This is a genomic window from Actinokineospora sp. PR83, from assembly GCF_021056305.1.
GTDB classification, from domain to species: Bacteria; Actinomycetota; Actinomycetes; order Mycobacteriales; family Pseudonocardiaceae; genus Actinokineospora; species Actinokineospora spheciospongiae.
Window position 1 is genome coordinate 1 of sequence record NZ_JAJCXD010000050.1, and the last position, 56,983, is coordinate 56,983.

At 71.7% G+C, this 56,983-nt stretch carries 51 protein-coding genes, 3 pseudogenes and 2 riboswitches (1 of these 56 cut by a window edge); of the genes and pseudogenes, 29 read left to right on the forward strand and 25 right to left on the reverse strand.

Annotated elements, in window-relative coordinates:
• From L6E12_RS17970 to L6E12_RS17995, 6 genes are all read left to right on the forward strand, one after another.
• Positions 1 to 1,004, forward strand: a 1,004-nt coding sequence (locus tag L6E12_RS17970; protein WP_236229081.1) for a beta-ketoacyl reductase, incomplete at its 5' end; no start/stop codon positions are given.
• Positions 1,001 to 2,380 carry a hypothetical protein gene (locus L6E12_RS17975; RefSeq protein ID WP_236229082.1) on the forward strand — a complete coding sequence of 460 codons (1,380 nt, stop codon included), beginning with the start codon at positions 1,001 to 1,003 and terminating at the stop codon, positions 2,378 to 2,380. The genes L6E12_RS17970 and L6E12_RS17975, both read left to right, overlap by 4 nt.
• On the forward strand, positions 2,380 to 3,816 hold the full coding sequence (locus L6E12_RS17980) for an acyl-CoA reductase (protein ID WP_236229083.1): 1,437 nt from the start codon (positions 2,380 to 2,382) through the stop codon (positions 3,814 to 3,816). Before L6E12_RS17975 ends, L6E12_RS17980 begins: the two co-directional genes overlap by 1 nt.
• A complete protein-coding gene (locus L6E12_RS17985) occupies positions 3,813 to 4,817 on the forward strand; it encodes a 3-oxoacyl-[acyl-carrier-protein] synthase III C-terminal domain-containing protein (RefSeq protein WP_236229084.1) in 1,005 nt (334 codons plus the stop codon). The genes L6E12_RS17980 and L6E12_RS17985 overlap by 4 nt, the downstream gene beginning before the upstream one ends.
• Entirely contained in the window at positions 4,814 to 5,986 is a 1,173-nt protein-coding gene (locus L6E12_RS35455; protein WP_236229085.1) for a cytochrome P450, read from the forward strand. Before L6E12_RS17985 ends, L6E12_RS35455 begins: the two co-directional genes overlap by 4 nt.
• Positions 5,983 to 7,200: an MFS transporter gene (locus L6E12_RS17995; protein ID WP_236229086.1), complete on the forward strand. Its 1,218-nt coding sequence runs from the start codon at positions 5,983 to 5,985 to the stop codon at positions 7,198 to 7,200. The genes L6E12_RS35455 and L6E12_RS17995 overlap by 4 nt, the downstream gene beginning before the upstream one ends.
• Here L6E12_RS17995 and L6E12_RS18000 read toward each other — a convergent pair.
• Positions 7,142 to 8,422 (reverse strand): MFS transporter, encoded by a 1,281-nt coding sequence (locus L6E12_RS18000; RefSeq protein WP_236229087.1) that lies wholly within the window; start codon positions 8,420 to 8,422, stop codon positions 7,142 to 7,144. The genes L6E12_RS17995 and L6E12_RS18000 overlap by 59 nt on opposite strands.
• 464 nt (positions 8,423 to 8,886) lie before the next feature.
• On the opposite strand from L6E12_RS18000, the gene L6E12_RS18005 reads away from it, so the two are divergent.
• Positions 8,887 to 9,204, forward strand: a complete 318-nt coding sequence (locus tag L6E12_RS18005) for a hypothetical protein (protein WP_236229088.1) — start codon at positions 8,887 to 8,889, stop codon at positions 9,202 to 9,204.
• A gap of 322 nt (positions 9,205 to 9,526) precedes the next feature.
• On the opposite strand, the gene L6E12_RS35460 is transcribed toward L6E12_RS18005, so the two are convergent.
• The 5 genes and pseudogenes from L6E12_RS35460 to L6E12_RS18030 form a co-directional block, all read right to left on the reverse strand.
• On the reverse strand, positions 9,527 to 10,705 hold the full coding sequence (locus L6E12_RS35460; RefSeq protein ID WP_236229089.1) for a methyltransferase domain-containing protein: 1,179 nt from the start codon (positions 10,703 to 10,705) through the stop codon (positions 9,527 to 9,529).
• A 7-nt stretch (positions 10,706 to 10,712) separates the two neighbouring features.
• A pseudogene (locus tag L6E12_RS18015) lies at positions 10,713 to 11,186 on the reverse strand (transposase); the annotation flags it as partial.
• A 158-nt stretch (positions 11,187 to 11,344) separates the two neighbouring features.
• Entirely contained in the window at positions 11,345 to 11,659 is a 315-nt protein-coding gene (locus tag L6E12_RS18020; protein WP_255683259.1) for a transposase, read from the reverse strand.
• A 525-nt stretch (positions 11,660 to 12,184) separates the two neighbouring features.
• Positions 12,185 to 13,624 (reverse strand): carboxylesterase/lipase family protein, encoded by a 1,440-nt coding sequence (locus tag L6E12_RS18025; RefSeq protein ID WP_236229090.1) that lies wholly within the window; start codon positions 13,622 to 13,624, stop codon positions 12,185 to 12,187.
• A 54-nt stretch (positions 13,625 to 13,678) separates the two neighbouring features.
• Positions 13,679 to 14,584 (reverse strand): MBL fold metallo-hydrolase, encoded by a 906-nt coding sequence (locus L6E12_RS18030; RefSeq protein ID WP_236229091.1) that lies wholly within the window; start codon positions 14,582 to 14,584, stop codon positions 13,679 to 13,681.
• 138 nt (positions 14,585 to 14,722) lie between these two features.
• Between L6E12_RS18030 and L6E12_RS18035 the strand changes: the two genes are divergently transcribed.
• A complete protein-coding gene (locus L6E12_RS18035; RefSeq protein ID WP_236229092.1) occupies positions 14,723 to 15,709 on the forward strand; it encodes a helix-turn-helix domain-containing protein in 987 nt (328 codons plus the stop codon).
• 24 nt (positions 15,710 to 15,733) lie between these two features.
• Here the strand turns inward: L6E12_RS18035 and L6E12_RS34795 are convergent, their stop codons facing one another.
• Complete coding sequence (locus L6E12_RS34795) at positions 15,734 to 16,003, reverse strand: DUF2000 family protein (protein WP_255683263.1); 270 nt, start codon at positions 16,001 to 16,003, stop codon at positions 15,734 to 15,736.
• Positions 16,000 to 17,067: a Glu/Leu/Phe/Val dehydrogenase dimerization domain-containing protein gene (locus tag L6E12_RS18045; protein WP_236229094.1), complete on the reverse strand. Its 1,068-nt coding sequence runs from the start codon at positions 17,065 to 17,067 to the stop codon at positions 16,000 to 16,002. Before L6E12_RS18045 ends, L6E12_RS34795 begins: the two co-directional genes overlap by 4 nt.
• Positions 17,068 to 17,126: 59 nt before the next feature.
• Between L6E12_RS18045 and L6E12_RS18050 the strand changes: the two genes are divergently transcribed.
• The gene (locus tag L6E12_RS18050; RefSeq protein WP_255683260.1) at positions 17,127 to 17,612 is read left to right on the forward strand and encodes an Lrp/AsnC family transcriptional regulator; all 486 of its coding nucleotides are present in this window, start codon (positions 17,127 to 17,129) and stop codon (positions 17,610 to 17,612) included.
• Between the two features lie 279 nt (positions 17,613 to 17,891).
• Here the strand turns inward: L6E12_RS18050 and L6E12_RS18055 are convergent.
• From L6E12_RS18055 to L6E12_RS18065, 3 genes and pseudogenes are all read right to left on the reverse strand, one after another.
• Positions 17,892 to 18,845: pseudogene (locus tag L6E12_RS18055) on the reverse strand (FAD-dependent monooxygenase); the annotation flags it as partial.
• A gap of 5 nt (positions 18,846 to 18,850) precedes the next feature.
• Entirely contained in the window at positions 18,851 to 20,068 is a 1,218-nt protein-coding gene (locus tag L6E12_RS18060; RefSeq protein ID WP_236229095.1) for an FAD-dependent monooxygenase, read from the reverse strand.
• A 40-nt stretch (positions 20,069 to 20,108) separates the two neighbouring features.
• Positions 20,109 to 21,068, reverse strand: coding sequence for a zinc-binding alcohol dehydrogenase family protein (locus L6E12_RS18065; protein WP_236229096.1), 960 nt, complete (start codon positions 21,066 to 21,068; stop codon positions 20,109 to 20,111).
• Between the two features lie 65 nt (positions 21,069 to 21,133).
• On the opposite strand from L6E12_RS18065, the gene L6E12_RS18070 reads away from it, so the two are divergent.
• The 3 genes from L6E12_RS18070 to L6E12_RS18080 all read left to right on the forward strand — a co-directional run bounded on the left by L6E12_RS18070 (position 21,134) and on the right by L6E12_RS18080 (position 26,228).
• Positions 21,134 to 21,772: a TetR/AcrR family transcriptional regulator C-terminal domain-containing protein gene (locus L6E12_RS18070; protein ID WP_236229097.1), complete on the forward strand. Its 639-nt coding sequence runs from the start codon at positions 21,134 to 21,136 to the stop codon at positions 21,770 to 21,772.
• Positions 21,773 to 22,000: 228 nt separating this feature from the next.
• A riboswitch (cobalamin riboswitch) is annotated at positions 22,001 to 22,218 on the forward strand.
• 117 nt (positions 22,219 to 22,335) lie between these two features.
• Positions 22,336 to 25,161 carry a ribonucleoside-diphosphate reductase subunit alpha gene (locus L6E12_RS18075; protein WP_236229098.1) on the forward strand — a complete coding sequence of 942 codons (2,826 nt, stop codon included), beginning with the start codon at positions 22,336 to 22,338 and terminating at the stop codon, positions 25,159 to 25,161.
• The gene (locus L6E12_RS18080) at positions 25,158 to 26,228 is read left to right on the forward strand and encodes a ribonucleotide-diphosphate reductase subunit beta (RefSeq protein ID WP_236229099.1); all 1,071 of its coding nucleotides are present in this window, start codon (positions 25,158 to 25,160) and stop codon (positions 26,226 to 26,228) included. Before L6E12_RS18075 ends, L6E12_RS18080 begins: the two co-directional genes overlap by 4 nt.
• 57 nt (positions 26,229 to 26,285) lie before the next feature.
• Here the strand turns inward: L6E12_RS18080 and rraA are convergent, their stop codons facing one another.
• Genes rraA through aceA form a run of 3 tightly spaced genes read right to left on the reverse strand, consistent with a single transcriptional unit; the run spans position 26,286 to position 29,592 of the window.
• Positions 26,286 to 26,759 (reverse strand): ribonuclease E activity regulator RraA, encoded by a 474-nt coding sequence (rraA, locus tag L6E12_RS18085; protein WP_374201901.1) that lies wholly within the window; start codon positions 26,757 to 26,759, stop codon positions 26,286 to 26,288.
• A 5-nt stretch (positions 26,760 to 26,764) separates the two neighbouring features.
• Positions 26,765 to 28,306 carry a malate synthase A gene (gene aceB / locus L6E12_RS18090; protein ID WP_236229101.1) on the reverse strand — a complete coding sequence of 514 codons (1,542 nt, stop codon included), beginning with the start codon at positions 28,304 to 28,306 and terminating at the stop codon, positions 26,765 to 26,767.
• A gap of 17 nt (positions 28,307 to 28,323) precedes the next feature.
• Positions 28,324 to 29,592: an isocitrate lyase gene (aceA, locus tag L6E12_RS18095; protein ID WP_236229102.1), complete on the reverse strand. Its 1,269-nt coding sequence runs from the start codon at positions 29,590 to 29,592 to the stop codon at positions 28,324 to 28,326.
• A 172-nt stretch (positions 29,593 to 29,764) separates the two neighbouring features.
• Between aceA and L6E12_RS18100 the strand changes: the two genes are divergently transcribed.
• Entirely contained in the window at positions 29,765 to 31,162 is a 1,398-nt protein-coding gene (locus L6E12_RS18100) for a short-chain fatty acyl-CoA regulator family protein (RefSeq protein ID WP_236229103.1), read from the forward strand.
• A 9-nt stretch (positions 31,163 to 31,171) separates the two neighbouring features.
• Here the strand turns inward: L6E12_RS18100 and L6E12_RS18105 are convergent, their stop codons facing one another.
• Positions 31,172 to 31,492 carry a hypothetical protein gene (locus L6E12_RS18105; protein ID WP_236229104.1) on the reverse strand — a complete coding sequence of 107 codons (321 nt, stop codon included), beginning with the start codon at positions 31,490 to 31,492 and terminating at the stop codon, positions 31,172 to 31,174.
• A 181-nt stretch (positions 31,493 to 31,673) separates the two neighbouring features.
• On the opposite strand from L6E12_RS18105, the gene L6E12_RS18110 reads away from it, so the two are divergent.
• From L6E12_RS18110 to L6E12_RS34470, 3 genes are all read left to right on the forward strand, one after another.
• Entirely contained in the window at positions 31,674 to 32,387 is a 714-nt protein-coding gene (locus tag L6E12_RS18110; protein WP_236229105.1) for a GntR family transcriptional regulator, read from the forward strand.
• Between the two features lie 68 nt (positions 32,388 to 32,455).
• Positions 32,456 to 33,235: a DddA-like double-stranded DNA deaminase toxin gene (locus L6E12_RS18115; protein ID WP_236229106.1), complete on the forward strand. Its 780-nt coding sequence runs from the start codon at positions 32,456 to 32,458 to the stop codon at positions 33,233 to 33,235.
• Positions 33,232 to 33,654 (forward strand): Imm1 family immunity protein, encoded by a 423-nt coding sequence (locus L6E12_RS34470; RefSeq protein ID WP_236229107.1) that lies wholly within the window; start codon positions 33,232 to 33,234, stop codon positions 33,652 to 33,654. The genes L6E12_RS18115 and L6E12_RS34470 overlap by 4 nt, the downstream gene beginning before the upstream one ends.
• A 169-nt stretch (positions 33,655 to 33,823) precedes the next feature.
• On the opposite strand, the gene metE is transcribed toward L6E12_RS34470, so the two are convergent.
• The gene (gene metE / locus L6E12_RS18125) at positions 33,824 to 36,103 is read right to left on the reverse strand and encodes a 5-methyltetrahydropteroyltriglutamate--homocysteine S-methyltransferase (protein WP_236229143.1); all 2,280 of its coding nucleotides are present in this window, start codon (positions 36,101 to 36,103) and stop codon (positions 33,824 to 33,826) included.
• A 120-nt stretch (positions 36,104 to 36,223) separates the two neighbouring features.
• Positions 36,224 to 36,446, reverse strand: a riboswitch (cobalamin riboswitch).
• Between the two features lie 620 nt (positions 36,447 to 37,066).
• Here metE and L6E12_RS18130 point away from each other — a divergent pair.
• Complete coding sequence (locus tag L6E12_RS18130; protein WP_236229108.1) at positions 37,067 to 39,202, forward strand: DUF6801 domain-containing protein; 2,136 nt, start codon at positions 37,067 to 37,069, stop codon at positions 39,200 to 39,202.
• 212 nt (positions 39,203 to 39,414) lie between these two features.
• Here L6E12_RS18130 and L6E12_RS18135 read toward each other — a convergent pair whose 3' ends face one another.
• The 3 genes from L6E12_RS18135 to L6E12_RS18145 form a co-directional block, all read right to left on the reverse strand.
• Entirely contained in the window at positions 39,415 to 39,657 is a 243-nt protein-coding gene (locus L6E12_RS18135) for an integrase core domain-containing protein (RefSeq protein ID WP_374201902.1), read from the reverse strand.
• A gap of 138 nt (positions 39,658 to 39,795) precedes the next feature.
• Positions 39,796 to 41,154 (reverse strand): alpha/beta hydrolase, encoded by a 1,359-nt coding sequence (locus L6E12_RS18140; RefSeq protein WP_236229109.1) that lies wholly within the window; start codon positions 41,152 to 41,154, stop codon positions 39,796 to 39,798.
• A complete protein-coding gene (locus L6E12_RS18145; RefSeq protein ID WP_236229110.1) occupies positions 41,151 to 41,906 on the reverse strand; it encodes an MBL fold metallo-hydrolase in 756 nt (251 codons plus the stop codon). Before L6E12_RS18145 ends, L6E12_RS18140 begins: the two co-directional genes overlap by 4 nt.
• Before the next feature lie 92 nt (positions 41,907 to 41,998).
• On the opposite strand from L6E12_RS18145, the gene L6E12_RS18150 reads away from it, so the two are divergent.
• The 3 genes from L6E12_RS18150 (at position 41,999) to L6E12_RS18160 (ending at position 44,308) form a co-directional block, all read left to right on the forward strand.
• Positions 41,999 to 42,907 carry a fumarylacetoacetate hydrolase family protein gene (locus tag L6E12_RS18150; RefSeq protein ID WP_236229111.1) on the forward strand — a complete coding sequence of 303 codons (909 nt, stop codon included), beginning with the start codon at positions 41,999 to 42,001 and terminating at the stop codon, positions 42,905 to 42,907.
• Positions 42,907 to 43,605: a TetR/AcrR family transcriptional regulator gene (locus tag L6E12_RS18155; RefSeq protein ID WP_236229112.1), complete on the forward strand. Its 699-nt coding sequence runs from the start codon at positions 42,907 to 42,909 to the stop codon at positions 43,603 to 43,605. Before L6E12_RS18150 ends, L6E12_RS18155 begins: the two co-directional genes overlap by 1 nt.
• Positions 43,606 to 43,930: 325 nt before the next feature.
• Positions 43,931 to 44,308 carry a hypothetical protein gene (locus tag L6E12_RS18160; protein ID WP_236229113.1) on the forward strand — a complete coding sequence of 126 codons (378 nt, stop codon included), beginning with the start codon at positions 43,931 to 43,933 and terminating at the stop codon, positions 44,306 to 44,308.
• A 318-nt stretch (positions 44,309 to 44,626) separates the two neighbouring features.
• Here L6E12_RS18160 and L6E12_RS18165 read toward each other — a convergent pair whose 3' ends face one another.
• Positions 44,627 to 45,127: a MerR family transcriptional regulator gene (locus tag L6E12_RS18165; protein WP_236229114.1), complete on the reverse strand. Its 501-nt coding sequence runs from the start codon at positions 45,125 to 45,127 to the stop codon at positions 44,627 to 44,629.
• 335 nt (positions 45,128 to 45,462) lie between these two features.
• Here L6E12_RS18165 and L6E12_RS18170 point away from each other — a divergent pair, with 335 nt between their 5' ends.
• On the forward strand, positions 45,463 to 46,971 hold the full coding sequence (locus tag L6E12_RS18170) for a SulP family inorganic anion transporter (RefSeq protein WP_236229115.1): 1,509 nt from the start codon (positions 45,463 to 45,465) through the stop codon (positions 46,969 to 46,971).
• Between the two features lie 118 nt (positions 46,972 to 47,089).
• Here the strand turns inward: L6E12_RS18170 and L6E12_RS18175 are convergent, their stop codons facing one another.
• Entirely contained in the window at positions 47,090 to 47,497 is a 408-nt protein-coding gene (locus tag L6E12_RS18175) for a helix-turn-helix transcriptional regulator (RefSeq protein WP_236229116.1), read from the reverse strand.
• Between the two features lie 136 nt (positions 47,498 to 47,633).
• Here L6E12_RS18175 and L6E12_RS18180 point away from each other — a divergent pair.
• From L6E12_RS18180 to L6E12_RS18195, 4 genes and pseudogenes are all read left to right on the forward strand, one after another.
• Positions 47,634 to 47,810: pseudogene (locus tag L6E12_RS18180) on the forward strand (phosphotyrosine protein phosphatase); the annotation flags it as partial.
• 70 nt (positions 47,811 to 47,880) lie between these two features.
• Positions 47,881 to 48,285 carry an arsenate reductase ArsC gene (locus tag L6E12_RS18185; RefSeq protein WP_236229117.1) on the forward strand — a complete coding sequence of 135 codons (405 nt, stop codon included), beginning with the start codon at positions 47,881 to 47,883 and terminating at the stop codon, positions 48,283 to 48,285.
• Positions 48,286 to 48,340: 55 nt separating this feature from the next.
• Positions 48,341 to 49,438, forward strand: a complete 1,098-nt coding sequence (gene arsB, locus L6E12_RS18190; protein ID WP_308074953.1) for an ACR3 family arsenite efflux transporter — start codon at positions 48,341 to 48,343, stop codon at positions 49,436 to 49,438.
• Complete coding sequence (locus L6E12_RS18195) at positions 49,435 to 50,529, forward strand: ArsO family NAD(P)H-dependent flavin-containing monooxygenase (protein ID WP_236229118.1); 1,095 nt, start codon at positions 49,435 to 49,437, stop codon at positions 50,527 to 50,529. Before arsB ends, L6E12_RS18195 begins: the two co-directional genes overlap by 4 nt.
• On the opposite strand, the gene L6E12_RS18200 is transcribed toward L6E12_RS18195, so the two are convergent.
• Both L6E12_RS18200 and L6E12_RS18205 read right to left on the reverse strand, forming a co-directional pair.
• On the reverse strand, positions 50,465 to 50,896 hold the full coding sequence (locus L6E12_RS18200; RefSeq protein WP_308074956.1) for an MFS transporter: 432 nt from the start codon (positions 50,894 to 50,896) through the stop codon (positions 50,465 to 50,467). The two genes, L6E12_RS18195 and L6E12_RS18200, sit on opposite strands and share 65 nt — an antisense overlap.
• Positions 50,897 to 51,019: 123 nt before the next feature.
• A complete protein-coding gene (locus tag L6E12_RS18205; RefSeq protein ID WP_236229119.1) occupies positions 51,020 to 52,351 on the reverse strand; it encodes an FAD-dependent oxidoreductase in 1,332 nt (443 codons plus the stop codon).
• A gap of 102 nt (positions 52,352 to 52,453) precedes the next feature.
• Between L6E12_RS18205 and L6E12_RS18210 the strand changes: the two genes are divergently transcribed.
• Positions 52,454 to 53,293 (forward strand): GNAT family N-acetyltransferase, encoded by an 840-nt coding sequence (locus tag L6E12_RS18210; RefSeq protein ID WP_236229120.1) that lies wholly within the window; start codon positions 52,454 to 52,456, stop codon positions 53,291 to 53,293.
• 261 nt (positions 53,294 to 53,554) lie between these two features.
• On the opposite strand, the gene L6E12_RS18215 is transcribed toward L6E12_RS18210, so the two are convergent.
• A complete protein-coding gene (locus L6E12_RS18215) occupies positions 53,555 to 55,186 on the reverse strand; it encodes a BCCT family transporter (RefSeq protein ID WP_236229121.1) in 1,632 nt (543 codons plus the stop codon).
• Positions 55,187 to 55,693: 507 nt separating this feature from the next.
• On the opposite strand from L6E12_RS18215, the gene L6E12_RS34800 reads away from it, so the two are divergent.
• Positions 55,694 to 55,828: a hypothetical protein gene (locus L6E12_RS34800; protein WP_255683261.1), complete on the forward strand. Its 135-nt coding sequence runs from the start codon at positions 55,694 to 55,696 to the stop codon at positions 55,826 to 55,828.
• 126 nt (positions 55,829 to 55,954) lie between these two features.
• Positions 55,955 to 56,194 carry a hypothetical protein gene (locus L6E12_RS18220; RefSeq protein WP_236229122.1) on the forward strand — a complete coding sequence of 80 codons (240 nt, stop codon included), beginning with the start codon at positions 55,955 to 55,957 and terminating at the stop codon, positions 56,192 to 56,194.
• Positions 56,195 to 56,342: 148 nt separating this feature from the next.
• Here L6E12_RS18220 and L6E12_RS18225 read toward each other — a convergent pair whose 3' ends face one another.
• The gene (locus tag L6E12_RS18225; protein ID WP_236229123.1) at positions 56,343 to 56,738 is read right to left on the reverse strand and encodes a hypothetical protein; all 396 of its coding nucleotides are present in this window, start codon (positions 56,736 to 56,738) and stop codon (positions 56,343 to 56,345) included.
• 105 nt (positions 56,739 to 56,843) lie between these two features.
• Here L6E12_RS18225 and L6E12_RS18230 point away from each other — a divergent pair, with 105 nt between their 5' ends.
• A protein-coding gene (locus L6E12_RS18230) for a response regulator transcription factor (protein WP_236229145.1) crosses the window boundary here: on the forward strand, positions 56,844 to 56,983 show its 5' end (the start). Its footprint extends 577 nt past the window's final position; only the first 140 of its 717 coding nucleotides appear in the window; the start codon lies at positions 56,844 to 56,846; its stop codon lies beyond the right edge, outside the window.

Genomic DNA, 56,983 nt, shown 5'->3' on the forward strand with positions numbered 1-56,983 from the left:
AGCGCGGCGCGCGCAGGCTCGTGCTGCTCGGCCGCACCCCGCTGCCGGCGCGCGGGGCCGCCGAGGACGACCCGGTGGTGCGCGCCGTGCGGGCCATCGAGGGGGCCGGGGCCACGGTGTTCGCGGTCGCCGCCGACGTCACCGACCCCGCGGCCGTGCGCGCCGCGCTGGCCGAGCTGCCCGTGCCGCCGGTCCGGGGCGTCGTGCACGCCGCGGGCCAGGTGCGCAGTGCCCCGGCGGTCGAGCTGTCCGAGGACGACCTGCGGGTGGTGCTGCACGCCAAGGTCGAGGGCGCGAAGGTCGTCGACGAGCTGTTCCCGGAGCTGGACTTCCTGGTCCTGTTCTCCTCGGTCGGACCGCTGCTCGGCCTGCCAGGCCAGGCCGCCTACGCCGCCGCGAACGGCTTCCTGGACGCGCTGGCCGCGCAGCGCCGCGCGCGGGGCGACACCGGGTGCGTGTCCATCGCCTGGACCTCCTGGCGGGGGCTGGGCATGGCGACCTCGGCCGCCGCCACCGACGTCGAGCTGGACGCGCGCGGCAGCGCCGACCTCACCCCGGAGCGGTCGCTGGCCGCGCTCGACCGGGTCCTGGCCGCCCGGCACGACCTCGGCGGCGGGCCGGTCGCGGTGCTGCCCGTCCGCACCGACCACCCCGGCCCGCGCCCGCCGCTGCTGGCCGCGCTGGAGATCGACCCCCCGGCGGAGGACGGCGACGCGCCGAGCTGGGCCGGGCTCACGGGCGCCGACCTGACCGCCGAGCTGACCGCGCGCGCGACCGCGTGCGCCGCGGCGGTCCTCGGCGTCGACCCGGACTCCCTCGACGCCGACGCCGCGCTCGGCGAGCAGGGGGTCGACTCGCTGCTCGGCGCGGTGCTGCGGGTCCGGCTCGAGCGGCTGACCGGGGTCGCGCTCGCGCCCACCCTGCTGTGGAACCACCCGACCGCCGCCGCCATCGGCGCCCACCTGGCGAGCAGGGTCGCACCACCGGAAGGACACGACACGTGAGCAGTCAGACCGCGACCACCGAGGAGCTCTTCGCCGACGACCCGCTGGCCTGGGCGGGCGGGGACTACCGCGCGCTGCACCGGCTCGGGCAGACCGAGCTGGCCGACCTGCAGCTGGCGGCCCTGCGGCGGCGGTTCGCCGACCTGCGCGGCCGGCTGGCGGTGCTCGACGCCATGGTCGCCGACACCGGCGTCGAGGCGATCGAGACCCTCGGCGACGCGATCCCGCTGCTGTTCTCCCCGGAGGTCTACAAGTCCTACCCGGCCTCGCTGCTGCGCCGCAAGCGGTTCGACGTGCTCACCGGCTGGCTCGGCCGACTGACCACAGTGGACCTCTCCGGCGCGCGGGCGGCGGCGGCGACCTCCATCGACGACTGGCTCGCCGACCTGGACGCCAGCACCGACCTGCGGGTCCAGCACTCGTCGGTCACCTCGGGCACCATGTCGTTCGTCCCGCACACCCACAGCGAGGTCGACGCCATGTTCTCCGTCGTCGGCGCCAGGGTGCGCGGCGGCGGCGACCCGGTGCCGGTGGTGTGGCCGATGATCCGCGGGGGCCGCAGCGGCATCATGCGCTGCGCCGACGCCCTCGCCGAGCACGTGGCCGGCGGTGAGGACAACGTGCACGCCATGCACCCGGGCCGGATGAGCGCCGACGTCATGCTGCTCGCCGGGCAGATCGCCGCCGCCCGCGCCCGCGGCGAGGACGTCGACGCGGACCCGGACCTGCTGGCCCGCCGCGAGGAGTTCGAGGTGCTGCGCCGCGAGTCCGAGGCGGCCATGCCCGGGTTCGTCGAGCGCCTTGCCGACACCCTGCGCGGGCGGCGCGTGTACCTGATGAACACCTGGAACACGCTGCACCAGGTGGCGACGGCCGGGCTCGACCGCGGCCTCGACGGCCTGTTCGCCGCCGACTCGCTCATCGAGCCGGGCGGGGGCACCAAGGGCGCGCACATGCCCGACGACTGGCAGGACCGGGTGCTGCGGTTCACCGGGGCCGACCGCTTGCAGCACATCTACGCGATGACCGAGACCACCGCGCTGCACCCGATGTGCGGCGAGGGCCGCTACCACCTGGAGCCGTGGACGGTCGCGTTTGTCCTCGACCCGGCCACCGACGAGCCGCTGCCGCGCACCGGCACCCAGACCGGGCGGGGTGCGTTCTTCGACCTGCTCGCCCGCACCCACTGGGGCGGCTTCCGGTCCGAGGACCGGATCACGGTCGCCTACGAGCCCTGCGCGTGCGGGCGGTCCACCCCGCAGGTGCACGACGGCATCCGGCGGCTCAAGGACGTCGGCGACGTCGACAAGATCAACTGCGCGGCGACCGACTCCGCCCACCGCGCCGCCCTGGACCACCTGAGCGGGGGGTCGTGATGGCCGTGGCGGTCCCCGCCGTCGTCCGCGGCGAGCTGGTCGAGGGCCCGCTGGTCGAGTTCGGCGGTCGCGGCGAGACCGGCTTCGCCGTCGCCGACCCGGCCGCGGTCGTGCCACGCCTGGGGAGGCGGAACCTGGCGCTGAGCCGGGAACTCGCCGCGCTCGACCTCGACGAGGTCCTCGACTACCTGGCCGAGCTGGGGGCCAGGCTCGTCGACAACAAGTACCTGGACGAGGCGGTCGAGCGGTCGGCCGGGCTCGCCGACACCCCGCCGGGGCTGGTCCGCTCGAACTACCGGCTGCTGCCCGGCCTGTTCGCCCGCCAGGCCACCGAGGAGGTCGTCGCCGCGATCGGTCGTGACGTGCTGACCGGCTGGCCCGAGCGGCGGATGGCGGACGGCCGCGTCGGCGCGGTGCACGCGTTCGGCGTGCGGTCCGTGCACGTCATCGCGGGCAACAGCCCGCTGATCGCGGCCATGACCCTGGTCCGCACGGCCGTCACGCGCGGCGAGGCGGTCGTCAAGACCCCGTCCAACGACCCGCTGACGATGGTCGCGCTGGCCCGCACGATGATCGACATGGCCCCGGGCCACCCACTGACCCGCGCGGTGTCGGTGGCCTACTGGAAGGGCGGCGACGAGGCGCTGGAACGGCGGCTCTACCACCCGGCCGCGTTCGACAAGATCGTGGCCTGGGGCGGGATGGCCTCGGTCAAGCACGTCGTGCGCTACCTGGAGCCGGGCCTGGAGCTGGTCACCTTCGACCCCAAGCGCAGCGCCACCATCCTCGGCCCGGAGGCGTTCGAGCCTGCCGCGCTCGACGACGTCGCCCGCAGGCTGGCACTGGACGTGGGCGCGTTCAACCAGGTCGGCTGCGTGAACGCCCGGGTCGTCTACGCCGTGTGCGACACCGGGGCCGCAGAAGACCTCGCCCGCCGCGTCTACGCGGAACTGCAAGAGCTGCCGCCCACCGTGTCCACCGCGGCGGGGCGGGTCGACACCGAACTGCGGGCCGGCCTGCGCGCGCTGCGCGCGGGCGGCTTCCACACCGTCGTCGGCGGCGAGGCCGACGAGGGCGCGGTGATCGTCTCGCACCTCGACGAGCCGGTCGGCTTCGCCGGGTCGCTGGCCGGGCGGGTGGCCAACATCGTCCCCGTCGAGACCGCCGAGGACGCCGCCCGGCACCTCGACGCCGCCACCCAGACGGTCGGGGTGTACCCGGCAGCCCTGCGCCACCGGCTGCGCGAGGTGCTCCCACTGGTCGGGGTGCAGCGCACGGTCGAGCTGGGCTGCGCGGTCAGCGTGCACCCGGCGCTGCCGCAGGACGGGTTCGAGCCCGCCCGCCGCCTGGTCCGGTGGGTCACCGACGAGCACCTGCCCGCCGGGTCCGACCCGCTCGACATCGTGTTCCCGCCGCACCGCGAGGAGGACCCGTGATCTGCGTCCGCGCCGTCTCGACCTGGCTGCCCGACACCCGCGAGACCCTGGCCGAGGCCCTGGCCGACGGCCGGATGACCGAGCAGGACGTCGAGCGGTCCGGCTACTCGTCCATCCCCGTCGCCGGACCCGACCTGCCCGGCCCCGTCCTCGCCGCCAACGCGGCCCGCGCCGCGCTGGCCGAGTCCGGTGTGGACCCCGCGCGGGTCGGGCTGCTGCTGCACGCCTGGACCGAGTACCAGGGCCACGACCTGTGGTCGCCCCCGCACTACATCGCCGACCAGGTCGGCGCGGGCGACGCGCTCCCCATCGGCGTCCGGCAGTTGTCCAACGGCGGGGCCGCGGCGACCGAGCTCGCCGAGAGCTGGCTGCACGCCCACCCGGACGGCCTGGCCGTGGTGACCACCGGCGACCGCTTCTGCCTGCCCGGCTTCGACCGCTGGCGCTCCGACCGCGGCCTGGTGCACGCCGACGCGGGCACCGCGATGGTCCTGGCCGCCGCGCCCGGGCCCGCGGACGCGCTGCGCCTGCTCGGGATCGCCAGCGCCTCGGCCCCGCGGCTGGAGGGCATGCACCGCGGCGACGACCCGTTCAGCACCGGCCGCTACGACCAGGGCGCCCCGATCGACCTGGCCCGCACCAAGAAGGCGTTCTTCGCCGCCCACACCCGCGAGGCGTTCACCGAGACCGCCACCGGCAAGGCCAAGCAGGTCGTCACCGAGGCCGCCGAGCGCGCGGGCGTCGCCCTCGACGACCTGCGCCACCTGCTGCTGCCCCGGATCGGGCGGTTGACCTACGAGCTGTACCGGCCGGTGTTCGGCGAGATCACCACCGCCGAGGTCCTCGACCGCGGCGAGCACACCGGGCACCTGGGCGCGGGCGACCTGCTCGCCAACCTCGCCGACCTGACCACCCTGCTCGGCCCGGGGGAGAAGGCCGCGGTCTTCAACGGCGGCGGCGGGTACACCTGGACGGCCGTGGTCGTGGAGCGACCCGCGTGAGCGGCGCCGTCGACCGGCTCGTCGCGCGCTTCGACCACCACGACCCCGAGTTCACCCCCGAGGTGGCCGTGGCCGTGCACCGGCGGCTGCGCGAGGTCGGCGAGCCCGTGCACTCCGCGGCGCACGGCGGCTTGTGGGTCCTGGCCCGCTACCGGCACGTGTTCGACGCGCTCAAGGACCACGGGACGTTCTCGTCGGCGCAGGGCGTGTTCTTCCCGCGCGGCGCCGACCAGCCCAGGTTCGCACCGCTGGAGTACGACCCGCCCGAGCACACCGCGTTCCGCTCGCTGATGCGCCCGGCGCTGGCCGCGGCGGCGGTGCGCGCGGTGGAGCCGCGCATCGACCGGCTCGCGGCCGAGGTGGTGCGGCCGTTGGTGGCGCGCGGGTCGGCGGACCTGGTGGCGGAGCTGACGACCACGCTGCCGCTGGCGGTGCTGGCCACCACCATCGGGTTCTCCGACGCCGCCCGCGGCGAGATCCTGGAGCTGACCCGCACCACGTGGTCGAGGATGGCCACCGGCGGGCAGTTCTGGCCGCAGTTCGCCGCCCTGCTCGACGCCGAGATCGCCCGCGCCCGCCGCGACCACGACGGCACCTACCTGGCCGAGCTGGTCCGCACCGAGGTCGACGGCGCGCCGGTCACCGACGAGCAACTGCGGGTCATGCTCGTCGCGTTCGCCATCGCCGGGCACGAGACCACGATGAACACCACCGGGCACCTGCTCTGGCGCCTGGCCCAGGACCCGGACCTGGCCGCCCGGCTCGCGCGGGACCCGGGCGCCCGCCCGGCCGCCGTCGACGAGTCGCTGCGGCTGGACGCGCCCGTCGACCACGGCAGCCGGGTCACCACGCGCGAGGTCGAGGTGGGGCGCACGACCATCCCGACCGGGTCGCGGGTGCTCTTGGCCGTGGGCGCGGCCAACCGCGACCCCGAGCGGTTCGACGACCCGGAGGCGTTCCGGCTCGACCGGGGCCCGGCCCGGCACCTGTCGCTGGGCCAGGGCATCCACTTCTGCCTGGGCGCCCAGCTCGGCCGCAGGCAGATCGTGGCCGTGCTCGACGAGCTGGCCGCCGCGCCGCCGATGACCCTCGACGGGCCCGTGCGCAGGCACTACGCCAACGGCCGCCACCTCAACCTGGCCGCGCTGCCGGTGCGGTGGGGCGCGTGAGGAACGACCTGGCCTGGCCGGTCGCGCTGGGCGCGGCCGGGCTGGTGTTCGACGGGTACGACCTGGTCGTCTACGGCGCGCTGGTGCCGCTGTTCCTGCGCTCGCCGGGCGAGATCGGGGCGCTGACCCCCGCGGCGGCCGGTGCGCTGGGCAGCTACGCGCTCATCGGGGTGCTGGTCGGCGCGCTCGCCGCGGGCGCGGTGTCGGACCGGTGGGGGCGGCGGCCGGTGCTGCTGGGCGGGTACGCGTGGTTCTCCGTGGGCATGGGCGCGACCGCGCTGACCTCGTCGACGCAGGCGTTCGGGGCGTGGCGGCTGGTGACCGGCATCGGGATCGGGGTCGTCGTGGCGACGACCGGGGTGCTGGTGTCCGAGCTGGCGCCGCCGGGGCGCGGGCAGCTCTGCACGACGGTCGCCTACTGCGGCATCCCGCTCGGCAGCGTCCTCGGCACGGTCGCCGCACTGTCCCTGTTGGACACGGTCGGGTGGCGGGGGCTGTTCTGGATCGGGGCGCTGCCGCTGGTGGCGTTGCTGCCGCTGGCGTGGTGGCGGCTGCCGGAGTCGCCCGCGTGGCGCGGGCGGGAGCGGGGGCGGTCCGGGTTCGCCGGGTTGTTCACCGGTCCGACGCTGCTGCCCGCGGTGCTGCTCGGCGTGGTGAGCGGGATCGGGCTGCTGCTGGTGTTCGCGCTGAGCACGTGGCTGCCGGAGCTGATGGGGCGGTCCGGGTTCGGCTCGCGCGGGTCGCTGGTGCTGCTGCTGGTGCTCAACGGCGGCGCGGTCGTCGGGGCGCTGCTGGCCTCGCCGCTGGCGGAGCGGTTCGGGCCCCGGCGGGTGGTGGCGGGCTGCTTCGGGCTCGGCGGCGCGGGCATGCTCCTCATCGGCTCGCAGCCCCCCGCCGCCGTGGTGCCGGTGCTGGTCGCGGTCGTGGGGCTGGGCACGACCGGGACGCAGATCCTGGTGATCGGGCTGGCCACCGCCACGTTCCCCACCGCCGTGCGCGGGACGGGCGTGGCCTGGTGCACCGGCTTCGGGCGGCTCGGCGGGATCGCCGGGCCGCTGGTCGTCGGGCTGCTCGTGGCGGCCGGGTCGGGCGTCGAGTCGCTGTTCACCGCGCTGGGGGTGGTCGCCGCGGTCGGCGCGGGGCTGGCCCTGCTGGTCAGGTCCGGTCGAGCCGCTCCTCGAACGCCGTCTCCCGGGCCAGCGCGGCACACGTGATCGTCACCGCCGCCAGGCCCGCGTAGTACAGCAGCACCCACCACGGCCGCCCGTCGCCCGCCAGCACCAGCGCCGCGGCGATCAGCGGCGTGAACCCGCCCGCGAGCACCGACCCGATCTGGTAGCCCAGCGACACCCCGCTGTAGCGCAGGTGCAGCGGGAACAGCTCGGAGAACCAGGCGGGCTGCCCGGCGGCCATCGCGTCGAAGAACACGCTCGTGGCCAGCACCACCGCCAGCACGATGAGCACGGTGGACCCGGTGTCGACGGCGAGGAAGAACAACGCCAGCGCGGCGACGGCGCCCACGGCCCCGAACAGGTAGGGCCGCTTGCGCCCGAACCTGTCGGTGAGCCCGCCCCACACCAGGGTCGTGCCGATCGACACGGCTGAGGACACCACCACCGCGATCAGGCCTGCATCGCTGTCCTCGCCGAGGTTGGCCGAGATGTAGCTGAGGCCGTAGGTGGTGAGCAGGACGTAAAGGCCGATCTGCGACAGCCGCAGGCCCGTCGTCAGCAGGACCGGGACCGGCGCCGCGCGCAGCACCTCCAGGACCGGCAGGCGGGCGACTCCGCCCTGGTCGCGCAACCGCTGGAACTCCGGGGCGTCCTGCAGCCGCAACCGCACCGCCAGGCCGACGCCGACCAGGACGACGCTGAGCAGGAAGGGGAGCCGCCACGCCCACGCCAGGAACGCCTCGGGCCCGGCGGCCGTCCGGGTGATCCAGAACACGCCCGTCGCCAGCAGCATGCCCGCCGGGGAGCCGATCTGGGTGAAGCCGCCGAACCAGCCGCGCCTGCCCGGCGGCGCGTGCTCGACGGTCAGGATCGCCGCCCCGCCCCACTCCGCGCCGACCGCGAGCCCCTGCAGCGTCCGCAGGACGACCAGCAGCGCAGGCGCGAGCACGCCGATCGTGGCGTAGGTGGGCAGCAGGCCGATCAGCGTGCTCGCGGCGCCCATCAGCAGCAGCGCACCGACCAGGACGGCCTTGCGCCCGATCCGGTCGCCGAGGTGCCCGGCGACCACCGCGCCGATCGGCCGCGCGCCGAACCCGGCCGCGAACGTCGCGAACGCCGCCAGCGTCCCGGTCGCCGGGTCGACCGACGAGAAGAACACCTTGTTGAACACCAGCGCCGACGCCGTGGCGTAGAGGTAGAAGTCGTACCACTCGATCGTCGTCCCGATCGCGCTCGCGAACGCCACCCGCCTGGGCGTTCGCACCACGGTGCTCCCCGACACGCCGAGACCCTCCCCGAAATGGGCAAAAGTAATAAAACGGATCTATTGAACCACGGTGGGCGAGTCACCCCACCGGGCCGGACCACCCGCTGCCGACCGCCACTCCGACCGCCACTCCGGTAGTCGCGGTGGCGATTGTCCTTTCCACCGTTCGCGTCCACTTCTGACCCGCCGACTCGGTCGACCCCTGTCAGACTGGGCGCATGGGCATTCGCGGCAAGCACCGAGACGCGGCCACGACCGGCGCCGGGGTCGCCGTCGTCGTGGGCCTGCCGGCCGCGCTCACCGGCTTCGGCTGAGGCCGGTTCCTGCCCGAGCCCAGCCGGTCGGCCGCCCGCGGCGCCGGAACGTGTGTGCCGGTGGCGGCCACGGCCACGGGGCCGTTGCCTGCGGGTGCAGGAGCAGTTCAACGGGCTTGGGCCAAGGCCGGGGTGTTCCAGGCACTGATGGACGTGTTGACCGCCGAGGCCGGGTCCCGCGGGCAGGTCGGGTTGGAACTGCTCAGCGTGGACTCCACGATTGTGCGGGCGCACCACGAATCGGCCGGGCCTGCGATCGCCGGAGAGACCCTCGATGCGCTGGAACAGGGCGCTGACGAAGGAAGAAGGGGCTCCGTTGCCCACCCGGCAGCGGGTGCTGCGGGTGATCAGCCACGGGCCGCGGCGGATCAGGAAAGCGCGGGCACCTCTGCCGATCAGGATCGTGCCGCCCTCCGGCGGCGCCGCACGGCGCGGGCGAAGGCGGCCGGTCCCGGGGCAGGCTGAGCAGCAAGGTCCACGCCGCGGTCGACGCGCGGGTTGCCACTGGCGTTCGTGCTCACACCCGGCCCCAGGTGCGGACTGCCCGCAGTTGCAGGCCGTGCTCAACCAGATCCGGGTCCCCGGCGGATCCGGTCGGCCCCGCACCCGTCCGGGCGCGGTGGCCGCGGACAAGGCGTACTCCTGCAAGGCCAACCGGGCTTACCTGCGTGGCCGCCGGATCACAGCGGTGATCCCGGAGAAGATCGACCGGCAGGCCAACCGGAAGCAGCGGTCATGTGGCCGAGGACCCTCACCTCAACCACATGATCCGAACCTCGAACAGCCCCTAGGCGGGCTTGCCTGCCGACACCACGAACAGCGCGGGCACCGCGAGGAACGTGCCGTCCGCGCCCCGCCGCCGCGCCTCGGCGGTCAGCGCCTCGGCCTCGGCCGCGGTGATCGCCCCGGTCTGCTGCGCGATGGCCAGCCCCGGCCCCGGGTACAGCGGCCACACCACCTCCGGGTCGGTGTGCACCGGCGAGTACGGCTGGACCTCGACATCGACGAAGCCCGCCGCGCGCAGCGTGTCGGCCGCGCGCACGCCGGAGCGGCCGTTGGCCAGGTTGTCCGACGACGCGGCCAGCACGGCGCGGGCGGCGCGCGGGTGGTCGGTGGCCACCGACATCGCGTCGGAGTCCAGGTCGACGAGCACGACCCGGCCGCCGGGGCGCAGCACCCGGTACGCCTCGGCGGCGGCGCGGTCGGGGTCGTCGAGGTGGATGTAGACGCGCTCGGAGTGGTACCAGTCCAGCTCCCCGTCGCCCGCGGGCAGCGCGTAGGCGTCGCCGACGCGGAAGTCGTGCCCCGGGTTGAGGCGCTCGGCCTCGGCCACCATCGCCGCGCTCAGGTCGACCCCGAAGGCCGTCAGCCCGCGCGCGGTCAACTGCGCCACGACGGTGCCCCGCCCCGACCCCACATCCACCCCGCGGCCCGTCCCCAGCCGGGCGTAGCTCAGCTCGCGCAGCCGCACCGTCTGCGGCATCGCGTCCAGCCGCTGCAAGAGGTCGACGAACACCGCAGGGTCCGCCGCTTGGTCGACATCGGTGAACTCGGCCAGGTTCTCGTAGGTGTTCTCCATGCCGCCAGTCAACACCAAACCAGACTTATCGGGCGCTCCCCACCCTGGGGCGCACCCGGGCAGCCGACTCCTCCACCGCGCAGCGCACCATCCCGGCCTGCTCGCACCGGCGCACCACCGCGCTGCTGCTGCGCCATAGCCGCAGCCCCGGCGCAGCAGCAGCGGCACCGCCTTGCGCGACTCGGCCACGTCCCTGGCGAACCGGCGGGCGAACGTCCGGGCCGCGCTGGGCGCGAGCACCAGCGCCTCACCCGGCACCCCGGCCCGCTCGCAGTCGGCCACGATCCGGTCGGCGAACAGCCCCTCGGCCACGAACACCGGCGACCCGCCCAGCGACAGCGTGCTCGACCCGACCCTGCGGTCGGCGCCGTACTCGTAGACCGGCACCTCAGCGGCGCCGGTACCCGTTGGTGAGCCAGGCGAGGGTGCGTTCGACGACCCAGCGGTGCCTGCCGAGTCTGTCGGAGGTGTCGATGTCGCGGCGGCTGATGCGGACCATGATGCCGCGGTCGATGAGCCATCGACGCAGTTCTTTCACGTCGTGGGCATTGTCCGCGTGGAGCTTGTCCGGGCGGAACCGGCGGCTGCCGCCTCGCCGGTGCACCGCCGGGACTGCCCGATAGATGCGCCCCCACAAGCCGGCCTTGGTCCAGTCGGTGAACCTGCGGTGCGCGGTCGGCACCGTCACCCCGAACGACGACGGCAACATCCGCCACGTACACCCACTGCTCAGCACGAACACGATCGCGGTGAACACCGCCCGATCACCCACCGGCGCCGTCCCACCACCCTGCGGACGGGCAGCGAACCCGGGATCAACGCTCCATAACACCCACAATCCATCCGGCACCAACCGCGCCGACAACACCTCCGATTTCGTCTTTCAACGATTCCCGCCGTTCGGCGGTGGCCGAGTTCGGCCGGGTGCGCCAGTTGTGGAATCCGGACCGGGACGCCCCCATCCACTTGCGCATCGACGCCACCGGGTGTTCGCCTTTTCGCCGTCGATGAACTCGAAGATCTCGGTCACCGGCAGTCGCGGGCGAAGAAGTCCGCGGCTTTTCCCAGGAACTCGTTCTTCGCCCTCAGTTCCCGGTTTTCCCGTTCCAGCTCCCGCAACCGGGCACGCTCGTCCACCCCCAACGGTGCGGTGCCTTTCGGGTGCTTCTTGCAGTGGGCCTCGACCCAGTTTCGCAGTGTCTGCTCCACCAGGCCCAACTGGCGGGCGGCCTCCGCGACAGAGATCCCGGACTCCACCATGTTCACGGCCTCGTCCTTGAACTCCGGCGAGAAACGACGACGGCGTTGACCTATGACAATTCTCCGATCGACTGACCCCATTCTACTTGGGGTCGATGTCCGAGAACTCCATGGCACTCCACATTGCTGCGTGCCGCAGGGCCGGACTGGTTCGATCAGGGCGACGTCTGGGCCAAGGTCGCCGCACTCCGGCCCGCCACCCACCCCCACCACACCGATTCCCGGCGCGCCGAGCGGTGGACCCAGACCGTGCGGCGGCTGATGACCACCGACGCGCACACGATCACCGACGTGGCACCCGACCAGGTGTCCGAGACGTGGTGGGCGGCGTTCGACACCGCCTGCCGCCTGCTTGCCGACCTTGCCCGCGACGGGCACCCCGCGCGGGGCAGTTCCGCACCGGCACCGACTTGGTCCTCGAGGGCATCAGCGCCGCTCGCCCACCCGCCAAGAAATGGCGCGGTGCGCAATGAGTCACCTGAGGTACGCCCGACCGGCTCTCTGTGTCGGGCACGGTGGGTGTGTCCCGGCGACCGATGGCCTCGTGCCGCGCGATCAGCTTCGGCCGAGTGACCGCTCGTCCAGGTCGTCCGCCCGGTGGATCTTTCAGCCACCCAGGGTTTCCGCCTGGGGCCGCCGGGGGTCGTACGCGGCCCAGCCGGGGTCGCCGTGGGTCGCGAAGGCGACCCAGGCGCCGTGCACGCGGGCCGCGAGCCCGGCGGGCGCCGGGTCGGGCCCGAGCAGACCGGCGTCGCCGTGCAGCCACGGTTCATCGGCGATGTCGAAGACGAAGGGCAGTTCGACCGTGTGGGTGGCGCCCAGCCGCCCGTCCAGTGCCGTCGAGCGGTAGCCGAACGAGTAGACGTGGGTGCGGCCACCGGACAGCCGGGCGTGGGCCTCGATCATCCGCGCGGTGCCTGCCCCGAAGAGTCCTTCGCCCAGCACCGCGGAGCGCAACTCGCCCGGGGTCGCCCCTGGCCGGGTCGCCCGATGGGCCGCGACGACGGCGGTGGGGTCCGCGTCGACCTTCGCCGCGACGGCGAGTACGTCGTCGTCCGTGGAGGATTCCAGCTTGCCCTGCGGCACCAGGTAGAGGTGGCCCTCCTCGGTGTTGGTGCCGATGAGCAGGTCGACCTCTCCCGCAGGCCCCTCCGCCAGGGCGTCGACCGGCTGCACGGGCAGGACCAGGGAGAACGGGCTCAGCTCGACGAGCGGGTCCGTGGCCGTCGCGGTCCGCAGGTCGATCCCCGCGAGAGCAGGCAGGATCTCGAGGAACCTCTCGTCCGGGATCTCGGCGAAGGCTTCCGCTGTGGGCGGCACGCCCAGTGCCCAGGCGGCCGCCGCGGTGACCCGGTGCGCCTGCTCGGGGGTGAAGGCGCCGGTGCCGCTGCCGCTCTGGACGATCGCGCGCCGGAACAGCCCCTTGGCTTCCGGCGTCGCCAGCAGAGCTGCGGTGATGGTGGCACCCGCGGACTGGCCGAACAGCGTGACGTTCCCGGGATCGCCACCGAACGCGGCAATCGTGTCCCGCACCCAGCCGAGCGCGGCGAGGACGTCGAGCAGTCCGCGGTTGGCAGGGGCGCCCTCCAGGTCGAGGAAGCCGGGGATGCCGATGCGGTAGTTCACCGTCACCAGCACCACGCCGTCGCGGGCGAACGCCCGGCCGTCGTAGAGCGCGGCGCGGGTGGAGCCGGTGACGAAGCCGCCGCCGTGCACGAAGACCATGACCGGCCGCTTCCCGCTGTCGGTGCCGGGCGTGCGGACGTCGACGGTCAGGTATTCCTCGCCGCGCACCCAGCCCGGGCCGAAGTAGGGGATCATGTCGAGCCGCCCGAAGTCCCGGGCGGGCTGCGGTGCGGTCGGCGACGGTGCGGTGGCGTCCCGGACACCGGACCAGCCCGGGTGGGACGCCGGCGGCGCGAACCGGCCTGCGCCCGTGGGTGCCGCCGCGTACGGGACGGCACGGTAGAGCTCGCCGAAGCGGTCACGAACACCGCGCACGGCGCCCGCCGGGGTGTCGACGATCGGATTTGCCTGCTGGGGCACGGGAACGCTTCCTCTCTCGGGTTGCTGCGGGGCAGGGGGCCTGCCCCACTGGACTCAGGCGATGCGGGAGAAGCCCGCCCACTCCTTGATGGCGAACTTCGACCCGTCGCGCTCGACCTCGGCGCCGCCCTGGCCTGCGAGGTGAGCGGGGAAGACCAGCGCGTTGTCCTCGGCCGCGCGGCCGAGGAGCCTGTGGCGGGTCGCCCGGGCCTCGGCCGGGTCCTCGCAGAAGCAGGAGTTGGTATCCGGTTCCACGAGCTGCAGCGGGGTGTGCACCAGATCACCGACGAACAGCGCGCGGTCGCCGCCCGACTGCAGGGTCAGCACGGACGACCCGGGGGTGTGGCCGGGCGCGAGGTCCAGTCGGAGGTTCCGGTCGATCCGGTACGAGCCGTCCCACAGGTGGGTCAGCCCGGCCTCGTGCACCGGGGCGACGCTGTCCTCGAAGACGTTCTGGTTGCCGCGACCCAGCACCGGTTCGTGGTTGTTGGCCGGGTTCCAGAAGTCGAAGTCCTGCCGCGTCATCAGGTACTCGGCGTTCGGGAAGGTCGGCACCCAGGTCCGGCCGTCGAGGTGGGTGTTCCAGCCCACGTGGTCGATGTGCAGGTGGGTGTTGATGACGACGTCGACGTCTCCGGGCCGGACTCCGGCGGCGGCGAGGTTGTCCAGGTAGTTCGTGTCCAGCCGGTTCCAGACGGGCGCGTAGGGGCGGTCCTTGTGGTTGCCGACCCCGGTGTCGACGAGGATGGTGCGGCCTTCGCTGCGCAGCAGCCAGGTCTGGATGGCCGAGCGGCATTCGCCGGTGCCCGCGTCCAGGAAGTCCGGGGCGAGCCAGCTCCGGTGCTCGTCCCAGGCGCCGTCGGGGCTGTCGGGGAAGAAGTCCGCGGGGCCCATCTCGACGGAGCCGTAGTACTCCTTGACGCGGGTGACGGTCACGTCGCCCAGCTCGATCTGATCCATGATCACTCCTCGTGAGTGGCGGGCGACTGCCCTGACCAGGTCGAGCCTGATCGCGTCCGCGCGGGCCGACCAGCCCCGCCTTGTCCTACCCCCGGCAGGGTGTGGCTGGGCGGTGCCGCAGGCGTGGATAGTGGAGTGGTGGACGGACCAAGCCCGCTCGGCGACTTCCTGCAGGCACGGCGGGCCAGGCTGCGCCCGGAAGACGTGGGGCTCCACGACCTCGGGCCGCGCAGGCGGGTGGCGGGGCTGCGCCGGGAGGAGTTGGCGCAACTGGCGGGGGTCAGCGTGTCCTACTACACCCGGCTCGAACAGGGCCTGTCCCGTGGCGCGTCGGCGGAGGTGCTGGAGGCGATCGCAGGCGCCCTGCTGCTCGACGACCACGAGCGGGACCACCTGGAACGCCTCGCCGGTGCCACCCGCCGGGTACCGCAGGCGCGAAGGCCCCGCCCCGAGAAGCTCGCCGACGAGACGCGGGACCTGCTGCGCTCCTTCGACGGCGTCCCGGCGCTTGTCCTCGGCAGGCGCACGGACGTGCTGGCGTGGAACCCGCTCGGCCACGCCCTGCTCGCCGGGCACGTCGACCCGCTGAGCCCGGAGGACCCCGCGCGCAGGCCGAACATGAGCCGGATGCTGTTCCTGGACCCGCACTGCCGGGGGCTCTACGGGGACTGGCGGCGCAAGGTGCGCGCGGTCGTGGGCAATCTGAGGATCGCCGTCGGCCGTCATCCGGAGGACCGGCTGCTCGCCGAGCTGATCGGCGAGCTGACGATGAAAAGCCCGGAATTCGTGGCGTTGTGGGGTGACCACCGTGTGACGCCGTGCGACGCCGCCACCTACGAGCTGCGCCATCCGGTCGTCGGCGCGGTGACCGTCACCCAGCAGACCCTCGTCCTCGCGCGTTCGCCGGGGCAGTCCGTCGTGGTGTGCACGACGCCCGCCGGGTCACCGTCGGAGGCGGCCATGGCCCTGCTGCGGCAGGCGAGCGCGGGGAGTGGGCAGGCCGCAGCGGTGGACCGGCCCGGCCGGATCGCTCCACCGCAGCACGACGGTGCTCGACCTGACCGGCCGACCCGCACCCCCGCGCGATTCGTCTCGGAGCACGCGGACGAACGGCGAGGGAAGTGACCACGGGGCTGGGCACCCGTCGCCTCAGTCCGGCAGGGGAAGCCGCTTGGTCAGCTTGGTGACCTGGTTGCGCGGGCCCGTGACGATCATGCCGACGAGGTCGGCGTCGGACTCGGTGGTGGCGGCGAGGTCGGCCAGGCACGCCTCGTAGGTGCGGGCGCGGCGGGCTGTTTCGGTCGGGCACAGCACGGTCAGCTGCTCCCGCTCGCCTGCGAGCCGGTGGAGGCGGGTCGGACGGCGGCTGAGGGGTGCCGGGCGCGATGGTCGTGATGCGTGGTGCTCTGCGATTTTCAGGCCGTTGCAGGCTGGTGGTGGGTGGCGAGTGCGTGTGCGGCCTGCAGCGGGGTGGTTCCGTGGGTTCGGGCGTGGGCCAGGAGCCGGTCGACCTTGGCGCCGATGGCGTCGATGCGGGCGTCGGTTTCCGGTTCGTCGCAGGCCAGCTCTTCGCGGCAGACGGCGTGGATGATGCCGCCTGCGCTCGCGACCGTGTCCGGGATCCACGTGATGCCGCGCTCGTGCAGGAGGGTGGCGACCTCGTCGCCGGTGAGCTGGTTGTTGGCCGGGCCGACGATCAGCGGGATCGTGCAGCCTGCGACGGTCTCGGGGCTCAGCAGCCCGCCGGTGGCAGCGGGCACGAGGATGTCGAGGTCCTGCCGCAGCAGGTCCGACGCGGTCCAGGTGAGACCGTCGGTTTCCACCTGCGCGCGGAGGCGGTCGTCCCGGTCGGCGACGACCACGTCGGCGCCGTCGGCGGCCAGCGACCGGCCCAGGAGACGTCCGACGCTGCCGTAGCCGATGACGCCGATCCGCAGGCCGGTCACGGCGCGGGCGCCACGGACCTGGGCTACCGCGGCGTCGAGGGCGGCGCGGACCCCGCGGGCGGTGGCCGCGCTCGAGTTGCCGCTGCCGCCGAGCGCTTCGGGACGGCAGAACGCCCACCCCGGGGTGAGGCGGTGGATCACCGCCATGTCCTGTGGGGTGGTACCGATGTCGGGTCCGGTGCGATAGCGCCCGCCCAGCCCGCCGATCGTCTCGGCGATGTCGAGCACGAGGTTCTCGCGCACCGGCGGCGCCAGCGGTGAGTCACCGAGGACCACGACAGTCTTGCCGCCGCCGTGCGGCAGGTCGGCGAGCCCGCATTTGAGCGTCATCGCGCGGGAGAGCCGCAACGCGTCGGCCACGCCGTCGCCAACGGAGCGGTACGCCTTGATCCGGCACCCCCCGATCGCCGGACCGCGTGTCGTGGAGTGCACCGCCACGACGATCGGGATGCCGCTGCGGGCCCCGCGGACCACGTGCAGTTCCTCGTGCTCGACACCCGCGCGGTCGACAGTGGATGGGAGATCTGTTCGACTCATGCCGCCAGTTTCCGCGATCGATCGGAGTCGCACGCCTGATGCTGATGTATGTTCGAAAAATGACTGAAAATCCGAACCTCGATCGGGTCGACCGGCAGCTCGTGCGAGCCTTGCAGCAGGACGCGCGCATCCCCATGCGTGAACTCGCCGAGATGGTGGGCGTGGCGGCCTCCACCTGTTCCGAACGGATCCGCCGGTTGCGTTCACGCGGCCTGATCACCGGTTTCCACGCCGACGTCGACCTCGCGTCACTGGGCAGGCCGGTGCAAGCGATGATCTTCGCCCAGATCCGCCCGCTGACCCGGGCCCTGATCAGCAAGTTCCACGACGAGGCGTTGGCCATGCCCGAGGTCATGGCCGTGTTCGTCCTCGCGGGCGGCGACGACTTCCTGCTGCACGTGAGCGTCGGTGACGTGACCCACCTGCACAGCTTCCTCGTCGACAAGCTCAGCAGCCGCAAGGAGGTCGTGCAGTTCCGCAGCTCGGTGATCTTCTCCCACGGCCAGAAGCGCGCCCTGGAAGACCTGACACCTTCCGCGCCGTAGGCCGGCTCCAGTCCGTCGCGTCGGCATGGGCCGAGGGCGTACGACTGGACCCGACAGCGCCCGGGCTCGCTGACCGCCCGCCTCCGCCGCCTGCCGACGGCCGCGGATCCTGCGGACCAGACCGAGGAGGACCGAACGCAGTGCCTCGGCCCGACGGCTGGACGGGACGAACATCTGCTGCTTGAGCCGCGCGGTGCGCTGGTGCTTGGTGATGAACGGGCGCAGCCCGGCCTCCCAGGCGTCCAGAGCGGCGGCGAGGTCGTCGGGGTGCTCCAGCAAGGCCGCGCTCAGTGCGGCGCCGCCGCGCAGCGAGGACGTGGCACCCATGCCCGAGTAGAGGTTCATGCACCACGCCGCGTCCCCGACCAGCACGACCCGGCCCTTGCCCCACCGGGGCATCTTCACCTGGTGCACCGAGTCGAACAGGTGGTCAGGGGCCTTTTCCAGGGAGTCCAGGACGTGGCGCACCACGGGATCGTCCGTTCCGGAGAAGACCGAGCGCAGCCGCTGGACCCGCGATCCGCTGAACTGCTCCTGGATGTCTGTCGTCCGGTACGTCAGCAGCGCGGTGGGCGCGTGGTCGGCGAGCCCGAACACCCACACCGCCCGCTTCGCGCGCGCGATGATGATGCTGTCGCTCGCCTCGTAGGAGGGCACCTGCTCCTCCAGTCGGAAGGCGCAGATCATCGCGTTCCACGTGGTCAGGTAGTCCTCGTCCGGACCGAACACGATCCGGCGCACGCTCGAGCGCATCCCGTCCGCGCCGACGACCATGTCGAAGCTCTCGCGGTACTGCGCACCGGTACCGGCCTTCTCGAGCAGGACCTGCACTTCGGCAGGACCGTCGGTGATCGCGACCGGAGTGGTCCCGAGCCGCACCTCGACGCCGGTGATGCCCTGCCACAGCGCGGCCTCGATGTCGCCGCGCAGCACCGCTGCAGGCTCTCCGGGCTGGTCCAGGAATCCCAGAGCCTGCCTGCGCCTGCCCCTGCGGTCCACCGACCACGAGTTCCCGCCCGGTCGTCGTTCCGGGTTGCGGGTGTGCAGGTGGTCGGCGATGCCCAGGTCGACCGCGGCCTGCCTGCCCTCCGGGAACAGCCCGACGAAGTAGCCCCCGGTACGCCGCTCGGGCGCCCGTTCGACGATCACCGGCGTCCAACCGGCCCGGCGCAGCCCGATCGCCGCGGACATCCCCGCGATCCCGAGCCCCACCACCAGCGCCCTCTTCCGCATGGCCGTCACCGCGCCGTGACGGACGGGGCGGCAGCCGTCGCTGCGGTGAACTCCGCTGCCAGCCTGCGGTGGACGACCCTGCGGACCAGATCGAGGACGCCAGAAACCAGCACCTCGGCCGAGCGGTTGGACGGGACGAACCGCTGTTGCTTGACCCGTGCGGAGCGCCGCTGGCGGGTGATGTAGGGGCGCAGGCCGGTCTCCCAGGCGTCCAGAGCGGCGGTGAGGTCGCCGGGGTGCTCCCGCAGGGCCACGCCCAGTGCGGCGCCGCCGCGCAGCGAGGACGAGGAGCCCATGGCCGAGTAGGTGTTCATGCACCAGGCCGCGTCCCCGACCAGCACGACCCGGCCCTTGCTCCACCGGGGCATCTTCACCTGGTGGATCGAGTCGAACACGTGGTCAGGGGCCTTCTCCAGGGAGTTCAGGACGTGGCGCACCACGGGGTCGTCGTCCATCCCGGAGAAGGCCGCGCGCACCTGCTCGATCGACGGCCCGGCGAACCGGTCCGGGATGTCCTTGGTGCGGTAGGTCAGCCATGCGCAGGGCGCGTGGTCGGCGAGTCCGAACACCCACATCGCACGCTTCGGGCGCGAGACGATGATGCTGTCGCTCGCCTCGTAGGAGGGCACCTGCTCCTCCATCTGGAACGCGCAGATCACCGCCTTCCAGTTCGCCAGGTGGTCCTCGTCCGGGCCGAACACCATCCGGCGCACGCTCGAGCGCATCCCGTCCGCGCCGACCACGAGGTCGAAGTCCTCGCGGTACTGCTTCCCGGTGCAGGCGTCCTCAAGCAGGACCTGCACCCCGCGTGCGCCTTCGGTGATGTCGACCGGAGTGGTCGCGAACCGCACCTCGACCGCGTCCTCGGTCCCGTCGCCGGTGATGCCCTGCCACAACGCGGCCTCGATGTCGCCGCGCAGCACCGCTGCCAGCCCGCTGGGCGCGTCCAGCAGGCCCAGAACCGGCTTGCGCCTGCCCCGGCGGTCCACCGACCACGAGTTCCCGCCCGGTCGCCATTGCGGGTTGCGGGTGTGCAGGTGGTCGGCGATCCCCAGGTCGGCCACGGCCTGCACACCCTCCGGGAACATGAAGATGAAGTAGCCCCCCGTCCGACGCTCGGCTGCTCGTTCGACGATCACCGGCGTCCACCCCGCCCGGCGCAGCCCGATCGCCGCGGACATCCCCGCGATCCCGAGCCCCACCACCAGCGCCCTCTTCTGCATGGCTCTTCCCCTCCACGACAACGATCGATTGATGGACAACTCAATCCGGCACGACGACGGCCCGGCTGCGCCCGGTATGTGCCCACGCCTCACCGATCCGGCTCAACGGGAACGCCGTGTAGGGCACCTGCAGCGACCCGTCGGCGAAGCGGGCCATGACCTCGGGCGCCTCGGCGAGCATCTCCTCCGGGGACACCGATCCGACGCCGCTCCCGGTGATCCGGACCCGCCGACTGCGCAGCAGGTCCGCAGGCAGCGACGCCTCCAGACCCGCGAGCGAGCCGATCTGCGAGTAGACCGTGTCCGCTTCGGTGTCCTCGCGGCCCCGCCCCAGCACGGCGAACGCGGCCTCGGCGACAGGCCCCCACAGGTAGTCCAGCACGAGACCGGGCTGCGCCTCGGCAACAGCGTCGGCCAGAGCCTTCTCCAGGCCGTCAGGACCGTCCTGGGCCAGTGACACCGTCGTCGCCCCGGCACCGCGCAGCCGCTCCAGCGCCTCCGGGTCGCGCCCGGCGGCGATGACCCGCTCCGCCCCGAGAGCCAGCGCGCCCCGCACCGCCAGGCTGCCCGACATCCCGGTCGCGCCCAGCACCAGCACGGTGCCCAAAGCCCCCACCTCCCTGCGCCGCGCGGCGAGCACCACCCAGCCCGACAGGCCGGGGTTCATGCCCGCGGCGATCGCGAGTGGATCCGCCCCCGCCGGAACCTCCGCCTGGAACGGAGCGACCAGCCGCTCGGCCATCGTCCCGAAGGGAGGACGCGCGTATCCGGTGTAGACCAGGCGCCCGTCACCGGTGCGTGCGACCGCGTCGATGCCCGGCACCAGCGGATACGTCATCTGGCCGCGGCTGTAGTGCCTGCCGGTGACCACTCCGCGGACGATGTTGTGCAGGCCGGCTCCGACGAGGCGCAGTGGCTCGTGACCGGGCGGGATCGTCGGCTCGGGGAAGTCGGCGCAGGCGGGTGGCACATCGGGGGCGGTGACGACCGCAGCACGCATCAGGTCCTCCTGAACTAAGTTCAATGATGTGGCCAGTGTTCCTGAACACCGTTAAGGTGTCAATCATGACCAAGGGCATCACCCGGGAGCGGATCGTCACGGCGGCGCTCGAACTCCTCGACGACGAGGGCATGGACGGCCTCACCGTCCGCGCGCTCGCGTCCCGGCTGGACGTCCGCGCCTCCGCCCTGTACTGGCACGTGCGCAACAAGCAGGAGTTGCTCGACGAGGTGGCCACCGAGGTCATGCGCCGCGTGACCGGCGCCCTCGCGGCGATCCCGCCCGGCGCAGGCTGGCGGGACGACCTCTCCTCCTTCGCCCGCGTCCTGCGCTCGGAGTACCTGCTCCACCGCGACGGGGCCCGCATCTTCAGCGGCACCCGGATCACCGACCCGGACGTGGTCCGCATGAAGGAGCCGTTGTTCGAACGCTGGATCGCGGCAGGCTGGACGCCCGCTGACGCCGACGACGCCGTCGACGTGGTCACCGCCTTTGTTGTCGGCTTTGTCATCGAGGAACAGGAACGACGCCAATCCGCCGAGACCGATCCGACGCGCTACTCCACGACACTGCGCGACGCCTGGCTGGGCGGAGGCGCGTCACTGGTCAAGGAGGCGGGCCACCTCCGCGACGACGGCGACCAGCGGTTCGAACGGCACCTCGGCAAGGTCCTCGACGGCATCGCCGCCCGGCCGGACGCGTGACTCACCCGCGCTTGCGCACCAGCACCGCGGCCGCGACGAGCCACCCATCAGGACGTAGTGCTGCACCCCGGCCAGGGAGTTCGCGGCGACCTCCGCGGCGAGCGTGTCGGTGGCTGTCGCTGCCTGACCGCGTTGACGACCGCGGTCGCCGAACCGGTGGCGTGCCTCGTGTGAGGGGACGCACGGCACACCCACATGGGGTTGCTTGTGGACGTGGCTACAACATGTAGTGTCTCGCACGTCGATGGTTCCGACGCTCCCGCCGGGAGCGGAGGAGGCAAGAGGGAACCCGGTGTGATTCCGGGACTGCCCCGCAGCGGTGAGTGGAAACGACAGTCGTCACAGAGCACTGAGGGCTCGCGCCCTTGGGAAGCGACGGCCAGTAGGTCCGGCTGGGAGCCGGGTGTCCGCGAGTCCGAAGACCTGCCGTCGACGCGTGCGCCGTCCGGCGCACGCGTGTCCGGGGCCTCGTGGGCGGGCCGACACGGATGGCGCGCCGGTTGTGCGCGCCCCTGTGTGGTCGCCTCGTGCCCCGGGCCGCTCCAGGCCGCGAGGAGAGGGCTGTGACGACCACAACGACGACCACGCCGACGAATCCGGATACGGGTGGCGGAGGCGCGCAGGTGCGGGTCATCCGCCGCGACGGTGCCGTTTCGGAGTTCGACGCCACCAAGATCCAAGTGGCGATGACCGAGGCGTTCCTGGCGGTTGAGGGCGGCGCCGCGGCGTCCTCGTCCAGGCTGCGCCCGTTGGTGGTGGAGCTGACCGACCAGGTGCGGCAGGCGCTGCTCGAACACGCGGGCGCCGGGAACCCGCTGCACATCGAGCAGATCCAGGACCAGGTCGAACTGGCGCTGATGCGCGACGGTCACCACCGGGTTGCACGCGCCTACGTGCTCCACCGCGAGGAGCACGCGCGGGCCCGGGAGACCGCGCCCGTCGCGCCCGGGTTCCGCGTGAAGGGCGCGGACGGTGAACTGCGCCCGGTCGACTGGGACCGGATCGCAGTGGTGGTCGCCGAGGCGTGCGGGGGACTGGCCGACGTCTCGCCCGCGGCTGTGCTGGGCGAGGTGCGCCGGGTCCTGCACGACGGGATCACCGTCGACGAGCTGGCCGTGGCGCTGGTGATGGCGGCGCGGGCGCTGGTGGAGACCGAGCCGAACTACTCCTCCGTCGCCGCCCGGCTGCTGTTGGACCGGTTGCGGCGGGAGGTGCTGACCAGGGTCGAGGGGCGCCCGGTGGAGGCAATCGGGGCGGAGCTGTCCTACGCCGACCACTTCCCGGCGTACGTGCGGCTGGGCATCGAGCTGGGGCGGTTGGACCCCGAGCTGGCCGCGTTCGACCTGGACCGGATGGCCGCGGCCATCCGTCCCGAGCGGGACGGGCAGTTCGACTTCCTGGGGATGCAGACGGTCTACGACCGCTACTTCCTGCACGACCGCGGTGTGCGCTACGAGTTGCCGCAGTCGTTCTTCATGCGGGTGGCGATGGGGCTGGCGCTGCGCGAGGACGACCGCGAGGCTCGGGCGATCGAGTTCTACGAGCTGTTGTCGTCGTTCGACTTCATGTGCTCGACCCCGACCCTGTTCAACTCCGGGACCACCAGGGCGCAGTTGTCGTCGTGCTTCCTGACCACGGTCGACGACGACCTGCGCAGCATCTTCCAGGGCTACCAGAACAACGCGCTGCTGGCGAAGTTCTCCGGCGGCCTGGGCAACGACTGGACGCCGGTGCGCGGCATGGGTGCGCACATCCGTGGCACGAACGGCGAGTCGCAGGGGGTCGTGCCGTTCCTCAAGATCGCCAACGACACCGCCGTGGCGGTCAACCAGGGCGGCAAGCGCAAGGGCGCGGCGTGCGCGTACCTGGAGACCTGGCACGTCGACGTGGAGGAGTTCCTCGACCTGCGCAAGAACACCGGTGACGACCGGCGGCGCACGCACGACATGAACACCGCCAACTGGGTGCCGGACGAGTTCCTGCGCCGGGTCGAGGCCGATGCCACGTGGACGTTGTTCTCCCCCGACGAGGTGCCCGACCTGCACGACCTGTACGGGCTGGCGTTCGCCGAGCGCTACCGCGCCTACGAGGACGCCGCGGAGCGCGGCGAGGTCCGCGTGGTCAAGCGGGTGCGGGCGGTCGAGCTGTGGCGGCGGATGCTGACCGCGCTGTTCGAGACCGGCCACCCGTGGATCACCTTCAAGGACCCGTGCAACCTGCGCTCGCCGCAGCAGCACGCCGGGGTGGTGCACTCGTCCAACCTGTGCACGGAGATCACCCTCAACACCGGTGCGACCGAGGTGGCCGTGTGCAACCTCGGTTCGGTGAACCTGGCCAGGCACGTCACCGCCGACGGGCTCGACGGCGAGCGGTTGCGGCGGACGGTCCGAACGGCCGTGCGGATGCTGGACAACGTGATCGACATCAACTTCTACACGATCCCCGAGGCAGAGCGGTCCAACCTGCGCCACCGCCCGATCGGCCTGGGCCTGATGGGGTTCAGCGACGCCCTGTTCACCCAGCGGCTCGCTCCCGGCTCGCCCGAGGCGGTGGAGTTCGCCGACCGCAGCATGGAGCACCTCAGCTTCCACGCCCTCTCGGCGTCGGCGGAGCTGGCGCGCGAACGCGGCAGCTACGAGTCCTTCGACGGTTCGCTGTGGAGCCGGGGCATCCTGCCGATCGACTCGATCGCACTGCTGGCGCAGGCCCGCGGGGGAGACCTCGACATGGACACCTCCTCCACCCTGGACTGGGACGCGCTGCGCGCCGAGGTCCGCGGCGGGATGCGCAACTCCAACACGATGGCCATCGCCCCCACCGCGACCATCTCCAACATCTGCGGTGTCGGCCAGTCCATCGAACCGCTGTTCCGCAACCTCTACGTCAAGTCCAACATGTCCGGCGACTTCACCGTCCTCAACCGCCACCTGGTCGCCGACCTCAAGGAGCGCGGCCTCTGGGACGAGGCGATGGTGTCGGACCTGAAGTACTTCGACGGCTCGCTCGCGCCGATCGACCGGGTGCCTGACGACCTCAAGGCGCTCTACGCCACCGCGTTCGAGGTGGACCCCGAGTGGTTGGTCGAGGCGGCGTCGCGCAGGCAGAAGTGGATCGACCAGGCCCAGTCGCTCAACCTCTACATCGCCGCCCCCAACGGCCGCAAGCTCGACAACCTCTACCGGCTGGCCTGGCGCAAGGGCCTCAAGACGACCTACTACCTGCGCTCCACCGCCGCCACCAGCGTGGAGAAGTCGACCCTGCGCGGTACCGACGGCAAGCTCAACGCCGTGCGCCCGGTTCCCGCGCCCGCCGACCCGATGCCGCCGGTGACCTCCGACGACGCGCTCGTCTGCTCCGTGACCGACCCCGACTGCGAGGCCTGCCAGTGACCGCGAACCTCCCCGACACCACCGGCCTGGGCTCCATCGACCGCGGCGCGGGCCGCGTGCGCGTCGACGACAAGGCGATGATCAACGCCCGCGCCGACGTCAATCAGCTACTCCCGCTGAAGTACCACTGGGCGTGGGAGAAGTACCTGTCCGGCTGCGCGAACCACTGGATGCCGACGGAGGTGTCCATGCAGGCCGACATCGCCCTGTGGCGCTCCCCGACCGGCCTCACCGACGACGAGCGCCACACGATCAAGCGCAACCTGGGCTTCTTCGCCACCTCGGAGTCCCTGGTGGCCAACAATGTCGTGCTCGCGGTGTACCGGCACCTGACCAACCCCGAGTGCCGCCAGTACCTGCTGCGCCAGGCGTTCGAGGAGGCCGTGCACACCCACACCTTCCAGTACGTCTGCGAATCCCTCGGCCTCGACGGCGGCGAGCTGTTCAACATGTACCGCGAGGTGCCGTCGATCACCGACAAGGCGGCGTGGGCGCTGGAGCACACCCGGAACCTGGAGGACCCGGGTTTCCGCACCGGCACCCCGGAGGCCGACCGGGCGTTCCTGCGCGACCTCGTGGCGTTCTACGTCGTGTTCGAGGGCATGTGGTTCTACACCGGCTTCGCGCAGATCCTGTCCTTCGGCCGCCGCAACAAGATGGTGGGCGTCGCCGAGCAGTACCAGTACATCCTGCGCGACGAGTCGATCCACCTGAACTTCGGCGTCGACGTGATCAACCAGATCAAGGCGGAGAACCCGCACCTGTGGAGCGGGGCGTTCCAGGCCGAGGTCCGCACCATGCTCGCCGAGGCGTGCGAGCTGGAGGTGGCCTACGGCCGGGACACGATGCCGAACGGCCTGCTGGGCCTCAACGCCGACCAGTGCGAGCAGTACATGCACTTCATCACCAACCGGCGCTGCGCGCAGCTCGGGCTGGCGTCGGTGTTCGGTGCCTCGGACAACCCGTTCCCGTGGATGTCGGAGGCCATCGACCTGAAGAAGGAGAAGAACTTCTTCGAGACCCGCGTCACGGAGTACGCCTCGGGTTCCTCGCTCGACTGGGACTGAGCGCCGAACGACGTGTGGGGGCGCCCGGTGTGCCGGGCGCCCCCACACGTTCCCCCTCTACTCGGGATCCCCGAGCACCACGATCCCGTCGTGGTCGCTGTAGACGACCTGACCCGGGATGAACCACACCCCGCCGAAGCGCACGACCAGGTCCACGTACCCCGAGCCGGTCTTCGCGCTCCGCGCGGGGTTGGTGCCCAGGGCCTTGATCCCGATGTCGAGGGACCGCAGCGCCACCGCGTCGCGCACCACCCCGTGGACGATGATCCCCGCCCAGCCGTTCGCGCGGGCGGATTCGGCGATGCGGTCGCCCACCAGCGCGCTGCGGGTGGAGCCGCCGCCGTCGACCACCAGGACCTGCCCGTTCCCCGGTTCGGCGAGGACTTCCCGCACCAGGCCGTTGTCGTGCAGGCAGCGGACGGTGCGGATGCGGCCGCTGAAGGTGAGTCGGCCGCCGTACTGGTGGAACTGCGTGTCGCAGCTACGCAGCGCCGCGTCGTGGCGGTCGGCGAGGTCCGCCGTCGTCCAGATCGCGGTCACGGCTTCGCCGTGAGGTGGACGGCGTAGGCGCGGGTGGTGAAGAACTGCGGCAGGTCGTCGGCGAGCGCGCACTCCTCGAACACCTCCCGGACCCGGTCCCGGCGCTCGGCCGGGACGTCGAGCAGTTCCTTGTCCAGCAGAGCCCGCACCAGCTCGTGGGTGACCATGCCGCCCTCGGCGAGCGGGGTGATGTGGTGCAGCCACTGCCAGACCTGGCAGCGGGAGATCTCGGCGGTGGCCGCGTCCTCCATCAGCCCGTCGATCGCGGCGGCGCCGGTCCCGCCCAGCCAGGCGTCGAGGTAGCGGACCGCCACCGAGATGTTCGCGCGCAACCCGGGTTCGGTGACCCGGCCCGGGGTCCGGTCCACCGCCAGCAGGTCGGCGGCGGTGACCTCGACGTCGGCCCGGTCGCGGTCGAGCTGGTCGGGGCGGTCGAACGCGGCGGCGCAGACCTGCACCAGGCCGGGGTGGGCCACCCAGGACCCGTCGAACCCGGCGGTGGCCTCGCGCTCCTTGTCCTCCCGCACCCGGGCCTGCACCCCGGCGTTGGCCTCGGCGTCGCGGCTGGGGATGAATGCGGCCATGCCGCCGATGGCGTGCGCGCCGCGCTTGTGGCAGGTGCGCACCAGCAGTTCGGTGTAGGCGCGCAGGAACGGCACCGCCATCGTCACCGCCGACCGGTCGGGCAGCACGAACTCCGGTCGGTGGCCGAAGTTCTTGATGACGCTGAAGATGTAGTCCCAGCGGCCCGCGTTGAGCCCGGCGCTGTGCTCGCGCAGCTCGTGGAGGATCTCCTCCATCTCGAACGCCGCGGTGATGGTCTCGATCAGCACGGTCGCCCGGATGGTGCCCCGCGGCACGCCCAGCTCCTCCTGGGCGAAGACGAACACGTCGTTCCACAGCCGGGCTTCGAGGTGGCCCTCCAGCTTCGGCAGGTAGAAGAACCGGCTGCCGTGGAACACCGCCAGACCGAAGTCGAACAGGCTCGCCGACACCGGCCTGCCGTGCACGAGCACGTGCTTCTCCACCAGGTGCCAGCCGCGCGGGCGGACCACGGTGGTGGCCACCCGCTCGCCCAGCTCGTAGCGCTTGCCGTTCTCGGCGGTGAAGTCGATCCGGCGGTGCCGGGCGTCGATGAGGTTGAGCTGGCCGGTGACGACGTTGTGCCAGGTGGGGGCGGTGGCGTCCTCGAAGTCGGCCATCCACACCTGCGCGCCGGAGTTCAGCGCGTTGACCGCCATCTTGCGCTCCGGCGGCCCGGTGATCTCCACCCGGCGGTCGCGCAGCTCCGGGACGGGGTCGGCGACCCGCCAGGTGCCCGCCCGCACCGACCTGGTCTCCGGCAGGAATTCGGGTAGCTCACCCTGGGCGAACCGGTGCCGCCGCTCCCGGCGGGCGGTGAGCAGGTCGGCGCGGCGCCCGGCGAAGCGGGCGTCGAGCCGGGCCACGAAGGCCAGGGCGTCGGGCGTGAGCACCTCGTCGTACCGGTCGCCGGGCGGTCCGGTGACCTCGGCGGTCGGCGCGGTCGGGTTGGTCATGGTGGTCTCCCCGCCGGTCACGCGAACTGGGCCTGCTCGGTGGACCCGGACAGCGCGGTCGTCTCGCCCGCCGGGTTGAGGGTGGTGCTGACCAGGTCGAAGTAGCCGGTGCCGACCTCGCGCTGGTGCTTGACCGCGGTGTAGCCGTCGGCCTCGGCGGCGAACTCGCGCTCCTGCAGGTCGACGTAGGCGCTCATGCCGGTCTCGGCGTAGCCGCGGGCCAGGTCGAACATCGAGTGGTTGAGCGCGTGGAACCCGGCCAGGGTGATGAACTGGAACCGGTAGCCCATGTGCCCCAGCTCCCGCTGGAACTTGGCGATCGTGGCGTCGTCGAGGTGCTTGCGCCAGTTGAACGACGGCGAGCAGTTGTAGGACAGCAACTGGTCGGGGTACTCGGCCTTGATCGCCTCGGCGAACTCCCGCGCCACCTCCAGGTCCGGGGTGGAGGTCTCCATCCACAGCAGGTCGGCGTGCGGGGCGTAGGCCAGACCGCGGGCGATGCACGGGTCGATGCCGCCGCGCACCCGGTAGAAGCCCTCCGCGGTGCGGTCGCCGGTGACGAACTGGCGGTCGCGCTCGTCGACGTCGGTGGTGAGCAGGGTCGCGGCCTGGGCGTCGGTGCGGGCGATGACCAGCGACGGCACCCCGGAGACGTCGGCGGCCAAGCGCGCCGCGTTGAGCGTGCGGACGTGCTGTCCGGTGGGGATCAGCACCTTGCCGCCGAGGTGGCCGCACTTCTTCTCCGCGGCGAGCTGGTCCTCCCAGTGCACCCCGGCCGCCCCCGCGGCGATCATGGCGCGCATCAGCTCGAAGGCGTTGAGCACCCCGCCGAACCCGGCCTCGGCGTCGGCGACGATCGGCGCCAGCCAGTCGTGGCCGGAGGCGACGCCCTCGGCGTGGCTGATCTGGTCGGCGCGCAGCAGCGCGTTGTTGATCCGGCGCACCACCTGCGGCACCGAGTTCGCCGGGTACAGGCTCTGGTCGGGGTAGGTCTGCCCGGACAGGTTGGCGTCGGCGGCGACCTGCCAGCCCGACAGGTAGATCGCCTTGAGCCCGGCGCGGACCTGCTGCACCGCCTGGTTGCCGGTCAGCGCGCCGAGGGCGTGCACGTAGTCCTCGGTGTGCAGCAGCTCCCACAGCCGTTCGGCGCCGCGCCGGGCCAGCGTGTGCTCCTCCACCACGCTGCCGCGCAGCCGCACGACGTCCTCGGCGGTGTAGCTGCGCTCGATCCCGGCCCACCGCGGGTCGGTGGCCCACTGGTGCGCGATCTCCTCGGCGGTCAGCATCGGCGGAACTCCTCGTTCTCGAAAAGACGGGGTGAATCGACCCGGGAACCGTCGCACGGTCGCCATTCCACTGTCGACGGACGCAATCGGCCAATTTCTGCGAATCTTTACCGGCTGATTTGCGAAGTCTGCCAAGGGGGGAATTCGCCGGGGTGGGTTTATGCTGGCGACCGTGTCCAAGATGTTCGCCGGTGCCCGGCTCCGCGGCCTGCGCGAGGACCGGGGGATGAACCAGGTCGACCTGGCCAGGGCGCTGGGGATCAGCCCCAGCTACCTCAACCAGATCGAGCACGACTCCCGCCCGCTCACGGTGCCGGTCCTGCTGCGCATCACCGAGGTGTTCGGGGTCGAGGCGTCGTTCTTCTCCGCCACCGGCTCGGCTCGGCTGTTCGCCGAACTGCGCGAGGCGCTGCCCACCGTCCCCGCCTCCGAGCTGCGGGAACTCGCCGGATCGCGGCCGGACACGGCCAAGGCGGTGATCGACCTGCACCGCCGCGCGCAGCAGTTGGACGAACAGCTCAGCGTGGTCGCGGGCCACCGCAGCACCGAGTCGGTCCTGGGCGCGCACGAGCACGTCCGCGACTTCTTCTACACCCACGCCAACCACTTCCCGGACCTCGACACCGCCGCCGAACGGGTCGCCGAGACCACCGGCATCCGGCCCGGCGAGGTGCGCACCTCGCTGGCGAACCGGCTCGCGGAAAAGCACGGTGTGCGGATTGTGGACGTGGCCGGTGACGTGTCCCACCACAGCACCGCCGGTGAGCTGCACCACTACGACGCATTCACCAGGACTCTGCGCCTGTCGATCCACCTGCGCCCCGGCCAACAGGCATTCCGAATGGCCACCCAGGTCGCCCTGCTGGAATTCGGCGACGCCCTCGACGACATCGCGGGCACCGAGGACGAGGGCCCGGTGCGCGCCCTGGTCCGCATCGGCCTGGCCCGCTACGCCGCCGCCGCACTGGTCCTGCCCTACGGCGCCTTCCACGCCGCGGCCGAACGCCTGCGCTACGACATCGAACTGCTGTCGGACCACTTCGCCATGGGCTTCGAGACCATCTGCCACCGTCTGAGCACCCTGCAGCGCCCCGGCGCCCGCGGCGTCCCGTTCTCCTTCGTCCGCGTCGACCGGGCGGGCAACGTCTCCAAGCGGCAGTCGGCCACCGGCTTCCACTTCTCCCGCTCCGGCGGCACCTGCCCGCTGTGGAGCGTCTACGGCGCCTTCGCCGCGCCCGGCCGGGTGCTGGCCCAGGTCGCCGCCATGCCGGACGGGCAGCGCCACCTGTGGGTCACCCGCACCGTCTCGCGCAGCCGGGCGGGCTACGGCGCCCCGGGCAAGACCTTCGCCGTGGGCCTGGGCTGCGAGGTCCGCCACGCCCACCGGCTGGTCTACTCCTCCGGCGTCGACCTGGAGGACGTCGCCGCCGCGACCCCCATCGGCCCCGGCTGCCGCACCTGCGACCGCCCGCTGTGCCCGCAGCGCGCTGCCCCGCCACTGGGCAAACCGCTGCGGGTGGACGAGAACCGCAGCACCTTCGTCCCCTACCCCCTGGAGGCCCGCCGCTGACCGCCGCACTCAGGGCGATCCGGTGGGACGCGGGTGAGCGGCGTGTCCAGCTTCCCGAGCCGAACACGCGGGTTCGTCAGCTTCGCCCAGCGGGGCGATCGCCCCCGAGCACTCTCGCTGCACGCGGTCGGCCATGAGCCCCGCCTGCTCCGAGAGCTTCCGCAGGAACCGTGCCGCGTGCGCCTCGGTCCCCGGGTACACCCGGACGTCGACCGAGATCGGTGCCAAGTCCAACCACAGGACGTGGTCACCGTCCAGAGTCAGAAATTCCGCGTCCGCTCCGGCCCCCGCCGCGCACCGCAACTGCGTGACGTACTTGCCTTCGTCCATCGACATCTCCTTCCGCTTCACCCTGTCGCACCCGTCGCACCTCGGTGTTCGGCGCGACACCCCTTTACACTACCTAGAGGTGATCCAAAGTCAGTTTGCACTACATCCGCTAGTGATTCAAGCTCAACTTGGTCTACCCTGTTGGAGGCCGAGAACAAGCCATGGGATGTGAGGAGGCGACATGACGGGGTACGCGGAGATAGCGGCTCACTTCCGCAGCCGGATCGCGTCTGGAGCACTGGCTCCTGGTCAACGACTGCCGACGCTGCGAGAGGTCATGGCCGAGTTCGAGGTCGCCCAGCAGACAGCGAGTCGGGCCTACAAGGTGCTCAGGGCGGAGGGGTTGACCGACGCCGCCACCGGCAGTGGAACTGTGGTCGCCGACCCCACGAGCGCCATCAGTGCCAGGGTGAGGGGTTGGGCCGCGACCGGGCGAGCGTTGTCCGCCAACGAGTCATCCGAGATCGTTGAGATCGGCACGGTCAGTGCCGACGAGCCGATTGCCGCCCGACTCGACATCGAACCGGGTAGCCCGGTCTTCGTTCGCCGACGAGTCGTCAGCCGTGACGGAGTGCCCGCGCACTTGACGAGTTCCTACTACCCTGCCGAGGTTGTCGAGGCGACTCCCGAACTGGCGGTGGCAACTTCCACCGGTGGGTCACGGGAGCTGGCCGCGGAACGCCTGGGCTCCGCGCAGGATCGCGTGCTCGAAGAAGTCACTTCGCGTTTGGCCACCGATGACGAGAAGAGCCAACTCGGGTTGACTGGCTCTGGACCGACTGTCGTCACCCAGGTCACCCGGTCCGTGTGGCTCGCGGACGGCAGGATCGTGGAGGTCGCGGTGAAGGTTTGCCCAGGTGCGACGGTCCTCAGGTGGTCCACCCCGCTGACCTGACAGCGTCACCAGGTGAGGATTTTCTTCACATCGGCCATCTCTCCCTCGCCCGGAATGGCCTGATGCCAGTGAGGGAGCTGGCCGCAGCGCTGCACGCGGTGCTGACGACGCTGACGACGGCACGGGAATACCTCGTCGTCGCGGCGGCGGTGATCGAGAAGGCTGCGAGCATCCTCGGCTACATGCCGCCCTCCTACGCAGCCGTGCTGGAGGAACTGCGCGCGGCGTGGCGGAGCATCATCGAGACCGAACAGCTCGTCGATGCCCATCTCGCCACACTGCAAGGCCCGGGGCATGGTGCGCCGTCATCAGGTGCGCCACAAGCTCCTGCGCAGGTGCAGCCGCGTTCGATCCCGGCGAAGTCGCATCCGGCTCCATCTTCCGCGCCGCCTGTGCCGGGGGTGGAGAACAAGCACGGCGACCGATACCCCACGGAAGCGGTGCCCTACTGCGACGACCTTCCCCCTCGAGTGCGACGGGGCACCCGCAACGTTCCCATCGTGGGGTATGTGCAGGTTGACGGTCGTGACGTCGGCACGATCACGGCATACAAGAATGACGGTTGGGCAGAGGATTCGGCGCGACGCCTGATCGCGCTTCGCATGGGCCAGGCCCGCCTGCTGGCGAACCACGTGGAGATGAAAGTGGTGGTGATGATGCTCCAGAATCGAGCCAGAGAGGGGCGAGTGATCATAAACCACGCGCCCTGCGGGTATGAGGTATCCCGCACCGGTTGTCATGACTACCTGCCGTACTTCCTGCCCGAGGGACACGCGCTGACGGTCCTTGGCACTGATTCCGAGGGAAACGCATTCAAAAACATCTACCACGGAAGGGCTGCTCTGTGACGCCGCCGCTGACGCACATTCCGTTCATCTCGATGGACACCATCCCGCCGGGGGCCGACTTGGTCGCTGAGGTCCGGGCGTTGAACGAAGCGGGGGTGGAGATCCCGTGGGCTTGGGGCCTGACCCGTACACCGATGAGCCCGCTCGTGGAACAGGGCATGTTGACCTTCGGCGTGCACAACGAAGTGGGCATCCTGGTGTGGGAGTGGGGGATGTCCGCTGCTGTCCCCAGCACGGGCACCAATACCGAATGGTTGAGCTACTCCCTTGCGGGCCTTGACGAATCCGGTGTCCCCCCGCACGCCGAAGTGCCCGTGGAGACGGTCTACTCCGCCGTGGCCGAGTTCCTGACCACCGGGGAGCGTCCGACCTGCGTGCAGTGGAAGGAAGCGGCCTCCCTGCTGTCGCAGTACGAATGACGTTGTGGTGTGCACACCGACGGACCCTCACGCCGGGGTATGGCGTGAGGGTCCGTGCCCCTGATGTGGCTGGCGGCCTGCTTGGCTGAACGCAGGCGCCTTGACCGCCCGGCGACCGTGCCCGCCCCCCGGGCTTGCCCTCTGCCGGAAGTCCGCGACCGGTCCGCGCTCAGGCGGTGAGCCGGGCGCGGGTGGCGGCCTCCACCAGGTTGCGCAGCGCGGGCTCGACCTCACGGTAGGTGCGGGTCTTCAGGCCGCAGTCGGGGTTGGCCCACAGCCGCCGCGCGGGCACCGCGCGCAGCGCCTCGGCGAGCAGGTCGGAGAGTTCACCGCTGCCGGGGACGCGGGGCGAGTGGATGTCGTAGACCCCGGGCCCGACACCCCGGGCGTAGCCGATTGCGGCCAGGTCGGACAGCACCTCCATCCGGGACCGGGCGGCCTCGATGGTGGTCACGTCGGCGTCGAGGGCATCGATGGCGGCGATGACGTCACCGAACTCCGAGTAGCACAGGTGCGTGTGGACCTGCGTCCACGGCGCGACACCCGAGGTGGCCAGGCGGAACGCCGCCACCGCCCACTCCAGGTAGGCCCCGCGGTCCGCCGTGCGCAGCGGGAGCGTCTCGCGCAGGGCGGGTTCGTCGACCTGGATCACGCCGATGCCCGCGGCCTCCAGGTCGGCCAGTTCGTCGCGCAGGGCGAGGGCGACCTGGTCGGCGGTGTCGGACCGCGGCTGGTCGGCGCGGACGAACGACCACGCCAGGATCGTCACCGGGCCGGTGAGCATCCCCTTGACCGGCCTCGGGGTCAGCGACTGCGCGTACTCCGCCCAGCGCACGGTCATCGGCGCCGGGCGGCTGACGTCGCCGTGCAGGATCGGCGGGCGCACGCACCGGGAGCCGTAGGACTGGACCCAGCCCAGTTCGGTGTGCGCGAAGCCGTCGAGGCGCTCGGCGAAGTACTGCACCATGTCGTTGCGCTCGGGTTCGCCGTGCACCAGCACGTCCAGGCCGATCTCCTCCTGCAGGCGGATGACGTGCTCGATCTCCTCCCGCATCAGCCGGTCGTACCCGGCCTCGTCGAGCACGCCCCTGCCCAGGTCGGCGCGGGCCCGGCGGACAGCGCCGGTCTGCGGGAACGAGCCGATGGTCGTGGTGGCCAGGGCGGGCAGCCGCAGTCGGGACTCCTGGGCGTCGGCCCGGTCGGCGTAGGGCATCCGGGTGCGGTCGTGCGGGGTCAGCTCGGCGAGCCGGGCCCGCACGCTCGCGTCGGAGCGCGCCGACGCCACCCCGGCCGCGACCGCGTCGGCGGAGGCGGTGAGCAGGTCGACCGGTTCGCCGCCGAGCAGGACCCGACCGAGCAGGGTGACCTCCTCGACCTTCTGCCTGGCGAAGGCGAGCCGGGCCCGCACGACCGGGTCCAGGCCGGGTTCGGCGTCGAGGTCGTAGGGCACGTGCAGCAGCGAGCAGGAGGTCGACACCCCGACCGCCCCGACCGCACCGAGCAGGCCCGCGCCCGTGGCCGCCGCGTCCCGCAGGTCGGTGCGCCAGACGTTGCGCCCCTCGACCAGCCCCAGCACGACGGCCTTGTCCCGCAGCCCGGTCAGCACCGGGATGCGGTCGAGGTCCGCGCGACCGGCGACCAGGTCCACGGCGACCCCCTCGACGGCGGTGTCGGCCAGCACGCCCAGCGCGTCGCCGAGTTCGGCGAAGTACCCGGCCACCAGCAGCGCGGGCCGCTGCGGCAGCGCGGCGAGCCGGTCGTAGGCCGACTGCAGCGCCGCCAGTTCCCCCGGTGAGCGGTCGAGGGCGAAGGCGGGCTCGTCGAGCTGCACCCATTCGACCCCGGCCCGGGCGAGCGCCGCCAGCAGTTCGGCGTAGCGGTCCACCAGCGGGTCGAGCAGGGTCAGCGGCGAGAAGTCGGCGGGCGCGCCGTCGGCGGGCTTGGCCAGCAGCAGGAACGTCACCGGGCCGATGAGCACCGGCCGGGTGGCCACCCCCAGCGCCAGCGCCTCCCGGTACTCCGCCAGCGGCTTGTCGCCGACCAGCGCGAACCGGGTGCCCGGGCCGACCTCGGGGACCAGGTGGTGGTAGTTGGTGTCGAACCACTTGGTCAGCTCCAGCGGCGCGACCTCGGCGGTGCCGCGCGCCATGGCGAAGTAGGTGTCCAGCGGTCCCATGCCCAATGCACGGTGCCGCTCGGGGACCGCGTCGAACAGCACGGCGGTGTCCAGGACCTGGTCGTAGTAGGAGAACGTGTTGCCCGGGATGGAATCCAGTGTGGACAGCTCACGCCAGGTGTCGGCGCGCAGGCCCTCGGCCACCTCGCGCAACCCGGCCTCGTCCAGTCGGCCCGCCCAGTAGCCTTCGACGGCGTGCTTGAGTTCGCGCTTCGGGCCGATGCGGGGATATCCCAGGACGGTGGCGCCGATCCGGGTGGCGCCGATGCGGATGTCGTTCACAGCTCTCTCCTCGTGAGCGTGGCGAACGGCCCGAGGCACGGGGAGCGCGGGGGAGTCGGCGACAGCCGAGTCCGCGAAGCCCACCCGAGAGGCCCGGACCGGCGCGTGCCGGGGGGCACGCGCACCGAGGGCAGGTCTTCGGACTCGCGGGCACCCACCGGTCGACCCGGTGGACCTACTGGCCGTCGCTTCCCAGGCGCTGCGCGCCCAGTGCTCGTATGACGGCGGTCGTTCCCGCTCACCGCTGCGGGGCAGTCCCGGATTCGCACCGGGTTCCCTGTTGCCTCCCCCGCCGCGCGAACGCACCGGGGGAACCATCGGCACAGCCGAGCGTAGCGAACGGAGACCCCCGGCAGAAGGGGACCGGACCCTGTCCTCCCACGCCGGGGGACAGGGTCCGATCCGCGGGACGCCGGGTCGGTCGCCGGGAACCGGCCCAGCAGGCCAGGGTGCGCGCCTGGGGCGAGGAGCCCGTGGCACTCAGCGTCGCCAGGCCGGGGCCGCCGAGGCCGAGCACGGCCTGTGCGGTGGCCCTGGTCGCGATGTCAGGGTCGAAACCCGCTGACGCAGGTCGACCCCGCCGATGCAGCCGAACAGGACGGTGGGCTGCGCGCTCCGTCGTCTTGGTCGCAGAAGTTGTCGCACGTGTTCGAAACCAGAACCGGGAACCGTTCCCGGGTTTCTGTCATGCCACGACAATGCGGCCAATTCATTCCTCGGCAGTTTCGAACATTGTCTTTCAGATCGTGAATTGCGCCCGGATTGTCACCTGATCCGCTCATTGCGTCCGCGCCGGTTCCGCTCGTAGGGTGTGTGGAGCCGAGGCTTGGGGGCCACGGAGGTATTCCGCGGACACCGGTGAAGTCGTGGATCGGGAGAGCGCGCTGTTCCTTCAGCCGCTGCACCCACGGTTCCGACCGCGCGAGGTCCTGAACCAACAGTGAGGACGATGACGTGCGCACCACTGCGTGGATCGTGGCAACCGTGGCCGCCGCTGTCGTGGGTGGTGGTGTTGCGGTCGTGGGCACCGCCGCGGCGGGTGAGACCGGCGCGACCCGGGTGAGCGAGCTCAGCCAGGTGCACGAGTGCGCCGTGCCGTCGCTGGGACAGCAGGCGGTGGTGCTGCGCACCAGCGTCGACCTCCCGGAGTCGGTGCCGGTGGGCACCGAGGTCCCGGGGGCGGCCGTCACCGCCTCGGTCGACCTGGGCGCCGAGGTGACCGGCCTGCTGCGCGACGCGGGCGCCACAGAGGTGGTCGCGACCGTGGCCTTCCCGGTGTTGGGGTGGAACGGCGAGACCATGTACCCCAAGGAGACGCAGCACACCTTCGCGGCGCGCCAGACCCTGCCGGGCAGCGGGTCGGTGTCGCTCGACGGGACCACCACGGCGCTGCACTCGATCCGGTTGAGCCAGACCGAGTCCCTGGCCTGGCGCGTGGGCGCGCTCACGCTGACCTCGGTCACCGGCCTGCGCGCCGACGGCACCCCCGCCGCGGTCGCCGCCTTCGACAGCCGGTGCGCGCTGCGCGCGGGCGAGCCCGACCTGCTCGCCGAGACCTCGACGAGCGGCGGGACACCGTCCCGGGGCCTCTACCACGACTGCGTGCTGTCGACCGGCGACCAGGTCCGCGTGGTGGGCAAGGTCGCCACGAGCCTGGTCCTGCCTGCGCAGCTCCCGCTGCACACCGAGACCCCGGCCGCCCACATCGTCGCCACGCTCGTACTGCCCCGCGACCTGGTCCGCCGGTTCCAGGCGTCGGGCGTGTCCACGGTCAACGGCGTCCTGAGCCTGGGGGTGAGCCGGTCCTTTCAGGATGAACCGCCCGCGGTGGCCACCACGTCGGGGACGCTGAACGAACGCGACGTCAGAACGCCCAACGACCTCGTCCTCGGCGCGGTCGCCGAGCAACTCGAGCAGTTCAGCACCGCCGAGCCCGGCACGCTGACCTGGACCGTCGGCACCCTCTCCTTCACCCTCGAGACCCGCGACGCCGCGGGCAACCAGCGCACCCCCATCACCGCCACCTGCGCCCCGGTCCCCGGTCAGAACCTCGAACTGGCCCGTACGGTGTTCACCGACGACCTGCCCCCGGGCATCCGGGAGGTCTGCCAGTCCTCGGGGTTGGGCCCGCACACCATCGAGGCCCGCGCCCAGGTCGACCTGCCCCGGCAGGTGCAACCGGGGGAGAGCACCCCCGCCCGCGACATGCGCCTGCGTGTCATCCTGCCCGCCCAGGTGATCGGCGGGCTGAGCCAGTCAGGCGCGGTGAAGCTCCGCGGCGAGGCCACCTTCCACGTCGACCGCGACTACGCAGGCAAGATCACCGCCCAGCAGTACGCGGTGCCGTTCGAGGTCGCCATCCCCGCCGCCGGGTCGTCGCAGGCGATCGCGGGCGTCGTCCCCTTCGGCCGGTTCGACGGGGGCCAGACCGGCGGCTACTCCCGCTGGCTGCTCGGCGAGGTCACCTACACCGCCACCCCGCTGCGCGCCGACGGCACGGAACTCCCGACCGTCCGCGCGGACTGCACACCGGATGACGGCCAAGAGCGGAAGTTCGCCGAGGTGGAGTTCCGCCACGTGTACGTCCGCGACTTCGCCCTCACCGGTTCCGGCGCGATCACCGCCAAGGGTAACCGGCTCCCCTTCACAGCGGACTTCACCGGCACCGCCCACACGTTCGACTCGACGACCCACATCACCGGTGACATCCGCCTGGGCCAGACCTCCGCCCCCCTCCGCCTCGCGGGCGTCCTCCCCGCGAAGGCCCAACTGGAATTCGTCCAGCAGGGACGCGTCAGCGCCACCTCCTACTTCCTCTTCGACGCCACCGTCACGTACGCGGTGAAGGCGCCCAGCATCACCGTGTTCGGCCTGAAGCTCCCACTGGGCACCGGCTGCGGCACCACAACCCCGACGAAGGTCGATCTGTACGCCCACGGGCACTTCGACCTCGTGACAGGCGGCAAACTGGTCAACTCCCCCGACGTCGTCATCACCCCCTTCACAGGCTGCGGCCTGTTCACCTCCACCCTCACCACCGCCATCTCCGATGACAGAGCCACAGCAACACTGACCTTCGCCAAGCACTGACGCGGGAAGGCAGGCAGCGGATTGCCCGGCGCGTCGGCGTGGTCGTGCGGCAGCAGCCTGCCCGCGGCGGAGTCGGTGGTGTCGTGGGTGCCGTGGCAGGTGGGATCCAGGGTTCAGCATGCGTCCTGACCCGAAGGGAGCCCGCACCCCTGTTGAGCGGGGCACCCGAAATTGATCTGCCATGGAGTTCTCGGACGGCGGTTTAGTGGGTTTCAGGCTGCTGTTTGTGTGTGGTGGTAGTGGTTCTCGGCTTCGTTGGGGGTGATGTAGCCGAGGGTCGAGTGGAGTCGGGTGTGGTTGTAGAACAGTTCGATGTAGGCGCTGATTTCTCGGCGGGCCCGGGTGTGGGTGTGGAAGGTGGTGGTGTGGATGAGTCCGTTCTTCAACGCGGCGAAGAGGGATTCGGCGAGGGTGTTGTCCCAGCAGACACCGGTGCGCCCGAGGGATGGTGTGATGCCGGACGCAAGTGGTTTCCGTCAACCCGAGTTGCGCTGCTCGTCTGACAGGCCCCGTTCGGCGGCATGAGCGTGCGTTCCTCCGCGTTGTGAGCGGAGGTCAGGCTGTGGTGCGTGGGGTGGTGGTGGCGTGCGGTTTCACGGTTGTGGGGTGGTGTTGCGGCCGAGGTGGTCGTGGAGCCAGCGTTGGGATTCGTCGAGCCACTCGTGGTAGTGGCGCATGGCGCAGTGGTCGTCGTCGGGGTAGAGCTTGAGCGTGGCGTTGTGGGCGTGTTCGGCGAGTTCGACGGAGTCCTGGGTGCTGAGCAGGGTGTCGTGATCGCCGTTGATGACCAGCAGCGGTATGTGGATCTTCCGGTACATCTCCCGCAGGGACAGCTCCCGCAGTTTCCGGGTGAGGTGGAGCAGGCTGGTGGCGTGGGTCGTGCCGCGCAGGGCCTGGGTGATGATCTCGGGGATGCCCAGCGAACCGCCGGCCTGGAAACTGTTGTGGGTGGGTGCGCCGCAGGACACGACGCAACGCAGCCGGGGGTCGGTGGCGGCCATGCGGGTGGACCAGTAGCCGCCGAAGCTGACGCCGACCATGCCGATCCGGTCGGCGTCGACGCGGGGATCGTCGACCAGGTGATCGATGACCTGGTGGTAGATCCGCTGGGACTGCCCGGACATGGGCTGGGAGTAGACGTAGCTGCCGGGCATCTCCATGACGAAGGTGCCCAGGCCGTTGTTGCGGTACCTCAACAACGGGATCAGCAGTTCCTGCACGGTACCCTCCAGCCCGTTGGTCAACAGCACTGTCGGGTGTGGTCCGGCCCCGGGTGGCAGGACGAGGTAGCCGCGGACGAGGTCGCCCTCGACGGGGATCTCGATGTGCTCGATCGTGACGCCCAGGCTCGGGGCGAGCACCGTGACCAGTGCGTCGAAAAGCCTTCGGGACCGCCAGTAGGCGCGGGTCCGGGCGGGAGTGTGCCCGGGAAAGGCGCTGACCTGGTAGTAGGTGATCGCCTTGATCCAGGCGTCGAGTGCGGTGTAGGCGCGGATCAGTTGCTCGGCCGGGTCGTTGGTGCTGTGCTCGCGGATGATCTGCTCAAGGGCCTGTGCCGAGGGTTGGGGGCCGTGGTCGAGCAGGATCGGGGCGGCGAGTGCCAGCGGTTCGCGCAGTGGGGCGACGGGTGCTCGGCTGCCGAGCCGGGCGGCGGCGTCGAGCAGGCCGGGTGATATCGGTGCGCCCAGTTCCAGCAGTGCCTGTTCGGCGGCGGTGAGGTGCTGTTCGGCGATCGCGTCCCAGTAGCCGCACCAGCGTTCGTCTTGGAAGGAACGGGCAGCGGCGAGCTGGTGGGCGAACAGCGCCGGAGCGAGGGCACCCATGTTGGCGTAGCGCAGCACGAACAGCGCAGGCAGGAAGAAGGACGCACCGACGCGGCCTGCCGCGAGTTCGGTGGTGCGGGTGAGGGCGCAGGCACTGATGAACAGGCGGGTGGCCAGGGTGTTGCTCATGCTGGTGCCTTTCCGGGGTTGAGCGCACGCACACGTGCTGCTGCGGCGGCCCTCGACAGCGGGCCGCGCCAGGGATGGCCGTGTCCTGGGACGAGGATGTCCGCGGGAAGTTCGCCGAGCACGTCCAGCGCGGTCAGCGCGTGCTCTGGTGCACGGGTGAAGAACGGGGGCAGCAGTTGCGGACCGGGCCTCTGCGCGGTCGGGTGTCCGGTGACCAGGGCGTCGCCGGTCGCGACGACACCGGAGTCCGGTAGGTGGTAGGCGCTGTGCCCGGAGGTGTGGCCGTGGCAGGCCACCGGCACGGGGCGGCCCGGTAGGTCCAGGGGGCCGTCGGTCGGGAACGGTTGGGCGTGCGGGACCCGCAGGTGTCTCGTCGCGCCTGCGCGGACGATCCGGCAACTCCAGGCCAGGACGCTGGGCCGCCACGCGCGAACGATCAGGTCCAGCGGGGTGGCCTGCTCCAGGTGTCCTCCGCGGGCGTGGGTGACCTCCGCGGCATCCGTGAAGGCCGGTGTCCCGTAGCGTTCGTGCAGGTGGTTGAGGGCGCCCATGTGGTCGAGGTGTGCGTGTGTCAGCAGCACGGCGCGGACGTCCTCGGGCCGGTGTCCGATCGCCCGGATCGACTCCTCCACCGTGCCGAGGTCACCGAGCCACCCGCCGTCGATCAGCGTCAGGTCGGTGCCCTCGCGCAGCAGCACCCAGTTCACATCGGTTCCGCTCACGCAGAAGACGTCCTTCGCGACTTCACGCACGCCGACCCCTTCCCGGAACGACTGTTCCGACTTTAGCATTCGACGCGGCATCATTGGAACAGTCGTTCCGGATTTGTGAGAGGATGTCCGCCATGAAGTTGCGGCGAGTCCACCTCGACGGCCGACTGGAGATCCAGTACCTGGACGGAGACGGGCGGTGGCTGCCCCACCCGGACCCTCGACCTCTCGGCGGCGCCACCTTCGGGCAGGAGTGGGAGCTGGCCACCGCGCGGCGCCACCTGGCGCGCTCCGAACACCTGCTGCCGTTCCAGCCGGTGTCCTTCCGCGACTTCCTGCTGTACGAGAAGCACAACGTCGACGCCAGCCGCGGCCTGGTTCGCCGGTTCCACCCCGCCCAGTATCGGCTGGCCAGCGCGGTGGAGAAGGTCACCAGGCGGCCGTTTCCGCTGTTCAAGCCGAACCGGCTGTTCAGGAAGCAGCCGATCTACTACATGTCCAACCACCTGAGCTACGTCCCGACCGGCACCCCGATCCGACCGCCCGCCTACTCGCGCGCGCTGGACTACGAACTGGAGCTCGGATTCGTCCTGGCCGCCCCGCTGCTCGATGCCACCCCCGCCGAGGCGCTCGCGTCGATCGGCGCGTTCGTGCTGCTCAACGACTTCAGCGCCCGCGACGTGCAGCGCGCCGAGATGGCCAGCGGGTTCGGTCCGCAGAAGTCCAAGCACTTCGCCGGCTCGATGTCGTCGACCGCGGTCACCGCCGAGGAGGTCCTGCCCCGAGTGGACGCTCTCACCGGATCCGTGGCGATCAACGGCACCGTCGTCAGCCGGGTCTGCAGCGCCGGCATGCGGTGGAGCCTCGGGGAGGTCCTGGCCCACGCCTCCCGTTCCGAACAACTGCTTCCCGGCGAACTGTTCGGCACCGGCACCCTGCCCGGCGGCAGCGGCATGGAGACCGGGAACTGGCTTCGACCGGGCGACACCCTCAGCCTGACCCTCGATGACATCGGCCAGGTCGAACACACCGTGATCAGTTGATGACCCCGACACCGGCAGAACGCGGCCCCAGCGGGGCCCGGGATGCCAATCGCGCCCGAATTCGCACCCGACTGCTCGACTCGGCCGAGGAGCTGTTCGCCGACCGCGGCTACTTCGGGGTCAGCGTGCGAGACATCACCGACCACGCAGGCACTCGTGTGGCGGCGATCAGCGAACAGTTCGGCGGCAAGGAAAAACTCTTCCGACACGTTCTCCTGCGCCGGATCCAGCCGATCAACGACGACCGCCGCGCTCTGCTCGCGGCGCTACCCCGCACCGGACCGCGAGCGCGGCTGCTCCGCGCGTTCATCCACGCCTTCACCCAACCGATGCTCATCCGCGCAGGCGAAAGCAGGCGGTGGCACCACTACTTCCGCTTCATCGCCCAACTGGCCAACTCGGGCCAGTCGGTGCAGTTGCTCGTCGCCGACGAGTACAACTCCATCGCCACCGAGTTCATCGAGCGCCTTCAGCAGATATTCCCCGACGTCAGCGACACCGCGGCCCACGATGCCTACCTGCTGATGCTCGCCTCGACCCTGCAGGTGTTCTCCGACAACCTGCGGCTCGACAGCATCACCGGCGGTCGAATGCGCACCGGAGACATCGAACAGCGCTACGCATCCCTGGTCGCGTTCCTCGAAGGAGGCATCACCAGCCTCTTGCGCACCCGCCCGCCTTCCCCGCAGACCATGTAGGGCGCGGTCTTGGTGGTCATCGTGCGGTGGGACCGGATCGGACCGACACGATGGCCGGGGTTCGATACGACAACAGCAGAGCGGCAAGGTGGAACAACATTCACATGGCCCTGGGTGCGTGCCTTGCGTTCTGCCAGGACCGGTCGGCCAAGGTCAACATCGTACCGTCGTTCCCGCTGGGCGGGCTTGCAGCAGGCCATCATCGGCGGCCCCGTACTGCTGCCGTCCAGCAAGCTGGAACCGTTCTACGAAGGCTACGCCGACGTGCTCCAGAGCTTGGTGGCGCAAGAAACCCCATGACGGCAAGAGAAGGGACGGGGGCGCCGTGGCCCTGTACGTGATCCTGTTGTGGCTGGTGGCATCGCTCGTCTGGTGGGGGTGCTACCGGCTGATCAGGTCGTCGATTCGTGTTGCGGCCCAGGACTGGGTCCTGGTCACCGGTCTGAGCGCGGTGACCACGTTCGCCTGGTACCGGTGGGGTTGGTCGCACCTGCTCGTTGTCGACCTGGAGTACCGGTGCCCCGGACACGACATCGCCGACACCCCTTCCTACTTCCCGCTGAGCTGGACCTGTGCGGGCACCGAGGACTTGGTGCCCGCGTACGTCAACCCGATCTTGTTCGTCCTGCTCGCCCTCACCGCGTTCTGTGCGATCACCGCGCTGGTCAAGGCGCTGAGGGCACCTCGGAGGAGCACACGATGACCCAGTCGAGCAGCGGCATCGGCCGCTGCGGATTCCTCACCGGTCTCGGTCTCGCCTGCGGAATCGCCGGGGCATCGACGATGGGCTTGGCAACCCCTGCCAGTGCCACGGCTTGGACCGCAGGCACCTCCGCCAACGGGTGGCCAATCCCCCGAAGGGCGTGGTGACCCACCCGGTGGAGGGCTCTGCGGCCCTTGTCCCCCTGCCCACGGGCCCGGTGGCGGTCCTCCTGTTGCGCGTTGCCCGCCGCTTTCACTACGAGATCGCCACCCTCCTGTGAGTCGGTGTGGGTCGAGAACCTGCTCGGGCGGGTGGCGGTCACCCTGGTGGGGTGGGGCGCAGGCGGGCGCCCAGTTCGGCGGCGAACTCGCCCGCGCGGGCGGCCATCGCCCGCAGTTCCTCGCAGCGGCGCAGGGCCGCGGTCTCGAAGTCGGCCACCACCGCCATCAGGCGGGCGTGCTCGTCCCGGTCGGGCGCATCCGGGGTGTCGATCGCGTCGAGTCGGTCGGTGGCCGCGAGCAGGTCCCGCATCTGCTCCAGGGTGAACCCGAGGGGTTTCATCCGGCGGATGAGCATCAACCGGGCGATGTCGTCGGCGGTGTAGAGGCGGAACCCGCCCCGGGTGCGCGCCGAAGGCGTCACGAGGCCGACCTCGTCGTAGTGGCGGATCGTGCGCAGCGAGAGCTCGGTGCGGGCGGCGACCTCCCCGATGTGCACGTGCCCGGCCCCGGCGCGGTCCGGTGCGCTCTGGGGGCCGGTCTCGGTGGTGTCGGGTGCTGCCCGGTCGGTGTCCCCGGCCACATCGCGTCCTTCCCGCATCGATCCCAACCCTAACGTCACTGTAGGGTTCACCGGGCGGTGGTGAGTCCCACCCCACCCTCCAGGCCGGGACGATGCTGTCCCCGCCGACACCCGCTTGCCGACCGGACGGGAGATGCCGCGTGCGCTCGTATTCGCCCCGCTCCCTGTCCTGCCCGCCATAGCGCGGCACCGCCACACCGGTTCACCACGAACCACGGTCTCCGCCCCTTTCCTGCGAAGGGCATCAGGCCGCGGCATCCGAGTTCCAGCCCCGCCCGCGCACCGGGGCGCCGTTCCGCCCCGCATGGTCGCCGACGCTGTGGCCGTGCCCGAGCACGTCGAAGGCAGACCCCTTGAGCACATCCGTTCCGCCCTCACCCCGCACGCGTCTGCGGTCCCTGCCGCGCCCGGCTTGGCTGCGCAGCCCCGAGGTGCTGCGCACCGAGGTCCTCGCCGGACTCGTCGTGGCACTGGCGCTGATCCCGGAGGCGATCTCGTTCTCCATCATCGCCGGGGTCGACCCCGGCGTCGGACTGTTCGCCTCGTTCACCATGGCCGTGGTCATCTCGATCGTCGGCGGGCGCCCGGCGATGATCTCCGCCGCCACGGGGGCGGTTGCCCTGGTCGTGGCCCCGCTCGTCCACGACCACGGCCTCGGCCACCTCGTCGCCGCGGTCATCCTCGGCGGACTCATCCAGATCGTCCTCGGCGGGGTGGGGGTGGCCGGGCTGATGCGGTTCGTGCCGCGCAGCGTCATGGTCGGCTTCGTCAACGCCCTGGCCATCCTCATCTTCATGGCCCAGGTCCCGGAGTTGATCGACGTCCCGTGGGTGGTCTACCCGCTCGTGGCGGGCGCGCTGGTGCTCATGGTCGCGCTGCCCAGGCTGACCACCGTCGTCCCCGCCCCACTGGTGTCGATCATCGCGTTGACCGCGCTGACCATCGGTGCCGGGATCGCGGTGCCCACCGTCGGCGACAAGGGCGCGCTGCCCTCCGCGCTCCCGGTGCCCGGCCTGCCCGACGTGCCGTTCACCCTCGACACCCTCAAGATCATCGCCCCCTACGCGCTCGCGCTGGCCCTGGTGGGGCTGATGGAGTCGCTGATGACCGCAAAGCTGGTCGACGACCTCACCGACACCCACTCCAACAAGACCCGCGAGTCCATCGGCCAGGGGATCGCCAACGTCGTCACCGGGTTCTTCGGCGGCATGGGCGGCTGCGCGATGATCGGCCAGACCATGATCAACGTGAAGAACGGGGCCCGCACCCGGCTGTCGACGTTCCTGGCCGGGGCGTTCCTGATGGTCCTGTGCATCTCCTTCGGACCGATCGTCTCCGACATCCCGATGGCCGCGCTGGTGGCCGTCATGGTCCTGGTCTCGTTCGGCACCTTCGACTGGCACTCGATCGCCCCCGCCACCCTCAAGCGGATGCCCACCGGCGAGATCACCGTCATGGTCGTCACCGTCGCCGCCGTGGTCGCCACCGACAACCTCGCCATCGGCGTCGTCCTCGGCACCATCACCGCGATGGTCATCTTCGCCCGCCGCGTCGCCCACCTCGCCACCGTCGAACCCGTCCTCGACCCCGACGGGACCCGGGTCGTCTACACCGTCACCGGCGAGTTGTTCTTCGCCTCCAGCAACGACCTCGTCCACCAGTTCGACTACGCGGGCGACCCCGACACCGTGATCATCGACCTGGCCGCCGCCCACATCTGGGACGCCTCGTCGGTCGCCGCTCTCGACGCGATCACCACCAAGTACGCCGCCCGCGGCAAGACCGCGCAGATCACCGGCCTCAACCACCACAGCGCCAAGATCCACAACTCGCTGACCGGGGAACTCACCGGCACCCACTGACCGCTGCGCACCACACCCCCAGCCGCCGACGCCCCGCATGACGCCGATCGGCATGATGTCGATCGGCATGGCCGCCTGATCGCTCTTGTCAGGGCCGGTGCAGGCGTTTTCCCACAGTTCAACACCGCTGCCCACGGTCGGCGCCGGTCAACCGGGCGGGCCCCGCGAGTGGACCTCCGGCGCGCAGCAGATCACCGAGCATGGCCAGCGGTTGCGGGCACGCGGTGTACCAGCTCCACGTCCCGCGCCGCTCGCGGGCGAGAATGCCCGCGGCGACCAGCACGCGCAGGTGGTGGCTCAGCGACGGTTGGGGCATGTCGAACTCCTCGGCCAGGTCGCAGAAGCACGCTTCGCCACCGGGGGAGTGGCGCACCATCGACACCAGTCGCACCCGCACGGGGTCGGCCAGCGCCTTGAACAGGGCCGCGGCGGTCTCGGCCTCGGCTTGGTCGACGACGTTGGCGGGTTCGGCCGCAGGCAGTGTGATCGCGACGGGTGTGGGGGTCTGCTTGTCTGCGTTCGTCATGCGTGCTCCTCGCCACCTCGCCCACCGGACAGCCCGATCCTACCTTGGATTGACAATCGTCGATTCAATCGTTTCAATTGCATCGACATAGTTCGATCCAGTGTTGGTCGACGTTCGAGGAGACCTGATGACGCCCGCCGCCGACGTGGTGGTCACGATGGGCTGCGGCGACGCCTGCCCGGTGTTCCCGGGCAAGCGCTACCTCGACTGGGAGGTTCCCGATCCGGTGGACCAGCCCATCACCACCGTCCGGGCCATCCGCGACGAGATCGACCGGCACGTCCGGGACCTGCTCGGCGAACTCGTCGACTGACCGACGACCTCGCCCACTCCACTTCATCGTCATCGCGCCGGCACCCCCCGGCAGCAGGAAGGACCATCCCATGTCCCGCACTCCCGAGGTGCTGTTCGTCTGCGTGCACAACGCGGGCCGTTCCCAGATGGCCGCCGCGCTGCTGGCCCACCACGGGCTCGGCCGGGTCGCGGTGCGCTCGGCCGGGTCCGAGCCCGCGGAGAAGGTCAACCCGGCCGCGGCGGAGGCGCTGGCGGAGTGGGGGCTCGACATCACCGCCGAGGTGCCCACCAAGTTGTCCACCGCCGACGTCGAGGCCGCCGACGTGGTGATCACCATGGGGTGCGGCGACACCTGCCCGGTGTTCCCCGGCAAGCGCTACCTGGACTGGGCGTTGGCGGACCCCGCCGGGAAGGGGGTGGACGCCGTGCGCCCGATCCGCGACGAGATCGACCGCCGCGTGCGGGGCCTGCTGGCCGAACTGCTCGACGCCTGACCCCAGCGCCAGCACGACAATCCCGCAGGCCAGTCCCACCCAGGAGACCACTCCCGTGACCCAGACCGCGCCCACCCCCGGCACACCCGCTGACGCGGACGTGCTCGGCAAACTGTCCTTCCTCGACCGGTTCCTGCCGGTGTGGATCATCGTCGCGATGGGCGCCGGGCTGCTGCTGGGCAGTGTCGTCCCAGGTCTGCAAGGCGTGCTCGACGCGGTGAAGGTCGGGCAGGTGTCGCTGCCGATCGCGCTGGGGCTGCTGCTGATGATGTACCCGGTGCTGGCGAAGGTCCGCTACGACCGGCTCGACACCGTCACCCGCGACAAGCGCACGATGGTGCTGTCGCTGGTGCTGAACTGGGTGCTCGGCCCGGCGCTGATGTTCGCCCTCGCCTGGCTGCTGCTGCCCGACCTGCCCGAGTACCGCACCGGGCTGGTCATCGTCGGCTTGGCCCGGTGCATCGCCATGGTCATCATCTGGAACGACCTCGCCTGCGGCGACCGCGAGGCCGCGGCCGTGCTGGTCGCGTTGAACTCGGTGTTCCAGGTGATCATGTTCGGCGTCCTCGGCTGGTTCTACCTGGACCTGCTGCCCGGCTGGCTCGGCCTCGACACCACCAGCCTGGACTTCTCCCCGTGGGAGATCGCGCTGAGCGTGGTCGTCTTCCTCGGCATCCCGCTGCTGGCCGGGTACCTCTCCCGCCGCCTCGGCGAACGGGCCAGGGGCCGCGACTGGTACGAGTCGAGGTTCCTGCCCCGCATCGGCCCGATCGCCCTCTACGGGCTGCTGTTCACCATCGTCGTGCTCTTCGCCCTGCAAGGTGACACCATCACCTCCCGGCCACTGGACGTGGTGCGGATCGCCGTGCCGCTGCTGGTCTACTTCGCCCTCATGTGGGGTGGGGGGTTCGCCCTGGGCAAGGCCGCCGGGCTCTCCTACGCCCGCACCACGACGCTGGCGTTCACCGCGGCGGGCAACAACTTCGAACTGGCGATCGCGGTTGCCATCGGCGTGTTCGGGGTGACCTCCGGGCAGGCCCTGGCCGGGGTCGTCGGCCCGCTGATCGAGGTGCCGGTGCTCGTCGGGCTGGTCTACGTCAGCCTCTGGTTGCGCAGGCGGTGGGTCGACAAGCCCACCACACCGGTGAAGTGAACGACTCGGCGCAGGTGGTCGTGATCGGCGGGGGCCAAGCCGGCCTCGCCGCCGGGTACCACCTGCGCCGGGCCGGGCTCGATTTCACCATCCTCGACGCCCAGCCCACCCCCGGCGGGGCTTGGTCGCACGGCTGGAACTCGCTGCGCTTGTTCTCCCCGGCCCGGCACAGCTCCCTGCCCGGCTGGCCGATGCCCGTCCACCCGGGTGAGGGCCACCCGACCGCAGAGCACGTCGTCGACTACCTCACCGCCTACGAGAAGCGCTACGACCTGCCGATTCACCGCGGTGAGACCGTGACCGCCGTCGAATCGACCGGGGACGGGCTACTGGTCACCTCCGACAGCGGGCAGTGGCACGCGGGTGCGGTCATCAGCGCGACCGGCACCTGGTGGCGTCCGTTCCTGCCGACCGTCCCGGGCGCCTTCGCCGGTCGGCAACTGCACGCGGTGGACTACCGCTCTCCCGGCGACTTCGCCGACCAGCGCGTGGTGGTGGTCGGCGGGGGCAACTCCGGTGCCCAGATCGCCGCCGACCTCACCGGCGCCGCCCACGTCACCTGGGTGACCCGCCGCCCACCGCGCTACCTGCCCGACGACATCGATGGCCGCGCCCTGTTCGACATCGCCACCCGGCGCCGCCACGCCCTCGACCGAGGCGAGGAGGACACCGCCGGTGTCGGCGGCCTCGGCGACATCGTCGCCGTCCCCCCGGTCCGCGCCGCCCGCGACCAGGGGCACCTCACCCCGCACCCCATGTTCACCCGACTCGACCCCGACGGCCCCGTCTGGGCCGACGGGCACCGCGCCCACGCCGACACGGTCATCTGGTGCACCGGCTTCCGCCCCGCCCTCACCCACCTCGCACCCCTGCGCCTGCGCGCCGCCGACGGCACGGTCCCCACCGACGGCACCCGAGCCCGCGGCGAACCGCGCCTGCACCTGCTCGGCTACGGCGACTGGACCGGCCCGGCCTCCGCCACCCTCATCGGCGTCGGCAGAACAGCCCGCGACGCCGCCGCCGACATCAGCGACCTGCTCGGCGGGGAACCACACCACGGCGGGGCCGTTCCGGATCAGCGGCGAACGTGACCGCGGCACCGACGACGGTGAGCGCGGCGAGCAGGAGGACGGTCGTGGGGTAGCCGCCCACCACCCCCGCCACAGCGGCCCCCGCCCACGGGGCCAGGGCCATGCTGATGGTGGTCGCGGCCGACAACAGCCCGTTGAGGTGACCGTAGTGCGCCGCACCCCACCGGTCGGTGACCGCGGTGGCCTGCACGAGGGTGAACACCCCGCGCGCCGCACCCGCCACGACAGCGGCGACCACCAGCGCGACAGCCCAGGTCGACAACCCGAGCGCGACGGTGGAGGCGGTGGCGGCAGGCAGCACCACGGCGGTCCGCACCCGCACCCCGCTCGCCCGCGACAGCCGCCCGTACCCGAGCCTGCCGACCACCTGCCCGGCGCCGCCCGGCCCCAGCGCGACCGCCGCAGGTGCGGGGCGTCAGGCACAGCACCACCGACACGCGGCGGGGTCCGGAGCGCCCCCACGCTCCGGACCCCGCCACGACCTCGACGCTCAGCGGTTCGCCGACGGCGCGGACAAGGTCATCAACTCCGGCTCGGACGCGCCGCAGCACCCCGCCTCCGCCGAGTCCGCGTCGTCGAACAGACCCGAGCCCCCGCACACCCCGGTCTCGGCCAGCACCAACTCGACCCGGGCGGCGGCCTCGTGGTCGCCCGCCAGCGCGGCGGCGATGCTGCGGACCTGCTCGTAGCCGGTCATCGCCAGGAACGTCGGCGCCCGGCCGTAGCTCTTCATCCCCGCCAGGAAGAAGTTTTCCTCCGGGTGGGCCAGTTCCTTGGCCCCGTGCGGGTAGACCGTGCCGCAGGAGTGCACGTTCGGATCGATCAACGGCGCCAGCTCCACCGGGGCCTGCAACGTGGCGTCCAACCCCAAGCGCACCTCCGACAGCCACCCCAGCTCGGGGCGGAACCCGCACAGCGTCACCACCTCGTCGATGCCCTCGATCCGTTGCCCCGCCGAGGACACCAACGCCAGTCGCCCGTCGTCGCCCCGCTCGACCGCGTCGGTGCGGAACCCGGTCACCACCGTGACCAGCCCCGCCTCCACCGCCGCCTTGGCGCGCAGGCCCAGCGCGCCGCGGGCGGGCAGCTCATCGGCCTCACCGCCGCCGAAGGTGTCGCCCACCCCGCCGCGGCGCAGCACCCAACTGATCCTCGTGCCCGGGAAGTCCTCGGCCAGTCCGCTGAACGCGACCAGCGCCGTCAGCGCGGAGTGACCACTGCCCGCCACCACGACGTGCCTGCCCGCGTAGCGGTCCCGCACGCTGTCGTCGGCGAGGTCCGGGACGCGGTAGGCGATGCGGTCCGCCGCACCGGTCTCACCGATCGCGGGCAACCCGTCACCGCCCAGCGGGTTCGGTGTCGACCAGGTGCCCGACGCGTCCACGACCGCCTTGGCCTGCACCCGTTCCTCGGTGTCACCGACCCGAAGGCGCACCACGAACGGCGCCCCCTCGCGCCCGCTGTCGACCACTCGGTCCCGGTCGCGGCGCGACACCCCGACCACCTCGGCGCCGAAGCGCACCCGCTCCCCGAGCGCGACCGCCAAGGGCCGCAGGTACCGCTGCGCCCACTCCCGCCCCGTCGGGTACGCCGCCGGTTCGGGCCGTTCCCACCCGCCCCGGTCCAGCAGCCTGCCCGCCGCCGGGTCGACCAGCTCCGACCACGCGGAGAACAGGCGCACGTGGTTCCACTCGGCCACCGACGCGCCCGCGATCGGGCCGCGCTCCAGCACCAGCGGCTCCAGCCCGCGTTCCACCAGGTGCGCCGCCGCGGCCAGACCCACCGGCCCGGCACCCACCACGACCACGGGCAGCTCGCTCATTGCGGTTCCTTTCATCGATCCATCTCGATACAGCTTGGCCGTGGGGACCATATCGACGGGCATCGATTGACGCAACCATCGATCCTGTTCGATACTGGACCCATGACCGCCGTCGCCCCGAAGGCCGCCCCGCTCCCCGACGCCGAGGCGGGCACGTACTCGGAGTGGTTCGCCTGCCTGGCCGAACCGATGCGGGTCAAGATCCTGCACGCCGTCGCCACCGCCCCGCGCGGCCTGACCATCGGCGCGCTCACCGAGGTCCTCGGCACCAGCCAGTCGACGTGCTCCCACCACGTCCGCAGGTTGGCCGACGTGGGCTTCGTGCTGCTGCGCAAGCAGGGCACCGCCACCGTCGTCACGGTCAACGAAGCCTGCTGCACCGGCCTGCCCCACGCCGCCGACGCGGTCATGGGCCTGCTCGCCCCGCGCCCCTGCTGCCCGGCAGACGTGCCCGCCGACGTCACCGTGCGCCCGCTGGCCGAGACCGACTGGGACGACGTCCGCCGCATCTACGCCCAGGGCATCGCCACCGGCCTGGCCACCTTCGAGACCGCGGTGCCCAGCCGCGCCTCCCTCGACGCGAAGTGGCTGCCCGGGCACCGGTGGGTCGCCGAGGTCGGTGGAGCGGTCGCGGGCTGGGCCGCCGCCACCCCGACCTCACCGCGCCCCTGCTACTCCGGCGTCGCCGAGACCTCGGTCTACGTCGCCGACGGGATGCGCGGACGCGGCGTCGGCAAGGCGCTGATCCACAAGCAGGTCACCGAGGCGGACGCGGCGGGCCTGTGGACGCTGCAAACCTCGATCTTCACCGAGAACCGCACCAGCGTCGCCCTGCACCACAGCGCCGGTTACCGCACCATCGGCGTCCGCGAACGCATCGCCCGACTCAACGGCACCTGGCACGACACCGTCTTCCTCGAACGCCGCAGCGCGATCGACTGAACTCGACCGCCTCGCTGCTCCGAATCCGGTGCTCATGCTGGAGGGAGATCGGTTGCGGGCATCCGCAGAGCAGGAACTGCGGGCATCCCACGACTGCCTCGGCGGGGCACCAAGATGGCACCGCGCAACGGCAACGCACAACCTGAACCCGGCTGACCGCGGAGCACTCCCTCCTTCGCAGGTGGTCCGGGCGTGCGGTGCCGGTTCCACGGCACCGGGGGAGTGCGGGCCGGTCCGCCGCTCCCGGCCCGCACTCCGCGCTCACGGCCGGGGTGTGACCGGCTGGTCGCCGGTCGCCTCGGGGTTCCCCTCCGCGACGGGCGTCCGGGCAGGCTCGGTGCGCTGGAACCTGTGCTCGGCGCGGACCGCGGACGCGTGCTCGCGGGTGAACTGCCGGTGGATCGCCACGCACATCGCGATCATCACGACGCTGAACGGCAGCGCGATGGCGATCGACACACCCTGCAGGGCGCCCAACCCACCCGCGAACAGCAGGGCGATGGCCACGACCCCCTCGGTGACACCCCAGAAGACCCGGCTCCAGGTGGGCGGCTCGACGTTGCCGCCCGAGGCGAGCATGTCCACCACGAGGGAACCGGAGTCCGACGAGGTGACGAAGAACAGCACCACCAGGACGATGGCGAAGCCGACCACGACCGCACCGCCGGGCAGGGACCCCAGCAGGCCGAACAGGGCGCCATTCGTGTCCACAGTGGATGCGCCGGTCGCGTCCGTGCCCACCAGGTCGCCGCCGCCGAACAACTGCTTGAACAGGCCCGCGCCGCCGAACACCGAGAACCAGAAGAAGCTCAGCAGCGTGGGGACGAGCAGCACACCCGCGACGAACTCCCGCACGGTGCGGCCCCGGGAGATCCGGGCGATGAAGACACCGACGAACGGCGCCCAGGACATCCACCAGCCCCAGTAGAACGCCGTCCAGTAGCCCTGCCACGCCTGTCCCTCGGCCCCCTGGTAGGCCGTGGTGTTGAAGCTCATGCGCACGAAGTTCTGCACGTACAGCCCGCAGGACTGGATGAACTCGCGCAGGATGAACAGGGTCGGCCCGGTGACCAGGACGAAGACCAGCAGCGCCGCGGCGAGGCCCATGTTGGCGTTCGACAGCCACTTGATGCCCCGCTTCACCCCGGTCACCACCGAGGTGATGGCGATCAGCGTGATCGCCCCGATGAGCACGACCTTGGTCAGGTTCCCCGGGTCGCGCACGACGCCGATGAAGTCCAGCCCGGCCGCGATCTGCGCCACGCCCAGCCCGAGCGAGGTCGCCACGCCGAACAGCGTCCCGACGACCGCGACCACGTCGACCGCGTCACCGATCCAGCCGTTGACCCGGCGGCCGAGCAGCGGTTCGAGGGCCCAGCGGATCGACACCGGCCGCTTCTTGCGGTGCACCGCGTAGGCGATGGCCAGCCCGACGACCACGTAGATCGCCCACGGGTGCAGCCCCCAGTGCAGGAAAGTCTGCACCAGGGCGCTCTGCGCGCCCGCCTCGTCGGCCGCGGCGATGCCCGAGGCCCGGTTGGGGATGCCCGCGAAGTGGTTGAGCGGCTCGGCGACACCCCAGAACACCAGGCCGATGCCCATGCCCGCGGCGAACAGCATGGCGAACCAGGACCACCGGCTGAACTCCGGCTCGTCGCCGTCGTCACCGAGCCGGATGCCGCCGAAGCGCCCGACCCCCAGCCACACGGCGAACACCACGAACGCGCTGACCAGGAGCGTGTAGTACCAGCCGAAGGTGCCGACGATCCACGAGGAGACGCCGCTCACCGCGGACTCGACCGCCGCGGGCGAAGCGACGGTCACCACGACGAAAGCGAGGACGGTGCCCGCGGCGGGCCAGAACACCCTCCCGTGCACACCCTTCCCGGGCACCTCGACTTCCGGGTGTGGTGACTGGCCTGGTGTGCTGTCCGGCACTGTGGCTCCTCCCGTGGGGCCTCGATCGGGCGTCCGGGTGACGCACCGGAGTCGCGGACCGCCTGCCCGCGCGGAGCAGCCCGGACCATCCACAGCGGCGGTGGAGCGGCCTGCTCCACCTCTGCGCGCAGCGCTTGGATCGCACGCGTCACAGGGCGCACCGACCACCCGACGCGGAGCGCGCCGCGGTCCGCGACCACGCGGATTCTCCACTTTCGACATGAGGATCGTCTGACTGTCTCTTTGCGATCCCATGACGACGTCCGAGTCCGGGGTAACCGCTCGACGGCCACCGGGTCGTCACACCACGCGAGGCCCTCCGCGCACACCGCGTGAGGCACGTGCGTGGGTTCACCGGCGGACCCGCGGATCGACATCCGATCGCAAAGAACCCGTCTGGCCATCGTCAGGCGCGGCGGGCGAGCATCCCACCGCCCGGCGGCGCAGGCCCGGGGCGGTCCGGTGGACGTCGTGGCGGCGGCCGACAACGCGTTCGCCCGGATGCGGCAGCGGGCGTCGGGCCGCGTCCCGCGCCTGCACACCGCGCACTTGGCGGTGGTGGCCCGGCGGTGGCAGGGGACGGCACCACCGGCGTGACAGCGGGTCCACGCACCCGGGACCGACCTGCGACGACTTTGCGATTCCTTGTCCGTCGTGCGACTTCGACGGAGACGACCCGCCGGGTGGGCGATCCTGTGATCGCCGCGACCGACAGGAGGACCCGTGCCCCGCCACACCGACAGCCGCCACACCGGCAGCACAGCACCGTTCGGTGCACCGGACCCGTGGAGCCTGTTCGCCGTCATCCCGCTCGTGGCGGGAGCGGTGCTCGCCGCGGAGATGTCCGCGCCGCGCGGGGCCGTGGTCCTGGGCTGCGCGGCCGTCGTGCTGGTCGTCGTCGACTGCTGGGCGAACCGGCCCACCCGATCGAGCCGGTCGGCCCCCGACCGCGACGCGACCTGACACCGGTCGTCGACCCACCCCCGGCGGCCACCGTCGTTTCCACGTGCGGGGCACTGACCACCACTCCCGGCCGACGGTCGCGATCACCATCCCCGACGCGTCCCTGATCGTCGCGCTGCTGCTGCGGCGGCCCCCGCTCGCGCGCGGCTCACCCGCTCCGCAGCCGCCCGCCCACGCCGCTCACGGCCACGACCGCCCCGAGGGCGACGTCGAGGCAGGTGGCGAGGGTCGACTCCGCCCCGAACCCGAAGTCGAGCAGCAGCGGCGCGAGCAGCAGCCACAGCCCCACCAGCGCCCGCGCGGCGTCGCAGGTGGACCTGGCCACCCACCCCGCACCGCCTGCGGCCCCCAGCGCGAGCAGGGCGGCGCCCGCGACGGCGTCACCCGCCGCGGCGTCCAGCCCGCGCCGGACCCCGTAATCGGCCACGGTGGCGAAGACGAGGAGCCAGCAGCCGACGACGACCGTGGCGCCGTCCACCACGGGCGCCGCCGCCCGGCGGCGCCCCGGTGGACGCCTCGACACCGGGGCCTTGGGGGTAGCCATGGCCACCAGCGTGCCGCCTGTCTGTTGAGACGGGGGCGGCGGGCTCTTTGCGGTTGGGTGACGACCTCCCCCCGGCACGGACGGTCGGATTCCCCGTGGGGCAGCATGGGGCGGGTGGGCACGCGAATGTTGATCGTCGAGGACGACGACCGGGTCAGGACCTCGCTGCGGCTGGCCCTGGAGGACGAGGGCTACGCGGTGGACGAGGCCGCCAGCGGTGAGGCCGCGGTGGAGGCGCTGTCGCG

Coding starts and splice junctions, on each gene's coding strand:
- L6E12_RS17980 (WP_236229083.1), top strand. CDS start 2,380: ATGGCCGTGGCGGTCCCCGCCGTCGTCCGCGGCGAGCTGGTCGAGGGC.
- L6E12_RS18005 (WP_236229088.1), top strand. CDS start 8,887: ATGGACGTGTTGACCGCCGAGGCCGGGTCCCGCGGGCAGGTCGGGTTG.
- L6E12_RS18020 (WP_255683259.1), bottom strand. CDS start 11,659: ATGGGGTCAGTCGATCGGAGAATTGTCATAGGTCAACGCCGTCGTCGT.
- L6E12_RS18030 (WP_236229091.1), bottom strand. CDS start 14,584: ATGGATCAGATCGAGCTGGGCGACGTGACCGTCACCCGCGTCAAGGAG.
- L6E12_RS18045 (WP_236229094.1), bottom strand. CDS start 17,067: ATGAGTCGAACAGATCTCCCATCCACTGTCGACCGCGCGGGTGTCGAG.
- L6E12_RS18050 (WP_255683260.1), top strand. CDS start 17,127: ATGACTGAAAATCCGAACCTCGATCGGGTCGACCGGCAGCTCGTGCGA.
- L6E12_RS18060 (WP_236229095.1), bottom strand. CDS start 20,068: ATGCAGAAGAGGGCGCTGGTGGTGGGGCTCGGGATCGCGGGGATGTCC.
- L6E12_RS18065 (WP_236229096.1), bottom strand. CDS start 21,068: ATGCGTGCTGCGGTCGTCACCGCCCCCGATGTGCCACCCGCCTGCGCC.
- L6E12_RS18070 (WP_236229097.1), top strand. CDS start 21,134: ATGACCAAGGGCATCACCCGGGAGCGGATCGTCACGGCGGCGCTCGAA.
- aceB (WP_236229101.1), bottom strand. CDS start 28,306: ATGACCAACCCGACCGCGCCGACCGCCGAGGTCACCGGACCGCCCGGC.
- aceA (WP_236229102.1), bottom strand. CDS start 29,592: ATGCTGACCGCCGAGGAGATCGCGCACCAGTGGGCCACCGACCCGCGG.
- L6E12_RS18105 (WP_236229104.1), bottom strand. CDS start 31,492: ATGGACGAAGGCAAGTACGTCACGCAGTTGCGGTGCGCGGCGGGGGCC.
- L6E12_RS18110 (WP_236229105.1), top strand. CDS start 31,674: ATGACGGGGTACGCGGAGATAGCGGCTCACTTCCGCAGCCGGATCGCG.
- L6E12_RS18140 (WP_236229109.1), bottom strand. CDS start 41,154: ATGAGCAACACCCTGGCCACCCGCCTGTTCATCAGTGCCTGCGCCCTC.
- L6E12_RS18150 (WP_236229111.1), top strand. CDS start 41,999: ATGAAGTTGCGGCGAGTCCACCTCGACGGCCGACTGGAGATCCAGTAC.
- L6E12_RS18155 (WP_236229112.1), top strand. CDS start 42,907: ATGACCCCGACACCGGCAGAACGCGGCCCCAGCGGGGCCCGGGATGCC.
- L6E12_RS18165 (WP_236229114.1), bottom strand. CDS start 45,127: ATGCGGGAAGGACGCGATGTGGCCGGGGACACCGACCGGGCAGCACCC.
- L6E12_RS18175 (WP_236229116.1), bottom strand. CDS start 47,497: ATGACGAACGCAGACAAGCAGACCCCCACACCCGTCGCGATCACACTG.
- L6E12_RS18185 (WP_236229117.1), top strand. CDS start 47,881: ATGTCCCGCACTCCCGAGGTGCTGTTCGTCTGCGTGCACAACGCGGGC.
- L6E12_RS18205 (WP_236229119.1), bottom strand. CDS start 52,351: ATGAGCGAGCTGCCCGTGGTCGTGGTGGGTGCCGGGCCGGTGGGTCTG.
- L6E12_RS18210 (WP_236229120.1), top strand. CDS start 52,454: ATGACCGCCGTCGCCCCGAAGGCCGCCCCGCTCCCCGACGCCGAGGCG.
- L6E12_RS18225 (WP_236229123.1), bottom strand. CDS start 56,738: ATGGCTACCCCCAAGGCCCCGGTGTCGAGGCGTCCACCGGGGCGCCGC.